The 56,838-nt window shown below is 70.2% G+C and carries 51 protein-coding genes and 1 pseudogene (2 of these 52 cut by a window edge); 22 read left to right on the forward strand and 30 right to left on the reverse strand.

Translation table 11 applies throughout. From position 1 onward, the window contains the following. The 6 genes from ABGA98_RS03090 to ABGA98_RS03115 all read right to left on the reverse strand — a co-directional run. Positions 1–220, reverse strand: partial view of a thymidine phosphorylase gene (locus ABGA98_RS03090; protein WP_347616625.1) — the 5' end (the start) only. Its footprint begins 1,058 nt before the window's first position; the window shows 220 of its 1,278 coding nt (coding positions 1–220); the start codon lies at positions 218–220; its stop codon lies off the left edge, out of view. After that, the gene (locus ABGA98_RS03095; RefSeq protein ID WP_347616626.1) at positions 220–615 is read right to left on the reverse strand and encodes a cytidine deaminase; all 396 of its coding nucleotides are present in this window, start codon (positions 613–615) and stop codon (positions 220–222) included. Before ABGA98_RS03095 ends, ABGA98_RS03090 begins: the two co-directional genes overlap by 1 nt. Next, positions 612–1,892, reverse strand: a complete 1,281-nt coding sequence (locus ABGA98_RS03100) for an ABC transporter permease (protein ID WP_347616627.1) — start codon at positions 1,890–1,892, stop codon at positions 612–614. Before ABGA98_RS03100 ends, ABGA98_RS03095 begins: the two co-directional genes overlap by 4 nt. Beyond that, positions 1,889–3,031: an ABC transporter permease gene (locus tag ABGA98_RS03105; protein WP_347616628.1), complete on the reverse strand. Its 1,143-nt coding sequence runs from the start codon at positions 3,029–3,031 to the stop codon at positions 1,889–1,891. Before ABGA98_RS03105 ends, ABGA98_RS03100 begins: the two co-directional genes overlap by 4 nt. After that, positions 3,031–4,638 carry an ABC transporter ATP-binding protein gene (locus ABGA98_RS03110; protein WP_347616629.1) on the reverse strand — a complete coding sequence of 536 codons (1,608 nt, stop codon included), beginning with the start codon at positions 4,636–4,638 and terminating at the stop codon, positions 3,031–3,033. The genes ABGA98_RS03105 and ABGA98_RS03110 overlap by 1 nt, the downstream gene beginning before the upstream one ends. A 121-nt stretch (positions 4,639–4,759) precedes the next feature. Next, complete coding sequence (locus ABGA98_RS03115; RefSeq protein ID WP_347616630.1) at positions 4,760–5,815, reverse strand: BMP family ABC transporter substrate-binding protein; 1,056 nt, start codon at positions 5,813–5,815, stop codon at positions 4,760–4,762. Positions 5,816–6,102: 287 nt separating this feature from the next. On the opposite strand from ABGA98_RS03115, the gene ABGA98_RS03120 reads away from it, so the two are divergent. After that, positions 6,103–7,983 (forward strand): Xaa-Pro dipeptidyl-peptidase, encoded by a 1,881-nt coding sequence (locus tag ABGA98_RS03120; RefSeq protein WP_347616631.1) that lies wholly within the window; start codon positions 6,103–6,105, stop codon positions 7,981–7,983. A 31-nt stretch (positions 7,984–8,014) separates the two neighbouring features. On the opposite strand, the gene ABGA98_RS03125 is transcribed toward ABGA98_RS03120, so the two are convergent. Beyond that, positions 8,015–9,238, reverse strand: coding sequence for a M20 family metallopeptidase (locus ABGA98_RS03125; protein WP_347616632.1), 1,224 nt, complete (start codon positions 9,236–9,238; stop codon positions 8,015–8,017). 537 nt (positions 9,239–9,775) lie between these two features. On the opposite strand from ABGA98_RS03125, the gene ABGA98_RS03130 reads away from it, so the two are divergent. Next, complete coding sequence (locus ABGA98_RS03130; protein WP_347616633.1) at positions 9,776–11,128, forward strand: peptide ligase PGM1-related protein; 1,353 nt, start codon at positions 9,776–9,778, stop codon at positions 11,126–11,128. Here the strand turns inward: ABGA98_RS03130 and ABGA98_RS03135 are convergent. Further along, positions 11,100–11,354, reverse strand: a complete 255-nt coding sequence (locus tag ABGA98_RS03135; RefSeq protein ID WP_347616634.1) for a hypothetical protein — start codon at positions 11,352–11,354, stop codon at positions 11,100–11,102. The two genes, ABGA98_RS03130 and ABGA98_RS03135, sit on opposite strands and share 29 nt — an antisense overlap. A 98-nt stretch (positions 11,355–11,452) precedes the next feature. Here ABGA98_RS03135 and ABGA98_RS03140 point away from each other — a divergent pair, with 98 nt between their 5' ends. Next, on the forward strand, positions 11,453–12,550 hold the full coding sequence (locus ABGA98_RS03140; RefSeq protein WP_347616635.1) for a D-alanyl-D-alanine carboxypeptidase: 1,098 nt from the start codon (positions 11,453–11,455) through the stop codon (positions 12,548–12,550). Here the strand turns inward: ABGA98_RS03140 and ABGA98_RS03145 are convergent. Beyond that, on the reverse strand, positions 12,539–13,477 hold the full coding sequence (locus ABGA98_RS03145; RefSeq protein WP_347616636.1) for a YihY/virulence factor BrkB family protein: 939 nt from the start codon (positions 13,475–13,477) through the stop codon (positions 12,539–12,541). The two genes, ABGA98_RS03140 and ABGA98_RS03145, sit on opposite strands and share 12 nt — an antisense overlap. A 139-nt stretch (positions 13,478–13,616) precedes the next feature. Here ABGA98_RS03145 and ABGA98_RS03150 point away from each other — a divergent pair, with 139 nt between their 5' ends. Further along, positions 13,617–14,807, forward strand: a complete 1,191-nt coding sequence (locus ABGA98_RS03150; protein WP_347616637.1) for a helix-turn-helix transcriptional regulator — start codon at positions 13,617–13,619, stop codon at positions 14,805–14,807. Positions 14,808–14,926: 119 nt separating this feature from the next. Further along, positions 14,927–15,091 carry a hypothetical protein gene (locus ABGA98_RS03155; protein ID WP_347616638.1) on the forward strand — a complete coding sequence of 55 codons (165 nt, stop codon included), beginning with the start codon at positions 14,927–14,929 and terminating at the stop codon, positions 15,089–15,091. 77 nt (positions 15,092–15,168) lie between these two features. Here the strand turns inward: ABGA98_RS03155 and trpS are convergent, their stop codons facing one another. Further along, positions 15,169–16,173: a tryptophan--tRNA ligase gene (trpS, locus tag ABGA98_RS03160; protein ID WP_347616639.1), complete on the reverse strand. Its 1,005-nt coding sequence runs from the start codon at positions 16,171–16,173 to the stop codon at positions 15,169–15,171. Positions 16,174–16,187: 14 nt separating this feature from the next. After that, positions 16,188–17,501: a hemolysin family protein gene (locus ABGA98_RS03165; protein ID WP_347616640.1), complete on the reverse strand. Its 1,314-nt coding sequence runs from the start codon at positions 17,499–17,501 to the stop codon at positions 16,188–16,190. An 86-nt stretch (positions 17,502–17,587) separates the two neighbouring features. Between ABGA98_RS03165 and galE the strand changes: the two genes are divergently transcribed. Continuing rightward, positions 17,588–18,538, forward strand: a complete 951-nt coding sequence (galE, locus tag ABGA98_RS03170) for a UDP-glucose 4-epimerase GalE (RefSeq protein WP_347616641.1) — start codon at positions 17,588–17,590, stop codon at positions 18,536–18,538. 34 nt (positions 18,539–18,572) lie between these two features. After that, positions 18,573–18,773 (forward strand): hypothetical protein, encoded by a 201-nt coding sequence (locus ABGA98_RS03175; RefSeq protein ID WP_347616642.1) that lies wholly within the window; start codon positions 18,573–18,575, stop codon positions 18,771–18,773. 79 nt (positions 18,774–18,852) lie between these two features. Here the strand turns inward: ABGA98_RS03175 and ABGA98_RS03180 are convergent, their stop codons facing one another. Both ABGA98_RS03180 and ABGA98_RS03185 read right to left on the reverse strand, forming a co-directional pair. Continuing rightward, positions 18,853–19,839, reverse strand: a complete 987-nt coding sequence (locus ABGA98_RS03180) for a malate dehydrogenase (protein ID WP_347616643.1) — start codon at positions 19,837–19,839, stop codon at positions 18,853–18,855. 58 nt (positions 19,840–19,897) lie between these two features. Then, a complete protein-coding gene (locus ABGA98_RS03185) occupies positions 19,898–21,991 on the reverse strand; it encodes a serine/threonine-protein kinase (protein ID WP_347616644.1) in 2,094 nt (697 codons plus the stop codon). Positions 21,992–22,149: 158 nt separating this feature from the next. On the opposite strand from ABGA98_RS03185, the gene ABGA98_RS03190 reads away from it, so the two are divergent. After that, a complete protein-coding gene (locus tag ABGA98_RS03190) occupies positions 22,150–23,280 on the forward strand; it encodes a saccharopine dehydrogenase NADP-binding domain-containing protein (protein WP_347616645.1) in 1,131 nt (376 codons plus the stop codon). A 24-nt stretch (positions 23,281–23,304) separates the two neighbouring features. Here ABGA98_RS03190 and ABGA98_RS03195 read toward each other — a convergent pair whose 3' ends face one another. From ABGA98_RS03195 to ABGA98_RS03225, 7 genes are all read right to left on the reverse strand, one after another. Then, complete coding sequence (locus tag ABGA98_RS03195; RefSeq protein ID WP_347616646.1) at positions 23,305–24,333, reverse strand: polysaccharide deacetylase family protein; 1,029 nt, start codon at positions 24,331–24,333, stop codon at positions 23,305–23,307. 200 nt (positions 24,334–24,533) lie between these two features. Beyond that, positions 24,534–25,760, reverse strand: coding sequence for an SGNH/GDSL hydrolase family protein (locus ABGA98_RS03200; RefSeq protein WP_347616647.1), 1,227 nt, complete (start codon positions 25,758–25,760; stop codon positions 24,534–24,536). Next, positions 25,757–26,767 carry an aldo/keto reductase gene (locus ABGA98_RS03205; RefSeq protein ID WP_347616648.1) on the reverse strand — a complete coding sequence of 337 codons (1,011 nt, stop codon included), beginning with the start codon at positions 26,765–26,767 and terminating at the stop codon, positions 25,757–25,759. The genes ABGA98_RS03200 and ABGA98_RS03205 overlap by 4 nt, the downstream gene beginning before the upstream one ends. A 238-nt stretch (positions 26,768–27,005) precedes the next feature. Beyond that, positions 27,006–27,614, reverse strand: coding sequence for a TetR/AcrR family transcriptional regulator (locus tag ABGA98_RS03210; RefSeq protein WP_347616649.1), 609 nt, complete (start codon positions 27,612–27,614; stop codon positions 27,006–27,008). Positions 27,615–27,727: 113 nt separating this feature from the next. Beyond that, entirely contained in the window at positions 27,728–28,945 is a 1,218-nt protein-coding gene (locus tag ABGA98_RS03215) for an NADP-dependent isocitrate dehydrogenase (protein ID WP_347616650.1), read from the reverse strand. A gap of 53 nt (positions 28,946–28,998) precedes the next feature. After that, the gene (locus ABGA98_RS03220; protein WP_347616651.1) at positions 28,999–29,298 is read right to left on the reverse strand and encodes a DUF3017 domain-containing protein; all 300 of its coding nucleotides are present in this window, start codon (positions 29,296–29,298) and stop codon (positions 28,999–29,001) included. 67 nt (positions 29,299–29,365) lie between these two features. Then, a complete protein-coding gene (locus ABGA98_RS03225; protein ID WP_347616652.1) occupies positions 29,366–30,487 on the reverse strand; it encodes a citrate/2-methylcitrate synthase in 1,122 nt (373 codons plus the stop codon). 239 nt (positions 30,488–30,726) lie between these two features. Here ABGA98_RS03225 and ABGA98_RS03230 point away from each other — a divergent pair, with 239 nt between their 5' ends. Further along, entirely contained in the window at positions 30,727–31,371 is a 645-nt protein-coding gene (locus tag ABGA98_RS03230; RefSeq protein WP_132504575.1) for an FHA domain-containing protein, read from the forward strand. A 181-nt stretch (positions 31,372–31,552) separates the two neighbouring features. On the opposite strand, the gene ABGA98_RS03235 is transcribed toward ABGA98_RS03230, so the two are convergent. Beyond that, positions 31,553–33,082, reverse strand: a complete 1,530-nt coding sequence (locus ABGA98_RS03235; RefSeq protein WP_347616653.1) for a family 10 glycosylhydrolase — start codon at positions 33,080–33,082, stop codon at positions 31,553–31,555. An 88-nt stretch (positions 33,083–33,170) separates the two neighbouring features. On the opposite strand from ABGA98_RS03235, the gene ABGA98_RS03240 reads away from it, so the two are divergent. Both ABGA98_RS03240 and ABGA98_RS03245 read left to right on the forward strand, forming a co-directional pair. Next, the gene (locus tag ABGA98_RS03240; RefSeq protein ID WP_347616654.1) at positions 33,171–34,613 is read left to right on the forward strand and encodes a glycoside hydrolase family 3 N-terminal domain-containing protein; all 1,443 of its coding nucleotides are present in this window, start codon (positions 33,171–33,173) and stop codon (positions 34,611–34,613) included. Beyond that, on the forward strand, positions 34,598–35,470 hold the full coding sequence (locus ABGA98_RS03245; RefSeq protein WP_347616655.1) for a MurR/RpiR family transcriptional regulator: 873 nt from the start codon (positions 34,598–34,600) through the stop codon (positions 35,468–35,470). Before ABGA98_RS03240 ends, ABGA98_RS03245 begins: the two co-directional genes overlap by 16 nt. On the opposite strand, the gene ABGA98_RS03250 is transcribed toward ABGA98_RS03245, so the two are convergent. Then, complete coding sequence (locus ABGA98_RS03250) at positions 35,352–35,618, reverse strand: hypothetical protein (protein WP_347616656.1); 267 nt, start codon at positions 35,616–35,618, stop codon at positions 35,352–35,354. The genes ABGA98_RS03245 and ABGA98_RS03250 overlap by 119 nt on opposite strands. A gap of 122 nt (positions 35,619–35,740) precedes the next feature. Here ABGA98_RS03250 and ABGA98_RS03255 point away from each other — a divergent pair. Further along, a pseudogene (locus ABGA98_RS03255) lies at positions 35,741–35,920 on the forward strand (aldehyde dehydrogenase family protein); the annotation flags it as partial. A gap of 13 nt (positions 35,921–35,933) precedes the next feature. Here the strand turns inward: ABGA98_RS03255 and ABGA98_RS03260 are convergent. Beyond that, on the reverse strand, positions 35,934–36,800 hold the full coding sequence (locus tag ABGA98_RS03260) for a bifunctional methylenetetrahydrofolate dehydrogenase/methenyltetrahydrofolate cyclohydrolase (protein ID WP_347616657.1): 867 nt from the start codon (positions 36,798–36,800) through the stop codon (positions 35,934–35,936). Positions 36,801–37,031: 231 nt separating this feature from the next. Here ABGA98_RS03260 and ABGA98_RS03265 point away from each other — a divergent pair, with 231 nt between their 5' ends. The 3 genes from ABGA98_RS03265 to ABGA98_RS03275 all read left to right on the forward strand — a co-directional run bounded on the left by ABGA98_RS03265 (position 37,032) and on the right by ABGA98_RS03275 (position 43,293). Further along, positions 37,032–41,261 carry an NEW3 domain-containing protein gene (locus ABGA98_RS03265; RefSeq protein WP_347616658.1) on the forward strand — a complete coding sequence of 1,410 codons (4,230 nt, stop codon included), beginning with the start codon at positions 37,032–37,034 and terminating at the stop codon, positions 41,259–41,261. Positions 41,262–41,326: 65 nt separating this feature from the next. Continuing rightward, on the forward strand, positions 41,327–42,391 hold the full coding sequence (locus tag ABGA98_RS03270) for a hypothetical protein (RefSeq protein ID WP_347616659.1): 1,065 nt from the start codon (positions 41,327–41,329) through the stop codon (positions 42,389–42,391). Continuing rightward, positions 42,391–43,293: an ROK family protein gene (locus ABGA98_RS03275; protein ID WP_347616660.1), complete on the forward strand. Its 903-nt coding sequence runs from the start codon at positions 42,391–42,393 to the stop codon at positions 43,291–43,293. Before ABGA98_RS03270 ends, ABGA98_RS03275 begins: the two co-directional genes overlap by 1 nt. Before the next feature lie 87 nt (positions 43,294–43,380). Here the strand turns inward: ABGA98_RS03275 and ABGA98_RS03280 are convergent, their stop codons facing one another. From ABGA98_RS03280 to purN, 3 genes are all read right to left on the reverse strand, one after another. Then, positions 43,381–43,545 carry a hypothetical protein gene (locus ABGA98_RS03280; RefSeq protein WP_347616661.1) on the reverse strand — a complete coding sequence of 55 codons (165 nt, stop codon included), beginning with the start codon at positions 43,543–43,545 and terminating at the stop codon, positions 43,381–43,383. 150 nt (positions 43,546–43,695) lie between these two features. Beyond that, positions 43,696–45,237 carry a bifunctional phosphoribosylaminoimidazolecarboxamide formyltransferase/IMP cyclohydrolase gene (gene purH, locus ABGA98_RS03285; RefSeq protein ID WP_347616662.1) on the reverse strand — a complete coding sequence of 514 codons (1,542 nt, stop codon included), beginning with the start codon at positions 45,235–45,237 and terminating at the stop codon, positions 43,696–43,698. Beyond that, positions 45,234–45,863: a phosphoribosylglycinamide formyltransferase gene (gene purN / locus ABGA98_RS03290; protein WP_347616663.1), complete on the reverse strand. Its 630-nt coding sequence runs from the start codon at positions 45,861–45,863 to the stop codon at positions 45,234–45,236. Before purN ends, purH begins: the two co-directional genes overlap by 4 nt. Before the next feature lie 76 nt (positions 45,864–45,939). Here purN and ABGA98_RS03295 point away from each other — a divergent pair, with 76 nt between their 5' ends. Further along, positions 45,940–46,359 (forward strand): hypothetical protein, encoded by a 420-nt coding sequence (locus ABGA98_RS03295; RefSeq protein ID WP_347616664.1) that lies wholly within the window; start codon positions 45,940–45,942, stop codon positions 46,357–46,359. 198 nt (positions 46,360–46,557) lie between these two features. On the opposite strand, the gene ABGA98_RS03300 is transcribed toward ABGA98_RS03295, so the two are convergent. From ABGA98_RS03300 to sucC, 3 genes are all read right to left on the reverse strand, one after another. Then, on the reverse strand, positions 46,558–48,198 hold the full coding sequence (locus ABGA98_RS03300; RefSeq protein WP_347616665.1) for a DUF6350 family protein: 1,641 nt from the start codon (positions 48,196–48,198) through the stop codon (positions 46,558–46,560). 286 nt (positions 48,199–48,484) lie between these two features. After that, a complete protein-coding gene (gene sucD / locus ABGA98_RS03305; RefSeq protein WP_347616666.1) occupies positions 48,485–49,360 on the reverse strand; it encodes a succinate--CoA ligase subunit alpha in 876 nt (291 codons plus the stop codon). A gap of 3 nt (positions 49,361–49,363) precedes the next feature. Beyond that, positions 49,364–50,545, reverse strand: coding sequence for an ADP-forming succinate--CoA ligase subunit beta (gene sucC / locus ABGA98_RS03310; RefSeq protein WP_347617695.1), 1,182 nt, complete (start codon positions 50,543–50,545; stop codon positions 49,364–49,366). Positions 50,546–51,208: 663 nt separating this feature from the next. On the opposite strand from sucC, the gene ABGA98_RS03315 reads away from it, so the two are divergent. Further along, on the forward strand, positions 51,209–52,081 hold the full coding sequence (locus ABGA98_RS03315; RefSeq protein WP_347616667.1) for a hypothetical protein: 873 nt from the start codon (positions 51,209–51,211) through the stop codon (positions 52,079–52,081). 189 nt (positions 52,082–52,270) lie between these two features. Here ABGA98_RS03315 and ABGA98_RS03320 read toward each other — a convergent pair whose 3' ends face one another. After that, a complete protein-coding gene (locus ABGA98_RS03320; RefSeq protein ID WP_347616668.1) occupies positions 52,271–52,399 on the reverse strand; it encodes a hypothetical protein in 129 nt (42 codons plus the stop codon). A gap of 140 nt (positions 52,400–52,539) precedes the next feature. Between ABGA98_RS03320 and ABGA98_RS03325 the strand changes: the two genes are divergently transcribed. The 5 genes from ABGA98_RS03325 to ABGA98_RS03345 all read left to right on the forward strand — a co-directional run. Further along, positions 52,540–53,184 (forward strand): suppressor of fused domain protein, encoded by a 645-nt coding sequence (locus tag ABGA98_RS03325; RefSeq protein WP_132631686.1) that lies wholly within the window; start codon positions 52,540–52,542, stop codon positions 53,182–53,184. A gap of 648 nt (positions 53,185–53,832) precedes the next feature. After that, positions 53,833–55,284, forward strand: a complete 1,452-nt coding sequence (locus ABGA98_RS03330) for a glutamate--cysteine ligase (RefSeq protein ID WP_347616669.1) — start codon at positions 53,833–53,835, stop codon at positions 55,282–55,284. Continuing rightward, positions 55,281–55,925 (forward strand): neutral zinc metallopeptidase, encoded by a 645-nt coding sequence (locus ABGA98_RS03335; RefSeq protein WP_347616670.1) that lies wholly within the window; start codon positions 55,281–55,283, stop codon positions 55,923–55,925. Before ABGA98_RS03330 ends, ABGA98_RS03335 begins: the two co-directional genes overlap by 4 nt. Positions 55,926–56,086: 161 nt before the next feature. Continuing rightward, positions 56,087–56,344, forward strand: a complete 258-nt coding sequence (locus ABGA98_RS03340) for a WhiB family transcriptional regulator (RefSeq protein ID WP_347616671.1) — start codon at positions 56,087–56,089, stop codon at positions 56,342–56,344. A gap of 55 nt (positions 56,345–56,399) precedes the next feature. Then, positions 56,400–56,838 carry the 5' portion of a CPBP family intramembrane glutamic endopeptidase gene (locus ABGA98_RS03345; protein ID WP_347616672.1) on the forward strand. It continues 266 nt past the right edge of the window, so 439 of the gene's 705 nt are visible here — the first part of the coding sequence; the start codon lies at positions 56,400–56,402; its stop codon lies beyond the right edge, outside the window.

Raw genomic sequence — 56,838 nt, forward strand, 5'->3', positions numbered from 1 at the left:
GCGCCGACCAGTCCATACGCTCGCCCGAACGGATCATCGCCTGGGTCCAGGCGGCGATCTCGCGCCGGTCCATGCCGTTCAGCAGGATCGCCATGGCCAGCGCGGACATCTGCTCGTCGGCCACGCCACCGCCGGTGTAGGCGTCGATCACCCAGTCGATCTGGGCGGTGGTCAGCTCGCCGCCGTCGCGCTTGGCGCGGATGACCTCGATCGCGTCCATCACGAGCTCCGGCTGAGGTCCTGCGGGCCGAACGCGTACGGCAGGATCTCACGCATCGGCTTCGGCCCGTCGACGGTCTCGACCAGCAGGTCGTCGCCGCCGAACTCGTAGAGCAGCTGGCGGCAGCGCCCGCACGGCATCAGCAGCTCGCCGTGGCCGTCGACGCAGGTGAAGGCCACCAGCCGGCCGCCGCCCGACTGGTGCAGCGCCGACACCAGGCCGCACTCGGCGCACAGGCCGACGCCGTAGGAGGCGTTCTCGACGTTGCAGCCGGTGACCACCCGGCCGTCGTCGACCAGCGCCGCCGCCCCCACGGGGAACTTGGAGTAGGGCGCGTACGCGTTGCGCATGGCCTCGGCGGCCCTGGCGCGCAGGCTCTCCCAGTCGATGCTCAATGTTGTTCCCCCCTGCGGTATCTCACGCCGTCGGCCTTGGGCATGCGCAGCCGCTGCGAGGCGACCAGCAGCACGATGAGCGTGAGCACGTGCGGCGTGATGAAGACGAACTCGTTCGGCAGCTGGTCGACGGTCAGCCAGAGCCAGAACAGCACGACCATACCCGCGACGGCGGCGGCCATCATCGTGTACTGCCTGGCGCCCCTGGTCACCATCTCGGCCGGCTCGCCCGACGTGAGCAGGCGGCGGACCTGCTGCCCGAGGTAGATGAGCAGCAGCACGGCGCCGAACAGGAAGAACGAGGTGACCGCCCCCGAGCTGCGCAGCTGCAGGCCGTCGGCGTAGCCGAACAGCGCGGCGCCGCCCGCGAGCCCGCCGGGACGCCAGTTGCCGAAGATCATGGCGGCCAGGCCGATGAAGCCGCGGCCCGCCGTCTGCCCCTCCACGTATTTGGTGGAGACGAAGACGAGGAACACGCCGCCGAGGCCGGCGAACGCGCCGGAGATGACGACGGCGACGTACTTGATCAGGTAGACGTTCACGCCGAGCGACTCGGCCGCCCACGGGTTCTCGCCCGCCGAGCGCAGCCGCAGGCCGAAGGCCGTGTGCCAGAGCACGAAGTACGTCAGCGGCAGCAGGAGGACGGCCAGGACGACCAGCACGTTGACGTTGTGGGTGAGCCCGCGCAGGATGCCGGCGAGGTCGGACAGCAGGAACCAGTGGGTGCTCTCCAGCCGGCCGAGCAGGTCGGGCCCGTCCGACAGCAGCGGCAGGCTGGGCCTGGGCGGCGGGGAGGTGATCGCGGGCGAGGTGGTGATGCCCGCGCCCGCGTCGGCCGCCTGGGTGCCCTCCTTGTAGAGCACCTCCGACAGGAAGCGGGTGACGCCGGGGCCGAGCAGGTTGATCGCGACGCCGCTGATGATGTGGTCGACGCCGAACGACACGGTGGCGATCGCGTGCAGCAGGCCGCCGAGCGCGCCGCCGAGCAGGCCCGCGACCAGCGCGGCCACGGCGCCCCACTGGTAGCCGGCCCAGCCGGCGAACCAGGTGCCGAGCACCATCATGCCCTCGAGGCCGATGTTGACCACGCCGGCCCGCTCGGCCCACAACCCGCCCAGCCCGGCCAGGCCGATCGGCACGGCGAACAGCAGCGCGGCGGCGAACGTGCCGGAGGAGGTGATGTCGTTGTAGCCGGACACGACCCGCACCAGCGACAGCAGCAGGAGGAGCACGGCGACGCCGATGAGCGCCACGTGGTATTTCCCGACCCTGGTCATGCTCCCACCTCAACCGGAGAGTTCCCGCCGAGTTGCCGGGCGGCCCTGCGTTCTTCGAGTCTGAGCGCGAGGCGGTTGGTCACCTCGTTGGCGACGACGACGAGCAGCACGATCACGCCCTGGATGATCGTGATGACGGACGGCGGCACCTCCGCGATCTGCAGCGCCCCCTGCGCCCGGTCGAGGAACGCGAACAGCAGCGCGGCGATCGCGATGCCCACGGGCTTGTTCCTGCCGAGCAGCGCCACCGCGATGCCGAGGAAGCCGAGCCCGGCGGTGAAGTTGGAGTTGAAGGCGCCCCGGTCGCCGAGGATCTCGGGCAGCCCGATGAGCCCGGCGATCGCGCCGGACATCACCATCGCCGCGATCACCATCGTCTTGGGGTTGACGCCGGAGGCGAGCGCCGCCGGGCCGTTGAGCCCGCTGGCCTTGACGTCGAACCCGAACCGGGTGCGCTCCAGCACCACCCAGACCACCAGGCCGAGCACGACCGCCACGAGCAGGAAGCCCCACACCCCGCCGCCCCGGGTGGGCGGGAGCAGGCCGAACCAGTCGAAGAAGAAGTTGAGGTTGGGGAACATGGCCGACTCGGGGAGATCCGGCGTCGTCGTGGTGAGCTCGCCCTCGGCCCGCTGCCCCGCGAACGGGCCGCGTACGAGGTAGGAGGTCAGGTTGATCGCGATGTAGTTCAGCATGATCGTGGCGATGACCTCGTTCACGCCCCTGGTCACCTTCATGACCGCGGGGATGAGCGCGTAGAGGCCGCCGACGACCGCGGCGACCAGGATGATCACCGCGATCTGGATCGGCTTGGGCGCCGTGAACGTCGAGCCCACGTAGGCCGCGCAGATGGCCGCCAGGCGATACTGGCCTTCCACGCCGATGTTGAAGAGGTTCATGCGGAAGCCCACGGCCACCGCCAGACCGGCGATGAACAGCGGCACCGCGCGGTTGAGGAAGGCCGCGATGCCGTTCGACTGCGACCGGGCGCTCGCGCCGAAGTCGAAGAAGGCGGCGAACGCGGTGAGCGGGTCGGCTCCTGCGGCGACGATGGCGACACTGCAGATCGCGATCGCCAGGACGATGGCGACGGCGGCGCCGGCGACGGTGAACAGCGCCCGGTTGAGCCCCGCGGGCATCACGACTCCTCAGTGCCGGCGATGGCGCCGGTCATGTAGCCGCCCAGCCGCTCGGGCGTGATGTCGGACGGGTCGAGCGCGGCCACGAGGCGGCCACGGTAGATCACCTGGATGCAGTCGGACAGGCCGATCAGCTCGTCGAGGTCGGCGGAGATGAGCAGCACGGCCAGCCCGGCCGCCCTGGCCTCGCGCAGGTGGTCCCAGATCGCGGCCTGGGCGCCGACGTCCACGCCCCGCGTGGGGTGGGCGGCGATGAGGAACAGGGGCTCGCCGCTCATCTCGCGGCCCACGATCAGCTTCTGCTGGTTGCCGCCGGACAGCGCCAGGGCCAGCGTGTCGACGCCGGGCGTGCGTACGTCGTAGTCCTCGACGATGCGCCAGGTGTCGGCCTTGGAGGCCCTCCGGTTGATCCAGATGCCGCTGCGGGCGGGTTTCCTGGTCTGGTGGCCGAGCACGCGGTTCTCCCACAGCGACGCCTCCAGCAGCAGGCCCTGGCGGTGGCGGTCTTCCGGGATGTAGCCGATGCCGGCCTCCCGGCGTCTCAGCGTGGACCAGCCGCTGAGGTCATGCTCGCCCAGCGCGATGCCGCCGTGCGCCGGGCGGATGCCCATGATCGCCTCGATCAGCTCGCTCTGGCCGTTGCCTTCGACGCCGGCCAGGCCGAGGATCTCGCCCTTGTGGATCTCGAACGACACGTCGTCGAGGAGCAGCCGCCTGCCCTCCTCGCGCAGCAGGTCGACGTAGCGCTCGACCGGCATGCCCTTGGGCACGGCGCGGTGGCCGCCGGCCTCCATGGTGAGGTGCGACACCTTCAGCATCACCGTGTCGGTCACCGTGGACTCGCGCGTCTCGGGCGTGGGCAGCTCGCTGCCCACCATCAGCTCGGCGAGTTGCCGGGCGGTCACCTCGTGGGGATCGACGCTCGCGACGGTGGTGCCCCGCCGGATCACGGTGATCTCGTCGGCGATGTCGAGCACCTCGTCGAGCTTGTGGGAGATGAAGATGACCGTCAGGCCCTCGGCCGTGAGCTCGCGCAGGTTCTGGAAGAGCTCGGCGACCTCCTGCGGGACGAGCACGGCGGTCGGCTCGTCGAGGATGAGGATGCGGGCGCCGCGGTAGAGGACCTTGAGGATCTCCACGCGCTGGCGGTCGCCGACGCCGAGGTCCTCCACCAGCCTGCCGGGATCGACGCGCAGGCCGTGGGCGGTGGCCAGCTCGGTGATGCGCTTCGTGGCCGCGCCGACGTCGAGCATGCCGACTGTCGTCGGCTCGGCGCCGAGGATGATGTTCTCCAGCACGGTGAAGTTGTCGGCCAGCATGAAGTGCTGGTGGACCATGCCGATGCCGGCGTCGATGGCGTCGCTCGGCGAGCGGAAGCTGACGTCCTCGCCGTCGACCTTGATCGTGCCCTCGTCCGGCTTCTGCATGCCGTAGAGGATCTTCATCAGTGTCGACTTGCCGGCGCCGTTCTCCCCGACGATGGCGTGAACCGTGCCCTGCCGGACGGAGATGCGGATGTCATGGTTGGCGACGACGCCGGGGAAGCGCTTGGTGATGCCCTCGAGCTCGACGGCGGGTCTCGCCGTGTCGAGGGTGTCCGAGCTCATGTGCTCACCGCTCCCAGGTCGTCGGTCGGTGCTGGCTCACTTCGCCTCTCCTAGCAGCAGGGCGGCATGGGCGAAGGCCCGAAGTTGCGGACTCCGGGCCCTCGCGTGGTCATGTCCCTGATTACGGCTTGGACGGGACCGTGATCTTGCCCTCGACGATGTCCTTCTTGGCCGCGTCGAGCTTGTCCTTGATGTCGTCGATCTCGCCGCCCGTGGTGGCCAGACCGACGCCGTCGACCTTGAGGTCGTAGGTGATGTTGGTGCCGCCCTTGGCCCCACCCTGGAAGGCCTTGACGAACTCGAACACGCCGACGTCGACGCGCTTGAGCATCGAGGTCATGATGACCGACTGCAGGTCGCTCTCCTTGACCGTCTGGCGCTGGTCGGAGTCGACGCCGATGGCCTTCTTCTTGGCCGCGGCGGCCGCCTGGAACACGCCGAGGCCGGAGTCGCCGGCGGCGTGGTAGACGATGTCGGCGCCGTCCTGGAACATCTTCTCGGCCGCGACCTTGCCCTTGTCGGGGGCCTTGAACCCGGTGAAGTCGCCGTCAGGGGTCAGGTACTTCACGTCGATCGTGGCGTCCGACTTGACCGACTTCACGCCGGCCTCGAAGCCCGCCTCGAACTTCTTGATCAGGTCGTTCTCGACGCCGCCGACGAAGCCGACGTGGCCGCTCTCCGCCTTGGTCGCGGCGGCGACACCCGCCAGGTAGGAGCCCTGCTCCTCGGCGAACAGCAGGCCGGTCACGTTGGGCGCGTTGGACGCGGAGTCGACGACCGCGAACTGGATGTCGGGGTATTCCTCCGCGGTCTTCTTGATGTCCTCGCCGTAGGCGAAGCCGACGCCGATGATGGGGTTGTAGCCGGCGTCGGCCAGCTGGCGCAGCAGGTCGCCGCGGTTGGAGCCGTCGGAGGCCGGGCTCAGCTCCTTGATCTCGGCGTTGAGCTCCGTCTTGGCCTTCTCCAGGCCCGCGTACGCCGCGTCGTTGAACGACTTGTCGCCGCGCCCGCCGATGTCGAAGGCGAGCCCCACCTTGAGCGCGCCCTCGGACTCGCCGGCCGGCGCCTCGCTCGCGGTGGTGCCCCCACCAGTGTCGCCGCCGCAGGCGGCCGCTGCCATGAGCATGACGCCGGCCACCGTGCCGACCGCCATCCTGCTGAATCGCTTGCCGAGCAAGGCGACTCCTTCCATTTCCCCGCCGTCTTCCTCCGCTGCGAGTTCGTCGCGCGCGCCAAGGAGCGTACGGCACCTGCACGGAAGATAGTTGCTTGACCAGGGCAGACCAAACCAGCACACAGTGTCGCAACCGCTCCGTTATCGACATCAAGCGCGTCCGTGACCTGAAGCGGGCGTCAGGCTCGGGAAAACTTTTGCTCAAAGTTTGGGTCTCGATCGCCCTTGCCCCCGAGCAGATCATGGCGGACATTCCCAGCGACGGCGGAAATTTCCTATCGGAGCACCGTATGCATCCTTGCAAGGTCCTGTCCGTGCCCCTGGTCGCGTTACTCGTCGCGACCTTGACCGGCAGCCCGCCCGCCACAGCCGACACCCCCGCCATCAAGATCGAGGGCAACGCCACGCAGCCGATCTTCTCCAGGGCGGACGCCATCGCGCAGACCGTGTACGTCGAGGTCGAGGGGACCGACAGCGACAACGACGGCAAGCCGGACCGCGTCGCCGTGGACATCCTGCGGCCCAAGGAGACCGACGCGGGCCTCAAAGTCCCCGTGATCATGGAGGCCAGCCCCTACTACGCCGGCGGCAACGACGTCTCCAACCACCCCGTGGACGTCGACGAGAACGGCAACCCGCTGCCTGGCCTGCGCGCCGACGCGGCCAAGACGGTGCCCCAGCCCTTCGACGGCTACTACGACAACTACTTCGTCCCCCGCGGCTACGCCATCGCGCTGGTGGAGAACCTCGGCAGCGGACGCGCCACCGGCTGCCCGACCTCCGGAGACCGCAACGAGACGGCCGGGCCCAAGGCCGCGATCGACTGGCTGAACGGCCGCGCCAAGGGTTTCGACGCCGACGGCGAGCCCGTCGAGGCCACCTGGTCCACGGGCAAGGTCGGCATGATCGGCGTCTCGTACAACGGCACACTGCCGAACGCGGTCGCCGCGACCGGGGTCAAAGGGCTGGAGACGATCGTCCCGATCGCCGCGATCTCCAGCTGGTACGACTACTACCGTGCCAACGGCGGCGTCCTGGCGCCGGGCGGATTCCAGGGCGAGGACCTGGACGTGCTCGCGAAATACGTACTGACCAGGGAGAACGGCCAGGAGGTCTGCGGCGCGCTGATGGACCGGCTCACCGCCGAGCAGGACCGGGTCACCGGCGACTACAGCCCGCTCTGGGACGCCCGCAACTACATGAACGACGTCGGCAAGGTCAGGGCGAGCGTCTTCCTGGTGCACGGGCTCAACGACTGGAACGTCAAGACCAAGCAGTTCGCGCAGTGGTGGTACGCCCTGGCCAGGCGGGACGTGCCGCGCAAGATCTGGCTGCACCAGGGCACCCACATGAGCCCCTTCAACCTGCGTACCGCCGAGTGGCTGCGGCAGCTGCACGGCTGGTTCGACCACTGGCTGCACGGCGTCGACTCCGGCATCATGCGCGAGCCGCAGGCGGACGTGGAGAGCGCGGCCGGCCAGTGGGCCCAGCACGCCTCGTGGCCGCTGCCGGGGACGGCCACGGTGCCGCTCTGGCTGGGCTCGGGCGCGAAGCTGAGCCTGCTGCCGCGCCCGCTGTCACACCAGGAGTCGTTCACCGACCAGAAGTCCAGGACGGCCGAGCAGCTCGTGGAGGCCACGGGGTCCGATCCGAACCGGCTGGCGTACACGACCGGCACGCTCCCCACCGACGTGCGCATCTCAGGCACGCCCACGGTCTCGGTGCGGGCCTCGCTGAAGGACGGCGCGTCGCCGTACCTGACGGCGTTGCTGGTGGACTACGGCACGGACGAGCGCCCGAACGGCACCCTCGTCTCGACCGGCCAGAGCTACTGCTACGGCGAGAGCGTCCCCGACGACTCGGGCTGCACGACGCTGAGGAGGCTCGGCACGGCCGTGACCCCCTACAAGATCGTCACCCGGGGCTGGCTGGACGTGCGCAACCGGCACCGCCCGGACCGGACCGAGCCGCTGCGGCCCGGCAAGGAATATGGCTTCACCTGGGACTTCCAGCCGACCGACTACGTGTTCAAGAAGGGGCACCGGCTGGGCCTGGTGATCATCTCGACCGACGTCGACTACACCCTGCGCTATCCGCCGGGCACCAGGATCACGGTCGCGCCGGGGCGCTCGTCCCTGCGGCTGCCCGTGGTGTGGGGCCGGCTGATGTGATGGGGAGGCCCGCCGCGCGCGCGGCGGGCCGTCACGCCAGGGCGGAGGTGATCGAGTCGAGCGGGCCGACCTCCCACAGCGCGGTCAGCGCGGTGGTGGCCATCACCCGCACGCCCGTCGAGATCGCCTTCTCGTCGACGTCAAAGGTGCCCTGGTGGATGTCGTAGGTGTAGCCGTCGGGCGAGCGCGTGCCGAGGCGGGCGAACGCGCCGGGGATCGACTCGAGATACCAGGCGAAGTCCTCGCCGCCGAGCGACTGCTGCGTCGGGACGACCGCGCCCGCGCCGAGCGCGCGCTCGGCGGCCTCGCCCAGCATCTCGACGCTGACCTCGTCGTTGACCACCGGCGGCACGCCGCGCGTGTAGTCCATCGTGGCCTCGACGCCGTAGGCGCCGGCCACCGACTCCAGCAACGACTTGATCAGGTCGGGGGCGGCGTGCCAGGCGTTCTCGTCGAGGCAGCGGACCGTGCCCTCGGCGACGCCGTCGTCGGGGATCGCGTTGGCGGCCGAGCCGGCCTCGACCTTGCCCCAGACCAGGCTGAGGGACGAGCGCGGGTCGACGCGGCGCGACAGCGCGGCGGGCAGTTCGGTGAGGATCTTGGCCAGCGCGAAGACGAGGTCGGCGGTCAGGTGGGGGCGGGCGGTGTGGCCGCCGGGGCCCGAGACCCTGATGGCCAGCTTGTCGCAGGCGGAGGTGATCGGGCCGTTCCTGAGCCCGAGCTGGCCGACGTCGACGCGCGGGTCGCAGTGGAGGCCGAAGATGCGGTCGACGCCGCTGATGCCGCCGTGGGCCATGACCTCGAGCGCGCCGCCCGGCAGTTCCTCGGCGGGCTGGAAGATCAGGCGTACGCGGCCGGGCAGCAGGCCGGCGGCGGCCTGCTGGGCGAGGAAGAGCGAGGTGCCGAGCAGGATCGTCGTGTGCACGTCGTGGCCGCAGGCGTGGCAGACCCCGGCCACGGTCGAGTGGTAGGAGACGTCCTTCTCGTCCTGCAGCGGCAGCGCGTCGATGTCGGCGCGCAGCGCGATGGTCGGGCCGTCACCGCTGCCCACGTCGCAGATCAGGCCGGTGCCGCGGGGCAGCACCGAAGGGGCCAGGCCGACGGCCGTGAGCCGTTCGGCGATGCGCTGCGTCGTGCGGTATTCGGCGAAGGCCAGCTCAGGGTGCATGTGGAGGTCGCGGCGGAACGCCACGAGATCCTGCTCGCTCTCCGCCAGGAACGCGTCGAGTTCCCCCCGAAGCTCACGTCCCCGCATATGTCACCGTCCCGTCCCAGTGCCGCACTGCCCCGAACGTCTCGGGCAACGCGGCTGATGCGCTGTGAAAACTCGTCCATCCCCGCGGGGCGCCCGGATCGGGCGGCCGCTCGGCGAAGCAAAAACACACCCACGGGTGTCAGGTGCGCGAGATCGTCAGCACGGGCTTGCGTTCGTCAGTCGCGAGTGCCGCCGCGGCCCGGGAGCACAGCGGTCGGCCGTGAGCCCGATGGCGATGCTTCGACTTTATCGTCCCCGCGCGGCTTCCCGGCGACAGATACACCAAAAGTTAGCCGATGGCATGCCCGTAACCTGGGGTGGGTCACGGTGCGTCAGGGGTTGCGTGATCCCGAAATAGTCACAAGGGATCAGTAGATGGTGACCCGTTGTCGCCAGTTCCAAACGTGGTCAGCGATTCCGAATCGTGTCACCTTCCGTCATGGTCATCACACTTCGACGATGGCTGTCTCTGAGAAGAATGCGTGCTTCACTCGCTATATGATCACTAATATCCCGTTCGGGGAGAAGTATGCTGGGTTGAGCATCTTCGAGCCGGTTGAGGGGACCCTGGTGGTCGTGCCCTCGCTCTCGCTTCCGCAGGACGAGCTCCGCCGCATCACGGGAGTCAGGTCGTACGAGGAGCGCCTGCTCTTCCTGCTGCTCACGCTGCGGGAGCCCGGGGTGAGGGTGATCTATCTCTCCTCCGCCCCCATCGATCCCGACATCATCGACTATTACTTCGGTTTCCTCCCCGACCCTGACGACGCCGCCAAGCGCCTCACGCTGATCACCCTCGACGACCCCTGGTCTCAGCCGTTGACCAGGAGCCTGCTCTCCCGCCCCGACGTGATGGAGCAACTGCGATCGGCGATCGACGGTGACGCCTGGCTGGTGCCGTTCGTCCTGAGCGAGCTGGAGGAGGAGCTCGCCTCGTCACTCAACGTGCCCCTCTACGGTCCGGCCACGTCCCTTTCCTATTACGGCTCCAAGAGCGGCGCCCGCGAGGTGGGACATGAGGCGGGCGTGCCGATGCCGCGTGGCTTCGGCGATCTGCGCACCGAGGCCGAGATCGAGGAGGCGATGGAGGGGGTGCCGGGCGAGCGGGTGATCGTCAAGCTGAACGACGGTTACTCCGGGCTCGGCAACGTGATCGTCGACAAGTCCGACAGGTCGCTGACCCGCTTCTCCGCGGCGGGAGAGACCTGGGCCAGCTACACCGCCAAGGTCCATGAACGCGGCGCGGTGGTCGAGGAGTACATCGAGCACCGGCCGCTCTACTACCCGAGCGCGCTGGCCTGCATCACGCCGGGCGGGGACGCGCGCGTGCTGGCCACGCACGACCAGATCCTCGGCGGCGACAGCGGCCAGGTCTACCAGGGCTGCACGTTCCCGGCGGCGGAGGAGTACCGCTCCGAGGTGGGCGCGTCGGCCGGCGGGATCGCCCGCGCCCTGGCCGAGCGGGGCGTGGTGGGCGTGTTCGGGATGGACTTCTTCGCGCTCAAGGCCGACGCCGGGTACGCGGCGCTGCTGTGCGAGATCAACCTGCGGATCGGCGGCACCACGCATCCGTTCGGCGCCGCCATGCTGACGACCGGGGCCACGTACGATCCGGCCACCGGTCTCCTCATGTCCGGAAATCAGCCGAAGTTCTACACCGCGACCGACAATTGCGCTTCGGAATGCCTGCGCGGGCGCACCCCCGGCGAGATCGTCAGGACCGCCGAGCGGCTCGGGGTCGGATTCGACCCCGAGCGGCGTACCGGCAACGTCTTCCACCTGCTCGGCGCCGTGCCCGAGCACGGCAAGCTGGGCTTCACCTCGATCGGGAACTCACGGGAGGAGGCCGACGAGCTGCACGCACTCACCCGGCGTCTCTACTGCGGCCCGTGACCGAGGGGGCACCGGAGCCCGTGCCGGCACCCGAGCCGGCGCGCAGGCCGCGCCAGCCGATGACCGCCAGGATGACGGCGAGCACGACGTTCACCACGACGAGGATGCCGTGCACCACGTAGAAGCTGGTGGGATGGCCGTCGGCCAAGTTAAACCCCAGGTTCACCCACTCGAAGATCATGAATACGCCGAGGATGATGAGGAATCCGGCGAGCTTTCGTGACATGCCCATCTCTCTAGTATCGAAGGTGGATCTCCAGGGGATGTGTCGCCACATGGGCATTCACACGGAGCTACGCTGAGACGGCCATGTGGACGAAAATCGTGCCAATTGCGGCATTCATCGCCTCAGTCTCGCTCACCGGCGGGACCGCCTACGCCGCCCCGACCACGCCGGTCGGCGGCGAGGCGCTGGGCCGCCGTGGCCTGGTGTCGCCCGACGGCGTCAAGAAACCCCCCAAGAGCAAGGCTACGTCGTACGTCATCGCGGACGTCACCACGGGGAACGTGCTCGCGGCGAAGGACGCCCACGGGCGGTACCTGCCGGCCAGCACGCTCAAGGCGCTGACCGCGCTCACGCTCATCCCCAAACTCGACAAGAACCGCGAGATCCGGCCGAGCCGCAACGCCTGCAACCAGGAGGGCAGCGCGGTCGGCCTGTCCGTCAAGGCGAAGTACAAGGTCGAGGACCTGTTCAAGGGTCTCATGATGTCGTCGGGCAACGACGCCGCCATGGCCCTGGCCGAGACGAACGGCGGCCTGGACAAGACCATGCGTGACATGAACGCCGAGGCCAAGCGGCTGCAGGCGAACGACACGGTGGCCAAGACGCCCAGCGGCCTGGACAAGCCGGGGCAGAGCAGCTCGGCCTACGACCTGGCGCTGATCGCCCGCGCGGGACTGGCCAACCCCGACTTCAAGCGCTACATCAGCACGAAGACCGCGAACTTCCCCGCACCCAAGGGCAAGCACTACCAGATCAGCAACCACAACAAGCTGCTCTGGCGTTACAAGGGCATGATCGGCGTCAAGAACGGCTGGACCTCGAAGGCCAGGGCCAGCTTCGTCGGCGCGGCCACCCGTGGCGGCCACACGATCGTGGTGAGCATCATGCGGCACGAGGGCTTCTTCTGGGACGAGGTGGCCAAGCTGCTCGACTGGGGTTTCTCGGTACGCGGCAAGGCGACACCGGTCGGGAAGCTCGTCGACCCGCTGCCCGACCCGCGGGCCGCCGCGCCCACGCCGCAGGCCTCCACGTCCGTCACGCCCGCCGCCCAGCCGGCGCTGCTGGACAGGGCCGCCTCCGAGCAGACCGGCTCCACCAGGACCGTGGGGGCGCTCGTGATCGGCGGCGGGCTGCTGTTCGGCCTGGTCTGGCTCGCGTACGGGATCCGCCGCAAGCGCGGTAGGTCACGGCTCTGAAGACGTCCCCGACGCGGGCACCGGCGACGGGGCCGGCGGCGGGCTGAACCCCGCCGTCGACGTCCACGCGGCGACGAACAGCACGAGCCTGGCCGAGATGTTGATCCAGATCAGCAGGCCGACGATGACCGCGAACGCGCCGTAGACGGGGTTGCTCAGCGTGTGCCCGAGCAGCAGGGTCGCCGCCTGCTTGAGCACCCCGAACCCGAGAGCGCCGAGCAGCGCGCCCTGGGCGATCGCCCGGAACGGCAGCCCGGCCTTGGCCACCCACCCGAGCAGGATCAGGAACAGCAGCCAGTCGGCGCCCACGCTCGCCACCACTCCGGCGATCCTGAGCCCGAGCGTCACCAGCATGGACGAGTCGCCGAAGAGCGCGTGCAGCACCTTGTCCGTGGCCGTGGTGGCGAACCCGGCCACCAGCACGGACAGGATCATCGTCGCCCCGACGATGACGAGCGAGGCGAGGTCGCGCAGCTTGCCGGCGACGAAGCCCAGCGGCGGCGCGGTCGTCATCGACATCTCGCGCAACGCCTCGCGCAGCGCGTCGAGCGCGCCGAACCCGGCGTAGAGGAGACCGAGCAGGCCGATGATCCCGGCGGTCTCCCTGGCCTGGGCGATGCCCTCGAGGTTCAGCTGGGAGGCGAGACCGGGCAGCCGCTCGGTGATCGCCCGCTGCAGCGCGTCGCGGGTGGCGTCGCTGGTCGCCACCGCGAACCCGAGCACCGCGTACGCCAGCGAGAGGAGCGGGAAGAAGGACAGGAACGCGAAGTAGGTGACCGCGCCGGCCAGCCGGTCACCCGACTGGAGCCGGTAACGCTGCACCGTCCTGATGAGGTGGTCGATCGACGGCCGGCGGACCCGCCAGTCGTCCACCGCGCGCCGGCCCCAGGCCTTCACCGGCTCGATCCGCTCCGCCAGGCTCACCATCCCCCTCTCATTCCCCGGCCGATCAGCCTTGCACGACCGTGCCACCATCACCTCCCCTGAGCAGGGCGGAATCCAGTACAGGCGATCTTCGTGGGCCCTAGCCTGTGCAGTTAGGACCGACCCAGGAGGCGCCACACCCATGGCCGAAATCAGCACCGGGCAGATGGTCAGGCTCCAGCGCGAACGAAGAGGCATGAGCACCACCGCGCTGGCGACCCAGTCCGGCTGCACCGCCAGGCACATCGAGCTGATCGAACACGGCAAACGCACCCCGTCACTCCCCCTCCTGCGGGAGATCGCCAAGGTGCTCGGCGTACGCACCACGGTCCTTTTAGGAGAGACGCCGCGCGACTCCCACGAGCCCAGCCGCCCGCAGGTCCGCGACATCGAACGTGCCCTGTTCACCTGCCGCACGCTGACCCCCGACCTCGAGCCGCCCGACGCCGAGCAGCTCGCCGAACGCGTGGCGGCGGCCCGCAACGCCTGGTTCACCTCGGCCCGCCGCTACTCGATCCTGATGGCGGCTCTGCCCTCGCTCATCTCCGACGCCGAGAACCTCGCGCTCGAACGCACCCCGGCCTCCCACAGCGTCGCGACCGACGCGTACCTGCTGGCCAGAGGCGTGCTCAAACATCTGGGCCGGGTGGACCTCGCCCACCTCGCCGCCGACCGGGCCATGCGCTTCGCCGAGGAGTCGGCCGATCCGCTGATGAGAGCGTGGGCGTACTGGAGCCTGGGACAGTCGATGTTGTCCGACGACATGCACCAGATCGCGTACGACGTCGCCCGGCGGGGCCTCGAAGTGCTCGAACCCCACGTCGCCGACGGAGACGAGCGCCACAGGAAGGCGCTCGGCGCGTTGCACCTGCTCGCCGCCGTCGGCGCCGCCCGCTCGGGCGACGACGACGAGGCCAGGGAACGGCTGCGCGGTCCCGCCACACAGCTCGCGGAGCGGGTGCACGAGCACTCGGACGGCTACGACCTGGCCTTCTTCGGGCCCACCAACGTCGCCATCCACATGGCCAGCATCGAGAACGACGCCGGCCGCCCCGACGCCGTGCTGCGCATCGCCGACGACATCGACCTGCGCCGCACGCCGTCCATCGAGCGGCGCACCACCCACCTCGGCCACGTGGCCCGCGCCTGCGAGGACCTCGGCGACGACGCCGCCAGCCTGCTCCACCTGCTGCGCCTGGAACGGGAGAGCCCCGAGGAGCTCGACCACAAGCCGCTGCTGAGAGAGATGGTCCGGGCCCTGGCACGGCGGGCGCGGCCCTCGTGGGCGCCGGAGGTCCGCTTCCTGGCCGAGCGGCACGGAATCCTGATCTGAGGAACGAACTCTGAGTTCGGTCCATGCGAACTGGGAGATCCTTCGCCTCAGTTCGTCACCGTGCGGCGTCCTGATGCCACTCTGCGTTCATGACCACAGCGCCGAGTGCCGATATCGTTATGGAAAGACTGCTTCAGGAGGCGACGCGCGAGTTTCCCGGCTGGGATTTCGACCGCGGCCCCTCCGGCTGGACGGCCGTCCGCGGCGAGACCCGCTTCACCCGGCCGAGCCTGGCCGCCCTGCGGGCGCTGCTGCGGGTGCACCGGGTCGTGCGGCGCGGCTGACCTCGCGCGGCCTCCCCTGGGGGAGGCAGGCATCCTGCGCGACGACGTCTGAGCGCCCGTCGCACCCGCGGCGGCCGCTACGTCGTGGGCAGGAAGCCGACCCGGTCGCGGACCTGGGCCATCGTCTCCCTGGCCACCGCCGACGCGCGCTCGGCGCCGATGGCGAGCATCCGGTCGAGCTCCTTCTCGTCGGACAGCAGCTTCTCCGTGCGCTCCCTGATCGGCGCGAACGCCTCCACGACCGCCTCGGCCACGTCCTTCTTGAACGTGCCGTAGCCCTGCCCCTCGTAGCGGGCCACCAGGTCGGGGATGGACGTTCCGGTCAGCGCCGACTGGATGCGCAGCAGGTTGCTGATGCCCGGTTTGCTCTCCTCGTCGAACAGCACCTCGGAGCCGGTGTCGGTCACCGCGCGCATGACCTTCTTGCGCAGCGGGCCCGGCTGCTCCAGGACGTCGAGGATGCCGGCCGGGCTGGAGGACGACTTGGACATCTTCGCCGTCGGGTCCTGCAGGTCGGTGATCTTCTCGACCTCCTTCAGGATGTACGGCTCCGGCAGCCTGAACGTCACGCCGTACCGGTGGTTGAAGCGCCCGCCGAGGTCGCGGGTGAGCTCGAGATGTTGCTTCTGGTCGGCGCCCACCGGCACGCGGTCGGCCTGGTAGAGCAGGATGTCGGCCGCCTGCAGGATCGGGTAGGTGAACAGGCCGACGCTCGCGGCGCTCTCCCCGAACTTGGCGGACTTGTCCTTGAACTGGGTCATCCTGGCCGCCTCGCCCATCCCGGTGAGGCAGTTGAGGATCCAGGCGAGCTCGCTGTGCTCGCGCACGTGCGACTGCACGAAGACGGTCGACCGCTCGGGATCGAGGCCGGCGGCGAAGAGCTGCGCGGCGGCCACGCGGCTGCGGCGGCGCAGCGCGTCGGGCTCGGTCGGCACAGTGATCGCGTGGAGATCGACCACGCAGTAGAACGCGTCGTGGGTCTCCTGCAAGGTGACCCACTGGCGGACCGCACCCAGGTAGTTGCCCAGGTGGAAGGAGTCCGCTGTGGGCTGGATGCCGGAGAGTACACGAGGTCTGGCCATAGCAGGCAATTGTGTCAGGAATCCTGGTCGGGCGGCGACTCGACGACCGGACGGCGTTTCACGCGTACCCTGGCGATACGGCGGCCGTCGAGCTCGGTGACGCTCATCTCGAAGCCCAGCACCTCCACCTTCTCCCCGACGACGGGCACGTGCCCCAGCATGGCCATGACAAACCCGGCCAGCGTCTCGTAGGGGCCGTCCGGCAGCCGGATGCCGGTCTCGGTGGCGAAGTCGTTGAGGTTCGTCAGGCCGTCGATCTCGATCTCGCCCGCGGGCAGGACCACGACGTCCTCCTCCACGTCGTACTCGTCCCTGATGTCGCCGATCAGCTCCTCGACCAGGTCCTCCAGGGTGACGATGCCCGCCGTGCCGCCGTACTCGTCCACCACGATGGCCAGGTGCTGGCCCTCCGCGCGCATCTCGTTGAGCGTGGTGAGCAGCCGCTTGGACGCGGGCACGAACTTGGCCGCCCTGATCGGCACGACCGCGCTGATCGGCTCGCTCCGCCCGGCCAGCTCGGGGTCGAGCAGGTCACGCACGTGCACGAACCCGACCACCTCGTCGTACGACTCGCGGTAGACGGGGAAGCGCGAGTGCGGGAGCGTGGCGGCCAGGCGGGCGGCGTCGTCCAGCGGCGTGTCCGCCTCCATGAACTCCACCTCCGTACGCGGCAGCATCACCTCCCTGAGCTGCCGCTTGCCCGCGGCGAACACCTCCGCGATCAGCTTGCGCTCGTCGGCGGTCAGGTCGGTGTGGCCGACCACCATCTCGCGCAGCTCCTCGGTGGTGACCTCCTCCCTGTCGGCCTTGGGATTGCCTCCGAGCAGCCGGACCACGACGTCGGTGGACTTGGACAGCGCCCAGATGATCGGGCGCGACAGGGCGGCGAGCCGGTCGAGGAACGGCGCCACGTACAACGACAGGCCCTCGGCCCGCTGCAGCGCCAGCCGCTTGGGGGCCAGCTCCCCCAGCACGAGCGACACGTACGAGATGGCCAGCGTCACCAGCACGAGCGACATGACGGGGGCGACGGCCTCGGGCACCCGCCACCCTTCGAGCACGGGCACGAGCTGGGCGGCCAGCCGGTCGGCGCCGAACGCGGCCGACAACATGGTGGCCACCGTGACGCCGATCTGCACGGCGGACAGGAAACGGTTGGGATCGCGGGCGAGCTTGGCCACACGCTCGCCCCTACGACCCCGCTGTGAGATCTGGCGTACCTGACTGTCCCTCAGGGACACCATCGCTATCTCGGCGGCGGCGAAGAAGCCGCCGATCAGAATGAACAGCAGAACCAGGGCGATGTTGGCCGCGACGGTGTCAAACATGGTGGTTGGCAGCGTACTCGGCCGCTTTCCCGCGTATGCTGAACGGCAAGCCGTACAAAATCAAACATATTTGAACAGGAGTGAACATGAGGCTGCTGGTCACGGGTGGTGCCGGATACGTCGGCAGCGTCGTCGCGGCGCAACTCGTCGAGGCGGGCCACGAGGTGACCGTACTCGACGACCTGTCGACCGGGCACGAGGACGCGGTGCCGGAGGGCGCCCGATTCGTCCGGGCGGACATCGCCCGCGCGCACGACGCGCTCGACGGCGCCGACGCGGTGCTGCACTTCGCGGCCAAGTCGCTGGTCGGCGAGTCGGTGGCCAAGCCCGGACTCTACTGGGGCAACAACCTCGGCGGCACGCTGGCCCTGCTCGACGCCATGCGGGACAAGGGCGTGGACAGGATCGTGTTCTCCTCGACCGCGGCCACGTACGGCGAGCCCGAGCGCTCCCCGATCCAGGAGAGCGACCCGACCCGCCCGACCAACCCCTACGGCGCCTCCAAGCTGGCCGTCGACACCGCGCTGACCGCGTTCGCGCAGGTGCGCGGCCTGGGCGCGGTGAGCCTGCGCTACTTCAACGTGGCCGGCGCCCACGGCCGCTACCGCGAGCGGCACACGGTCGAGACCCACCTCATCCCCAACGTCCTGAAGGTCGCGACCGGCGAGCGCGACTCCGTGAGCGTGTTCGGCTCCGACTACCCGACGCCCGACGGCACCTGCGTGCGCGACTACATCCACGTGTCCGACCTGGCCAGGGCGCACCTGCTGGCGCTCGGCGCGATCACGCCGGGCGAGCACAAGATCTACAACCTGGGCAGCGGCACCGGCTTCAGCGTCCAGGAGGTGATCTCGGTCTGCCGCGAGGTCACCGGCCACGAGATCCCCGTCGTCGTCGGCGACCGCCGGCCCGGCGACCCGGCCGTGCTGGTCGCCTCGTCCGCGAAGGTCCAGCGCGAGTTGGGCTGGAAGGCCGAGCGGGCGGCGTTGGGCGACATCGTCTCCGATGCCTGGAGAGCGCTTTCGCCAAACACCTGATATGGAGGCGCGATATGTGCTGAGATACCGAAACGTGAGGAGCTTTTCACCAAGGGTCACGAAGCTGCTCTACGGTGCCCTCGTCGTGGCGGGCAGCCTGATGGCCGCCGCCGGCGTGTTGTTCGCGACGTCGCAGCCGGCGCCCGCCCTGCAGCCCACGCCGGCGATCCTGCCCGTGCCGTCGATCCAGTCCGTGCCCGCCGCACCCGCCGTACCCACCGCGGCCTGCCCGTAGCCGGGCGGGCCCCCATGAACGCGAACGCGCCCCCGTGACGACGAGGGCGCGCGTTTCGCGTTCGGGCGGTGCCTACCGCTCAGATGAGGCCCAGCGACGTCACCGCGTCGCGCTCCTCCTCCAGCTCGCGCACGCTGGCGTCGATGCGCTCGCGGGAGAACGCGTCGATCTCGAGACCCTGGATGATCTCGAACGCGCCGCCGGCCGCGCGCACGGGGAACGACGAGATGAGCCCCTCGGGCACGCCGTAGGAGCCGTCGGAGACCACGGCCGCCGACGTCCATTCGCTGCCGTTGACCCAGTCGTAGACGTGGTCGATCGCGGCGTTGGCCGCCGAGGCGGCCGAGGAGGCGCCGCGCGCCTCGATGATCGCGGCGCCGCGCTTGGCCACCGTCGGGATGAACGTGTCACGCAGCCAGTCGCCGTCGACCTGCTCGGCCGCGACCTTGCCGCCCACCTCGGCGTGGAACAGGTCAGGGTATTGGGTGGCGGAGTGGTTGCCCCAGATCGTCATCTTCTTGATCTCGGTGACCGGCACCTGGAGCTTGGCGGCCAGCTGCGACAGCGCGCGGTTGTGGTCGAGCCTGGTCATCGCCGTGAAGCGGTCGGCGGGCACGTCGGGCGCGTTGCGCTGGGCGATGAGCGCGTTGGTGTTGGCCGGGTTGCCCACGACCAGGACCCTGACGTCGTCGGCGGCGTGGTCGTTGATCGCCTTGCCCTGAGGGCCGAAGATGCCGCCGTTGGCGCCGAGCAGGTCACCGCGCTCCATGCCGGCCTTCCGCGGCATGGCGCCGACCAGCAGGGCGACGTTGGCGCCCGCGAACGCGACGTTGGGATCGTCGGTGATCTCGATGCCGGACAGCAGCGGGAACGCGCAGTCGTCGAGCTCCATCGCGGTGCCCTCGGCCGCCTTCACCGCCGCCGGGATCTCCAGCAGGCTCAGCCTGACCGGGACGTCGGCGCCGAGCAGCTGCCCCGACGCGATGCGGAACAGCAGCGCGTAGCCGATCTGGCCGGCTGCTCCGGTGACGGTCACCTTGACGGGCGCAGTGGCTGACGACGCCATGGCCTTCCCCTAACTCGCAGGACGATTCGTTGACCTTCGGGATGTTACCCGCACGTCATCAACAGGTTTCCATCGCGGGTACCTTCAGCTCCATTTCGAAATCGACCCTACCGAACCTGCTGGTCAGGAGCCGCTTGACGACACCCCTGGCGTAGAGGTCGGCGATGACGGCCTTGACCGCCTTACAGGTCTTCACGTCGCCGTTCCTGATGCCGACCGCGTAACGCTCGTTGTTGAGCTTGGCGCCGAGGATCTTGTAGCGCATGCTCTCGCGCTGCGCGAATCCGGCCAGGATCACGTCCTCCCCCGGCACCGCGGCGACCTTGCCGCTTCTGAGCAGGTCCATGCAGGCGGCGTAGTCGCTGGCCGGCACCGGCTCGACCGCCACCTTGTCCTGCACTTCACCGAGGGACGAGCTGCTCGGGGCGCAGACCTTCTCGCCCTTGAGGTCGGCGATCGTGTCGTGGTCGCTGTCCGCGCGCACCAGCAGGTCGCGGTGCGCCAGGTAATAGGGGCCGGCGAACTGTGTCCTGCCCTTGTCGATGGAGTACGCGGCCACGACGAGGTCGACCTGGCCCTTCTCCAGCGCGTCGGCCCTGTCACCCCTGCTGACCTGGACGAACTTCGTCTCCTTCGCGCCGAGCTCCGCGGCGAGCTCTCTGGCGATGTCGACGTCGAAGCCGTCGAAACCGTCGCCGTTGCGCAGGCCGACGCCGGGCAGGTCGCCCCGCACGCCGATCACGATCCGCCCGGTGCCGGCCACCTTGTCCACCACGCTCGGGCCGGAGGGGTCGACCGTCTGCTCCACCGTGCCGCCGAAGGGCAATGACAGCCAGCCGTTCATCGTCACCGCCACCGCGGCGGCCGCGACGAGGACGAGCGCGGCGGCAGCCGCGACCCCTGCCTTCACCCACCGGCGCCGGCCGTGAGAGGCGAGCTTCTCCGCAGGGTACGGCGTCCCGCCGCCCTCAGACGGCTCCGTCTCGCCCGGGGGCGGCCCGGACTCGCCGGGAGGCGCCGTCTCCTGCCCAGCCCCGCTCTGAGGCCCCGTCGCGGCGTGCCCTGTCCCCGTGCCGGTCCCCGTGCCTGTGCCTGTGCCGGTCCCCGCGCCCGTTTCCGTCCCCGTCGCGGCGTGTTTCACCGCGGGCCAGGCCGTGCCGGCGTGCTGGCCGGAACCGGTCTGATGGCCCGTGCCGTGGGACGGCCCGTGGGTCGGTACGGCGGAGGCCCGCCGGCTGGGGTGGTCGGTGATCGACCCCGCCGACACCCGGATGAACGGCGTCGTGTCGTCGCCCGCCAGCTGCACGCCCTTGGTGAGCACGGCCGTGGACGCCCCAGCCGTGGACGACTGCCCGAGCAGCCGCAGCAGGATCTGGTCGGCCGAGGGCCGCTCGGCCGGCGACTTGGCCAGCGCCGAGCTCACCACGCTGCGCAGCGGCTCCGGCATCATGTCGACGTCGACCTCGTGGTTGAGGATCCGGTTGAGCACCACCGCGATCGACTTGCCCTCGAAGACGGTCTCTCCCGTCGCCGCGAAGGCGATGGTCGCCCCCCACGAGAACACGTCGGTGTAGGGGCCGATGTCATCGCCCGCGATCTGCTCGGGCGCCATGTAGGCGGGCGTGCCGATGGCCCGGCTGGTGATCGTGCCGGTGGAGTCGATGATGCGGGCGATGCCGAAGTCGACCACGCGCGGCCCGTCGGCGGCGATCAGCACGTTGTCGGGCTTGAAGTCGCGGTGGATGATCGAGGCGTGGTGGATGGCGGTGAGCGCGGTGGCGGTGCCGATGGCGAGGCGGTCGAGCGCCGTGCCGGTGAGCGGCCCGTCGGTCTCGACGAGGTCCCGCAGCGCCTTGCCCTCGATGTACTCGCTGGCGATGTACGGGGTGTCACCGTCGAGGTCGGCCTCGATCACCCTGGCGGTGCAGAACGACGCCACCCGCTGCGCGGCCTTCAGCTCCCTGGCGAACCGCGACCGGGCGATGGTGTCGCCGCTGAACTTCACGTGCAGCAGCTTGATGGCCGCACGCTCGCCCTCGTCGTTGACGCCGAGGTAGACGATGCCCTGACCGCCTTCTCCGACCCGTCCGGACAGCCGGAACGACCCCAGGTGGTCGGGATCGCCGGCCACCAACGGTGCGATTCGCGGCATTCGTCATCCCCACGTGTGCTTGACCCCAACGACGCAAACTTTACGACGCCCAGCCACTTCCCAGGGATTTGTTAAGCCTTCGAGACCTTGGGGGGTTCGCCGGCGTGGCCATGGGCACGGTCGAATGTGCAGCAGACGATCACCAGGAGCCGCTGATCATGGACCGTCCCTACGACATCGTACTTTTCGGTGCGAGCGGGTTCACCGGCGCCCTCACCGCCGCCTATCTCGCCCGCGCCGCCGGCCCCGGCACGCGGTGGGCGCTGGCCGGACGCGACCGGGCCAAGCTGGAGCGTCTCGGGCTCGACGTACCCATCCTGCTCGCCGACGCCACGGACGCCGGCTCGCTGGCCGAGCTGGCCCGCCAGACGCGCGTCCTGGCCACCACGGTAGGCCCCTACATCATGTACGGCGAGCCGCTCGTCGCCGCGTGCGCCGACGCCGGCACCCACTACCTCGACCTCACGGGCGAGCCGGAGTTCGTGGACCGGGTCTACGTCCGCCACCACGACCGGGCCGTCAGCAGCGGAGCCAAGATCGTGCACGCCTGCGGCTTCGACTCGATCGTTTTCGACCTCGGCACCCTCTACACCGTCTCCCAGCTGCCCAAGGACGTCCCGCTGACGGTCAGCGCCTTCCTGCGGGCCAACGCGCGCTTCTCCGGCGGCACGCTGACCAGCGCGATGTCCATCGTCGGGCGGGCCAGGCAGGCGGCCGAGGCCGGCGCCCGTCGCCGCTCCGCCGAGGACGGGCCCCTCGGCCGCAGGGTGAGCGGCAGGGCGGGCGGCCTGCGTTACGTGGGCGGCTGGGCGCTCCCGATGCCCACCGTCGACCCGCGCATCGTCGGCCGCTCGGCCCGCCTCCTCGACCGCTACGGCCCCGACTTCGCCTACCGCCAGCACCTCGCCGTCAAGACCCTCCCGGCCGCGCTGGCGGTCGTGGCGGGCGCGGGGGTGTTCGCGATGCTCTCCCAGGTCCCCGCCGTACGCGGCTGGCTCCAGAGCCGCGTGAAACCCGGCGAGGGCCCGTCGCCCGAGCAGCGCGCGAAGAGCTGGTTCAAGGTCACGTTCCTGGGCGAGGGCGGCGGCGAGCGGGTCGTCACGGAGGTCGCGGGCGGCGACCCCGGCTACGACGAGACCGCCAAGATGCTCGCCGAGTCGGCGCTCTGCCTGGCCTTCGACGACGTGCCCGACCTCGCGGGCCAGCTCACGACCGCCTCGGCCATGGGCCGGCCGCTCATCGACCGGCTGCGGGCGGCCGGCATCGCCTTCACCACGCGATCGGGGTGACGCCGCGCCGGCCGGCCCCGGCCCTCAGTACGGCAGGCTCGACGTGAGGAACGACTTCCGCAGGTACGGCGCCTTGTACTTCGGGTACGCGACCGTCCGCGGGTCCCCGTCCGAGGTGTAGCGCATGTCCGGGTTGTTCTTGAGCCAGTCGAGCCACGCGTGCGAGCAGAACTGCTTGCAGTCGCCCTTCTTCTCCATGACCTTGATCCGCGGGATGCCGGTGGGGTCGAACGACTTGCTGAACGGGGCCTGGGCGGGCGTGTAGCCGGCCAGGAACGCCCCCTGGTGCTTGAAGTGCTTGCCCCGCATGGCCCATTGCTTCTTGCGCGGCTGGTTGCCGTACGGCAGGGAGATCGTGGCCGGCTTGACCGAGGACAACGTGCCGACCTGCTTGGCGATCGAGCCGATCTGCTCCTCGACCTTCTCGTGCGTGAGCCCGCGCAGGTTGAGGTGGTCGCGGGTGTGGTTGCCGATCTCGAAATTGTGGTTCTTCAGCCAGAGCAGCATCTGCGCCTGCTCCTCGGGGGTGCTCTTGCCGAACATGTCGCGGGTCACGTAGAAGGTGGCGACCGGGCGGAAGCCCGGGTTCTTGGCGGCCACGTCGAGCAGGATCTCGACGGCGGTGTCCTTCTGCGGCACGCCCATCTGGTTCAGGGTGAGCTGCGAGGGTGAGGAGTCGTCGAAGGTCAGGACCACGGGATGTTTGCCGGCCGGAATGTCGATCTTGCCGGACACCATCTCGGCGGCCGTGATCGGCACGTACCCCTCCTTGACCAGCCGCTCCAGGTCCGCGCGGAACTGCTGCGGCGTCCGGTCGTCCGTCGAGGTCGGCTTGGGGATGACCCGGTGGAACATCAGCACCGGGATCTGCCCCAGCTCGTTCGCCTTCACGGCGGCCGCGGCCTTGGCCTTGGCCGCCTTGCCGACCTTGACCTTGGTGGCGGCGTCGGCCTTGTTGTCCGCCAGCTTGGCGGTGTCGGGCGGCGAGTCACAACCGGACACCATCGCGACCGCGGCGATCAGTCCCAGCCCGCCCAGAATTCCCAGTCGCATCCGAACCCCCCAAGACACGTACGACCGTTACGGTAGGTAGCGGAATGTGTACCTACAGGGAGGTCCATACCCAGGTGATCAATTACGCCACGCGCCCGCCACCGTCAAGAAATGGTCTGGAACTCCCGGGGAGACGTGGAACAGCCCCTGCCTGCGGCGTGGCTGCGGGCAGGGGTCGTCGTGCGCGCCACGGGCGGGCTTCAGCCCAGGATGCGCGGGTCGACGGCCTCGGCCATGACCCGATATCCGGCATCCCCGGGGTGCAGTTTGTCGCCGCTGTCGTAGACCGGGTTGATCTGGTCCGGGTCCGCCGGATCGGCCATGATCTTGTCGAAGTCGACGACCGCGTCGTAGGCGCCGGAGGTGCGGATCCAGGTGTTGAGAGCGTCGCGGACACGTTCGCCGCGGGCCGTGAAATACTGCGAGCCCTTGTACGGCAGGAGCGTCGCCCCGACCACCTTGATGCCCTTGGCGTGGGCACGTTTGATCAGCGCCCGGTGCCCCTCGATGAGCTGGGCGGCGCTCACCCGCGTCCGCGGAACGGCTGTCGCCTCGCCGGCCCAGTCGCTGAAGCCGATGTCGTTGATGCCTTCGAGCACGAAGAGCGTGCCCACGTCCGGCTTGGACAGCACGTCCCGCCGGAGCCGGTCCAACGCCCGCTCGCCGTACCACGCCGAATCGGTGAGCACGCGGTTGCCTCCGATGCCCTGGTTCAGCACCGGCCGCTTCAGGTGCTCGGCCAGCTCGTCGGAGAAACGGTTGTTCGCATCGGTGGTGGAGCCGAAGCCATCCGTGATCGAGTCGCCCAGGGTCACGACCGCGTCCCTGGCCGGCGGGCCACCGTCGACCTCCACGTCGGTCAGGTAATACCAGGAGACGGTCGTGTCCATGAACGCCGCACCGTCACGGTCGGCCCGGTGGTCGCCGTCCGCCCGGTAGGTGGTGGCGTAGCCCTGCGCGTGGAAGGTCGCCGGGCCGGTCCGTCCGGACAGGTAGAGCGTGACGGCGACCGACTCGAAGGGCTTGACCCGCAGGCGGGCCGCGTCCGTGGCGACGCGCCGGCCAGCCGCGATCGTGGTCGACGGCTCGCCGCCGAACGTGAGCGGCCGGACGTCCTTCACGTCCGCGCCCTTCACCGTCCTGGCGATCGTGGCCCCGGCCACCTTCAGTGGCGCTTTGCCGTACTCGTTGGACAGCCGGACGCGTACCGCGGCGCCGCCCGCGCTCACCCGGACGACCTGGCGGATCGTCTCACCGTCGAACCCGTGCTCCGACCAGTTCGGCGCGAAGCCCGTGCTCGGCGCCTGGGGCGAGGCCGACCAGGCTCCCGACCATTCGGGCGCGCGGTCGGCGTGGGCGGTTCCGGTGGAGAGCACGACGGCCAGGGCGGCCGCGAACAGGCCGAGTCGCCTGGCTGGGACGTTCATTTCGCTTCCTTGAGCAGGGTTTCCATCGGAGGGTTGAGGCGGGCGAAGCCCTCCTGGCGGCGGTAGGGGAAGTAGGGGTAGGGCGCGGTCCTGGTGCTCGCCTGGTCGAGCCTGGCGACCTGGCCGGCGGAGAGATCCCAGCCGACCGCGCCGAGGTTCTGGCGGAGTTGTTCCTCGTTGCGGGCGCCGATGATGACCGAGGAGACGGTCGGGCGCTGCAGCAGCCAGTTGAGCGCGACCTGCGGCACGGACTTACCGGTCTCCTCGGCGATCTCCTCCAGCGCGTCCACCACAGTGTAGAGGTGCTCGTCGTCGACCGGCGGGCCGAAGGAGGCGGTCTGGTGCAGCCGGCTGTGCTCGGGCAGCGGCTGTCCGCGCCGGATCCTGCCGGTGAGGCGGCCCCAGCCGAGCGGGCTCCACACCAGGGCGCCGACACCCTGGTCGTGGCCGAGGGGCATCAGTTCCCACTCGTAGTCGCGGCCGATGAGCGAGTAGTAGACCTGGTTGGCCACGTAGCGCGGGTAACCGTACTCGTCCGCCACCGCCAGCGACTTCATCAGCTGCCAGCCGGAGAAGTTGGACACGCCCACATAGCGCAGCTTCCCGGCCCTGACCAGGTCGTCCAGGGTGGACAGCACCTCCTCGACGGGGGTGTACGCATCGAAGGCGTGCAACTGGAACAGGTCGATGTGGCCGGCGCCCAGGCGGCGCAGCGCGTCGTCGACCACCTTGATGAGGCGCGGCCGTGAGGTGCCCGCGTCGCCGGGGCCGTCCCCCATCGGCAGGCCCGCCTTCGTCGAGATGAGCACGCGCTCGCGGCGGCCCTTGATCGCCTGCCCCAGCACCTCTTCGGACGCGCCGTCGGAGTAGACGTCGGCGGTGTCGAACATGGTGACGCCGGCGTCGAGGCAGATGTCCACCAGCCGCCTGGCCTCGGTCACATCGGTGGTGCCCCACGCGCCGAACAGCGGGCCCTTGCCCGCGAAGGTGCCTGTTCCGAAACTCAACGCCGGAACCTTCAGTCCGGACGCTCCCAGCTGTCGATACTCCATGCGCACCCCATCCTTAACGGGTCTCCAGTTCTGTTAGCACCGTAGCACACTAACGGGACCCGAGTTCCATTAGATCGAGGCATGGACCAAGGAAAGGGCGGCCACACGCATATGCCGTGGAGCGCGGCGGCCAAGGGAGCGAGCTCAGGGAGCCGCCCGGGCGGGCCCGTCGAGGTGAGCGAACCTGCCGTGGTCAGCCTGTTGCGACCCCGGCGCGCGCGATGGCCAGGGCCGCGGCTGCCGCGCGGTCGGCCGCGGCGTCGTCCAGCGGCTCCCCGGTGTTGAGGAGGGCGTAGTAGAGCGGGGCGGAGACGTCGGCGATCACTCGGCGGGGGTCCGTCCCCGCGGGCAGTTCGCCTCGTTCGATGCCGTCCATGACGCAGCCGGCCCACTCGTCGATGCGGACGGCGTAGAAGCGGCGCAGGGCCCGGGCGGCGTGCTCGTCGCACAGGGAGGCGGCGATCAGCGCTTTGAAGAGCCGTCCTTGGCGGGGATCGGTGAGGGTCTTGACGACCAGGCGGGCGTTCGCGCGCAGGTCGTCGTCGACGCTGCCGGTGCGGGCGCGGGGCAGGGACTGTTCGGCCATGTCGTCGAGAAGGTCGGCCACGAGCGCGCCGGGCGTGCGCCAACGCCGGTAGACGGTGGTCTTGCCGACCCCCGCGCCGCGTGCGATCTCCGCCAGGTCGAGGGCGTCGAAGCCCTTCTCGGCCAGCACGTCACCCGCCGCCCGAAGGGCGGCTTCGCGGACGCGCGCAGTGCGCCCACCAGGGCGGACGGTGCCGGGCTGCGGCGCGGTGGCCATGACTGACTCCTATCGGGACCGGAGTTCCATCGTAACGGGACTATGGGCCCGTTTAGGCGCCACACAAAACGGCCCCCGCCACGCGGCGAAGCCGCGGCAGGGGCCGTGTCCGGCTAGGCGGACATCTTCTTCTTGAGGTTCTCGTCCAGCGCCGCCAGGAAGTCCTGGGTGGTCAGCCACTGGGCGTCGCCGCCGACCAGGAGCGCGAGGTCCTTGGTCATCTGGCCGCCCTCGACGGTCTCGACGCAGACCTGCTCCAGCTTGTCGGCGAAGTCGATCACGGCGGGGGTGCCGTCGAGCTTGCCCCGGTGGGCCAGGCCGCGCGTCCACGCGAAGATCGAGGCGATCGGGTTGGTGGAGGTCGGCTTGCCCTGCTGGTGCTGGCGGTAGTGGCGGGTCACGGTGCCGTGCGCGGCCTCCGCCTCTACGGTGCGGCCGTCGGGGGTCATCAGCACCGAGGTCATCAGGCCGAGCGAGCCGAAGCCCTGCGCCACCGTGTCGGACTGCACGTCGCCGTCGTAGTTCTTCGCCGCCCAGACGTAGCCGCCCTCCCACTTCAGCGCCGCCGCGACCATGTCGTCGATGAGGCGGTGCTCGTAGGTGAGGCCGGCCTTCTCGAAGTCGGCTTTGAACTCCGACTCGTAGATCTCGGCGAAGATGTCCTTGAAGCGGCCGTCGTACGCCTTGAGGATCGTGTTCTTCGTCGAGAGGTAGACCGGGTAGTTGCGGGCCAGGCCGTAGCGCATCGACGCGCGGGCGAAGTCGCGGATCGACTCGTCCAGGTTGTACATCGCCATCGCGATGCCGCTGCCGGGGAAGTCGTACACGTCGATCTCGATCGGCTCGGAGCCGTCCTTCGGCGTGAACGTCAGGGTGAGCGTGCCCTCGCCGGGGATCTTCAGATCGGTGGCGCGATACTGGTCGCCGAAGGCGTGACGGCCGACGACGATCGGCTTGGTCCAGCCGGGGACGAGCCGCGGCACGTTGGACATGATGATCGGCTCGCGGAAGATGACGCCGCCGAGGATGTTGCGGATGGTCCCGTTGGGGGACTTCCACATCTTCTTGAGGCCGAACTCCTCGACCCGCGCCTCGTCCGGGGTGATGGTGGCGCACTTCACGCCGACGCCGTGCTGCTTGATGGCGTTGGCGGCGTCGATGGTGACCTGGTCGTCCGTCGCGTCCCGATGCTCGATGCCGAGGTCGTAGTACTTCAGATCGACATCGAGGTAGGGAAGGATCAACTGGTCCTTGATGAACTGCCAGATGATCCGGGTCATCTCGTCGCCGTCAAGCTCGACGACGGGACCCTCCACCTTGATCTTGGGCATGCGAATGGTTCCCCTTCAATGATGTGATGCGTTGAGGCTATCGGACCGTCAAGTCACCGGGCTAAAAGGGACAGGATCAGCGCCTTCAGCTCGTTGTTGTACAGCAGCAGCGAGGTCAGCACCAGCACGAAGCCGAAGACCGACAGCGTGATGACGTCGGTCCGCCTGCTCCGCACGGACAGTTGCCCGCCGTACCCGGCGAAGCGGAGGGCGGCGGCGACCATGATGACGGCGCCCATGGTGAACCCGCCCCAGCGCAGGTCCACGAAGTAGGTCACGAGCACGCCTGTGACCGCACCCACCAGGATCAGCGGGTACGGTCCCCAGCTCTCGCGTTCAGTCCCCTGGCTCAACGCATCCGCTCACAGTCACATCAGCACCTGTTGATGGTCACATTCTCCCCGGCCCGGCTCACCCGGCTCACCGCTCGTCGACCGGCTTCCACTTCTGGTCCGTCTCCCCGATGTACTCGCTGTCCGGGCGGATGAGCCGGTTGTCGGCGTGCTGCTCGATGACATGGGCGGTCCAGCCGGACATGCGGCTGATGGAGAAGACCGGCGTGAACAGGTCGGTCGGGATGCCCAGGTAGTGGTAGACGGACGCGGCGTAGAAGTCGACGTTCGGATAGAGGCCCTTCGTCTCGAAGACGACCTCCTCCATCTCCTTGGACATCCGGTAGTAGGTGTCGTCCCCGGACGCCCCGGCCAGTTCGGCGGACATCCTGCGCAGGTGGGTGGCGCGCGGGTCCTCGGTCTTGTAGACGCGGTGGCCGAAGCCCATGATCTTCTCGCCGGCCGCGAGCTTGTCGCGTACGGCCTGGGCCACGCTGCCGGGCGTCAACGACTCCAGGGTCTTCATGACCTGCTCGTTCGCCCCGCCGTGCAGCGGCCCCTTGAGGGTGCCGATGGCGGCGACGATGGCGGAGTGCATGTCCGACAGGGTCGCGGCGCACACGCGGGCGGCGAACGTGGAGGCGTTCATGGTGTGGTCGGCGTGCAGCACCAGGCACTCGTCGAAGATCTCGACCTCACGGGGGTCGGGAGTGCGACCGGTCACCTGGAGCAGGAAGTTCGCGGCGATGCCCAGCGAGGAGTCGGGGTCGGGAACGCTCCCGCCGCTGCGGGCGGCGTGGAAGCGGGCGACCAGGAGGGGTTGCTGCGCGGTCAGCCGGGCGGCCTTGCGCAGGTTGGCGTCCGGGGTGATGGAGTCCTTGTCCGGGTCGTCGGCGCCCGACAGCGAGACCAGCGAGCGCAGCGCCTCCATGGGTTTCTGTTTCTCGGCGATTTCGGCGATGTTCGCCGAGACCAGGGCACCGAGCTCCCTGCCGCGCGCCAGCTCGGCGCCGTACGCGTCGAGCTCGGCCCGGTCGGGCAGCTTGCCGCGCTGCAGCAAGTGTGCGGTCTCCTCGAACGTCGCACGGCCGGCCAGGTCGTGGATGTCGTATCCACGGTAGAAGAGCCGGCCGGCCTTTCCGTCGATGTCGCTCAGCGCTGTGGACGCGGCGACGACATCGGCCAGACCTTTCGTGGGCTTGTCCGCCATGGGTGTTTCCTCCGCTTATCTTCCCTCGGAGTCTACCCGTGAGCAGGCAAAACCGACTTCAAAGGTCCAGACCAATTTCACGTCGGATTCTCCTTTCAGCAAAGGAGATTCCGCATCCCCTCGTTTGGGTAAGCCGGAGCTGTAGTAATAGTTACGGCGGGCTACCTGGGGAGGAACTGCCGTGCCCAGGAGTAGGCGTGCCGTTCATACGCTGCGTCAACCCAGGGGAGGAACCGCCAGTGGAGGGGCCGTTCATACGCATCGAGGACACCGGCGAGGTGGTCCCCTTGCGCCCCGAGATCACGACGGTGGGGAGGGGCCGGGGTGTGGACATCCGGCTCACCGACCCCAGCGTGTCTCGACTCCATGCCGAGTTCGTCAGACGAGGACCCTACCTGTATGTCGTCGACCTGGGGCTGTCCAGGAACGGCACACGGGTGAACGGCAGGCCGATCGCCCGGAGGGTCCTTGACGACGGCGACGTCGTCTCCTTCGGCGCGGCCCGGGGTCGCATCGGTGGAGTCCCCCGTGAGGACTTCACCCCTGAGGTCGAGCTGCGCAGGGCGGCAGCGCCCGAGCTGACCAGGCGCGAGGTCGATGTGCTGACCTCGCTCTGCAGGCCGGCGCTGTCGGACGAGGCGTTCGTCGCCCCGGCGACCGCACGCGAGATCGCCGACGACCTGGTCGTGACCGAGGCCGCGGTCAAGCAGCATCTGCTGCGGCTCTACCAGAAGTTCAGGATTCCCGAGGGCACCAACCGGCGCACGCGGCTGGCCAACGAGGTCGTCGCGCTCGGACTGGTGCGCCCGACCCCCGTGGTGCCGCCGCAGAGGTCGTCGGGAGCCGCCGAGCAGCCGTCGCCCGCTGGGCGGAGGGCTTCTTAGGTGCCTGAAAGGCCACCTGCGTAGACCGGATCGCGACCGGGGCCACGGCGAGGGGTTCCGGCGGCATCGGAACCTTCACGAGCGGTGGCGAGGGCATGCACTCGGGCGGGGCGTGCCGGGTGATCGCCGGCCGGATGACCGGCCGGCGACACGTACGGGCGCAGCACGTTCGCGAACCGGCTCAGATCACCCGGAAGCCGTTGCTGGGCTTGCTGGTCCTGTTGGCACGGTCGACCGCCACCACATAGTAGTGGTCGCCGCGTCCGCCGTCGGGGTCGGTCCAGCGCACCTCCCGGTCGCCGGGCACGACGGCCACCAGGTGGCGCGCGTCGGCGAAGTCGCTGGACCGCGCGTTCCCGTCGAAGCGGAAGACAGCGAACAGGAACGGCTCGTCCCGGCCGGTCGCCACCGCCCGCACCTCGACCCCGCCGTGGCGGCGCAGCGCGTACGCCAGCACCGGCCGGCGCGGCGGCTCCCCCTTGGCGAGCCTGGGCAGCACGGGCGCCAGCGCGGGCCGCCGGTAGTGCTCGTCGACCGCGGTCGAGATGGAGGCGATCCTGTCGACCTTGACGTCGTTGGCGTTGTACCAGATGTCGCCGCCGATCTCGGGGTGGTCCCTGTTGAGGGTCAGGTGCCTGGACAGTTCGTCCGGCGCCTGCCACTCCGCCGCCTGGGCGGGGTCGCCGGCCTTGTAGGCGGCCTGGCCGATCCACAGCTGCGTCTTCGTGCCCGCGGCGACGTCCGACCACCAGGGCACGAGCTTGGAGTAGTCGGCCGGCGGCTGCCCGATGTACCAGTAGAGCTGCGGGGCGATGTAGTCGAGCCAGCCCTTCTTGACCCAGCCGCGGGTGTCGGCGTGCAGGTTGTCGTACGACTGGCCGCCGTTGGTGTCGGAGCCGAGCGGGTCGCTGGCCTTGTTGCGCCAGATGCCGGACGGGCTGATGCCCCACGCGATCTCCGGCTTGGACTCCAGCACCCGCTGCTGCATCTCCTGGACCATGAGGTCGACGTTGTTGCGCCGCCAGGAGGCCAGGTCGGGGAAGCCGGCGCCGTGCTCGGCGAAGGCGGCGCTGTCGTCGAAGGCCGTGGTGTTGGTCGGGTAGAAGTAGTCGTCGAAGTGGAGGCCGTCGATGTCGTAGCGGGTGACCGCGTCCATCATGGCGTCCTGACAGAACTTCCGCACTTCCGGCATGCCGGGGTTGTAGTAGAGCTTCCCGCCGAACGGCAGGATCCAGTCGGGGTGCTTGCGCCCGGGGTGGTCGGGGTGCAGCTTGGCCGGGTCGTCCTGCATCGAGACGCGGTAGGGGTTGAACCACGCGTGGAAGGCCAGGCCGCGCTTGTGGGTCTCCTCCACGGCGAACCCGAGCGGGTCGTAGCCGGGATCCTGCCCTTGCGTCCCGGTCAGATACTGTGACCAGGGTTCGAACGGCGACGGCCAGAACGCGTCAGCGGTCGGCCTGATCTGCACGAACACCGAGTTGAGCTTGCGCTGCACGGCCACGTCCAGCCAGGCGAGATATTCGGCCTTCTGCTCGTCCGCGGTCAGCCCCGGCTTCGAGGGCCAGTTGATGTTGACCACGGAGGCGATCCACATGCCGCGCATCTGGCGCAGCGGCGGGATGTGGCCGTTCGTCGACGCGTAGGCGGGCAGCGGGACGGCGGAGGCGGCGGCGAGGGCTAAGCCCTTCAGGAGAGTCCTTCTGCTGGGCATCGGGGGGTGGCCTCTCGGAAGTGGTTGTGTCGAGGGCGACAATGACAGAAAATTACCTTCAGATCAACAATCGTGAAGGAAAATGCCGATGAGCGGTGACCTGTACAGACTGGCGATGACGGTGCTGCATCCGGGGTACGAGGGGACCTCCACCCCCGACTGGCTGCGCCGGGCGCTGGGCGAAGGTCTTGGCGGCGTGGTGCTGTTCGCCCGCAACGCCATCGACGCGCAGCTCGTACGGCACTTCCGCGCCGAAAACCCGGACACGGTCGTGGCGATCGACGAGGAGGGCGGCGCGGTCACCCGGCTCGAGGTCACGAACGGCAGCTCCTTCCCCGGCAACCGGGCGCTGGGCGTGGTCGACGACGTGACGCTCACCGAACGGGTGGGCCGGCAGATCGGCAGGATGCTCGCCGACCTCGACATCACCCTCGACTACGCGCCCTCCGCCGACGTGAACTCCGACCCGGCCAACCCGGTGATCGGCGTGCGCTCGTTCGGCGCGACGCCCGACCTGGTCACCCGCCACACCGTCGCCTACGTCAACGGCGTGCAGGGCGCCGGCGTGGCCGCCTGCGCCAAGCACTTCCCCGGGCACGGCGACACGGTCACCGACTCCCACCTGGCGCTGCCCACCGTGCACGCCTCGCGCGAGGTCTTCTACGAACGCGACCTCCCGCCCTTCCGCGCCGCGATCGACGCCGGGGTGCGCTCCGTCATGTCGGGCCACCTGCTCATCCCCGCCCTCGATCCGTCAATGCCGGCGACGCTCAGCCGTACCATCCTGACCGAGCTCCTGAGGGGCGAGCTCGGTTTCGACGGGATGCTCGTCACCGACGCGATCGAGATGCAGGCGGTGGCCGACATGTTCGGCCCCGGCGAGATCGCGGTGCGCGCGCTCGACGCGGGCGTGGACGCGATCTGCGTGGGGTTGTCCACCGAGGACAGCCTGCACGAGATCCGCGACGCGATCGTGGCCGCGGTGCGCGAGGGGAGGCTGCAGGAGGAGCGCCTGGCGGAGGCCGCCGCCCGGGTCCGCGCGCTCGCCGGCTGGTACGCCGCCCGCACGGAGCTGCGCGACAAGGCCCGCGGCGACGTCGACGAGGGCGTCGGCCTGGAGGCCGCCAGGGCGGCGCTCACCACCTCCGGCACCCCCGCGCTCGACCGCGGGCCGCTGGTCGTCGAGGTCAACACCCGCTTCAGCAAGGCGGTCGACCCGGCCACGCCGACCGGCGTCACGGCCGCACTGGCCTCCCTGCTGCCGAACACGGCCAGGGTGCAGATGGAGCCGCAGGGCGAGCTACCGCCCTTCGACGAACGGCCGGTCGTGCTGGTGGTGCACGACGCCGCCCGGCACGCCTGGGTGCGGGAGACCGTGGCCAGGGCCCTCGCGCTCAGGCCCGACGCGATCGTGGTCGACACCGGCATCCCCGCCCCGCCCGACGGCGCCACCCACGGGTTCACCCATGTGGCGACCCACGGCATCTCGCGCGTGTCCGCCCTCGCGGCGGCGGAATGGCTGCTTCGTTGAGCGCCGAGCCGGCGAACCCGGTCGCGGCCGTACGCGCCGTGCTGCCGTCGCTCACCCCCGCCGCACAGTCCATCGCCCGCATCATCCTCGACGATCCCGGGCTGGTCGTGCGGAGCACGATCACCGAGTTCAGCGCCGTCTCCGGCACCAGCGAGGCGACGATCGTCCGCACGGCGCGGGCGCTCGGGTTCGCCGGATACTCGCAGATGCGCTTCGCGCTGGCCGCGGCCGTCGCCAAGGAGCCCGAGCGGCTGGTGCCGGGCGATCTCGGGCCCGACGACCCGCTGACCGACGTGATCGCCAAGGTCGCGCGCGCCGAGTCGGAGGCGCTGGCCGACACGGCGGCGCAGCTCGACCCCGACCAGCTGGGTGAGATCGTGCAGGCCATCGCGACGGCCCGGCGCGTCGACGTGTACGGCGTGGCCGCCTCCGGCCTGGTAGCCGCCGACATGTCGCAGAAGCTGCTGCGGATCGGGCTGTCCAGCCATCCGTTCAGCGACGCGCACCTGGCCCTGACCAGCGCGGCGCTGCTCGGGAAAGGCGACGTGGCGGTGGCGATCAGCTGCAGCGGCGAGACGCCCGACGTGCTCGTCCCCGCCAGGACGGCCGCCGAGACGGGCGCGATGATCGTCGGGATCACCAACAACCCCCGCTCGTCGCTGGCCGGGATGGCGCACCACACGCTGGTGTCGGCGGGCCGCGAGACGGCCTTCCGGCCCGGCGCGCTGGCCAGCCGGATCAGCCAGCTGCTGATCGTCGACTGCATCTTCGTGGGGCTGGCGCAGCGCACCTACGACAGGGCCGACGCGGCCATCCGCGCCACCAGGGAGGCCACCGACCGCTACCGCGCCCGCTGATCGGTCCGGTCAGGCGCGGGCGGTCGGCAGGGAGGCCAGGTCCGCCTCGATTTTGGCGGCCCGTGGCCAGCAGTGGCGGCAGGAGGCCGCGCTGGGCCGCCTGCATGCTCGTACGGCTGGTGTGCGTCGAGACGTTCACCGCCGCCACCGTACTGCCGGAGCGGTCACGGATCGGCGCGGATCAGGCACCTGGTGTGGCCGACCGCGCTCCCGTTCGTCATGACCGGGCTCAGGCCGGCGGCGACGGTGGCGTTCATCCTCGCGGTGACGCTGGCCTCCCAGCCGCTCGGCGAGGCGCTGCCGACCGCGCGCAAACGCCTCAGCTTCGCGCGCCGGGTGCCCGCCGGGGTCGTGGGCGTGATCGCGCCGTCCAACTTCCCGCTGATCCTCGGCATCAGGTCCGTCGCCCCGGCACTCGCGCTGGGGAACGCCGTCGTACTGAAGCCGGACCAGCCGGCCCGCGTCAGCCGCCGGAGGCGCCGGGCTGGAGCCGCTCAGCCGCCTCCACCACGTTGGACAGCAGCAGGGCGCGGGTCATGGGGCCGACTCCGCCCGGGTTGGGGGTGAGGAAGCCCGCGACCTCCTCGACGTCGAGCGCCACGTCCCCGGCGATCTTCCCGTTGACCCGGGAGACGCCCACGTCGAGCACGGCCGCGCCGGGCTTGACCATGTCACGGGTGATGAGCTCGGGAACGCCGGCCGCCGCCACCACGATGTCGGCCCTGCGCACGTGGCCGGCCAGGTCTTGAGTGCCGGTGTGGCAGAGGGTGACGGTGGCGTTTTCGCTGCGGCGGGTCAGCAGCAGCCCCAGCGAGCGGCCCACCGTGATGCCGCGGCCGACCACGGCCACCTCGGCTCCCTTGATCGGCACGCCGTATTCCTGCAGGAGCAGCACGATGCCGTGCGGGGTGCACGGGAGGGGCGCGTCGACCATGTGGACGAGGCGGCCGAGGTTGATCGGGTGGAGGCCGTCGGCGTCCTTCGCCGGGTCCATCCGCTCCAGCAGGGCCATCGTGTCGAGATGCTTGGGCAGGGGCAGCTGGACGATGTAGCCGGTGCACTCGGGGGAGGCGTTGAGCTCGTCGATGGCCGCCTCGACCTCGGCCTGCGTGGCGGTCTCGGGCAGATCGACGCGGATGGAGGCGATGCCCACCTCGGCGCAGTCGCGGTGCTTGCCTGCGACGTAGATCTGGCTGCCGGGGTCGTCGCCCACGAGCACGGTGCCGAGGCCGGGCGTGATGCCGCGTTCTCTCAGCGCGGCCACCCTGGTCGCGAGGTCGGCCTTGATCTTGGCGGCGGTGGCCTTGCCATCGAGTTTCACTGCGCTCATGCGGCAATCCTTCCATGCCTCGTCGCGGCCCTCGTACGGGGTGCGCGGGGCGTTCGCGTCGAGGGAGACCAGTGATCACGTACGCGGCGGAGGTCGGCGTAGGGCCGCCGGTTATCCACAGATCCCAGGCAGCTGGATCCGGTTATCCACAGGCGCCTCTTGACATCGTTGTCATCGAACTTTCGAAGGCTTAGTGTTGCGGGCGCCAGCAACAAGCTCAGGAGGTCCCCCTTGCCCACCCGCCTGTTGTCCGCCGAGTCGACCGATCTGTTCGTGGGCTCGCGTGACGAGCCGCATCAAGTGCTGCGCGTCACCGTCGCCGCAGGAGACCAGGAGACGTCGCTCGACCTGCGCGGCGAGGGCGTCCGCCTGGCCGGGCCCGTGCGCGTTCCCGCCACGGCCGGCGTGCTGGAGCTCCCCATGGCCGTGTCCGCGCCTCCTGGCACCGCCGTGCCCTGCCTGCTCACCCTGGGCGAGGAGTCCCTCGAGGTCACCGTCACGGCCGAGGAGCCTGGCTGGACCGTGCACATGGTCTCCCACTTCCACTACGACCCGGTGTGGTGGAACACGCAGGCCGCCTACACCAGCCCGTGGGAGCTGCTCTCCGCCGACAACACGACCAGGCCGCTCTATGAGCGAAACGCGTTCGCGCTGGTCGAGGCGCACATCGAGCTGGCGCTGCGCGACCCCGACTACCGCTTCGTGCTGGCCGAGGTCGACTACCTCAAGCCGTTCTTCGACACCCACCCCGAGCGGCGGGCCGACCTGCGGGCCCTCATGGCCGAGGGCCGCGTCGAGCTGATCGGCGGCACCTACAACGAGCCCAACACCAACCTGACCGGCGCCGAGACCACCATCCGCAACCTCGTCTACGGCATCGGCTACCAGCGCGACATCCTCGGCGGCGACCCGCGCACCGCGTGGCAGCTCGACGTGTTCGGGCACGACCCCCAGTTCCCCGGCTACCTCGCGGCGGCCGGGCTGACCGGCAGCGCGTGGGCACGCGGGCCGTTCCACCAGTGGGGCCCGATCAGCAAAAACTTCAAGCAGGCCAAGAACGACGCGGCGCTGATGCAGTTTCCCAGCGAGTTCGAGTGGATCTCGCCGTCAGGGCAGGGTGTGCTGACCCACTACATGCCCGCCCACTATTCCGCCGGCTGGTCGATGGACTCCTCGCCCTCCCTCGACGAGGCATGTCAGGCGGTCTACGACCTCTACCGCTCGCTCAAGCCCGTCGCCGCGACGAAGAACATCCTGCTCCCGGTCGGCACCGACTACACCCCGCCCAACAAGTGGGTCACCGACCTCCACCGCACCTGGGCCTCCCGCTACGTGTGGCCCAGGTTCGTCTGCGCCACACCCCGCGACTTCCTCGACGCCGTCCGCGCCGGCAGGTCGTCGTTCAGCCCTCAGACGCGCGACATGAACCCCATCTACACCGGCAAAGACGTCTCCTACATCGACACCAAGCAGGCCCAGCGGGCCGCCGAGGTGGCGGCACTCGACGCCGAGCGCCTGTCGACGTTCGCCGCCCTGCTCGGGCTCGGCCGCTACCCGCACACCGCGCTCGACAAGGTGTGGCGGCAGCTGGCCTACGGCGCACACCACGACGCGATCACCGGCTCCGAGTCCGACCAGGTCTACATCGACCTGCTGACCGGCTGGCGCGAGGCCCACGACCTGGCCGCGACCGCCCGCGACCGCGCGCTCGACGCGCTGACCGGCCAGATCACGCTCGACTGCCACAGCGTGGTGGTGACCAACACCCTGCCCTTCGCCCGCGACGGCCTGGTCCGCGTGAGCGTCCCCGCCGGGCACACCGTGGCCGGCCCTTCGGGAGCCGAGGTCCCCGCCGTCGCGGAGGGTGACACGCTGACCTTCCTGGCCCGCGACGTGCCCTCGCTGGGCTGGCGCACCTACCGCGTGGTGCGGGGCGTCCCCGGCTCCTGGCAGGCTCAGGCCCCCGAGCCGGAGGTCCGGCCGACGCCGGTCGTCTCGGACACCTCGCGTCCCGGCCCCGTCCTCGCTGACGCGTCGACGCCCGTCACCATCGAAAACGACCGGTGGCGCGTCACGGCCGATCCGGCGCGCGGCGGGGCGCTGACCTCCATCCTCGATCTCGCCTCAGGCCGGGAGTTGCTCACCGGCCCCGGCAACGAGCTGCGCCTCTATCACGAATACCCGCAACATCCCGACATGGGCGAGGGCCCCTGGCATCTCATCCCCACCGGCCAGGCCGAAGGCTCGGCCGAGACGCGGGCGCTGTCGGCGTCCGCGCGGACGAGCCCGATCGGCCACCGCCTGACGGTCACGGGCCAGGTCGGCGAGATCTCCTACGAGCAGACCGTCACCCTGACGGACGGCTCCGACCGCATCGACTTCACCACCCGCGTCCTCGACCACACCGGCGCGGACCGCCTGCTCCGGGTGCGTTTCCCCGCCCGTGTCGACGGGGCGCTGCCGGTGTCCGACGTGGCCGGCGCCGTGGTGGGGCGCGGGTTCGCACTGCCCGACGTCGACACCGCCGAGCACCCGTGGACACTCGACAACCCGGCCAACACCTGGTTCGGCCTGTCCACCACGGCGAAGGTCGACCTCGGCGAAGCGGGTGCGCGGGCGTTGGGCGTGGCCGAGGTCGTGGTGCCCGCCCTCGACGACGCCCCCAAGGCCCGTGACCTGGTGGTCGCCCTGGCCCGCGTCGGTGTCACCGCCACCACGTCCTCCGCGCCCGGCACCCGTTACGGCTGGCTCGACGTCGACTCCAACCTGCCCGACGTTCGCATCGTCATCGGCGGCCCCGACGACAACCCGCTGGCCGCCGAGCTGCTCTCCCGCGCCGACCCGGCCTACCTCGACGCGCTCAAGTCGGGCGCGTCCCGGGTGTGGGTGCCCGCCGAGCGCCCGCTGACGGAGGTCTGGCAGCCCAGCGCCGACCTGCGCGACGTACGCGCCCTGCCCGCCCTGATCGTCACCGGCCCTGTCGCCGACCTGGTGGCCGACCTCGCCGACGCCACGATCGAGGCGGTCTGCCCGCTGGGCGTCGAGCACCTCGACGACCGTACGGTCGCCCTGCTGACCTATGGCCTGCCCGGCTTCGCTGTCGACCCCTCGGGTGCGCTGCACCTGTCCCTGATGCGCTCGTGCACGGGCTGGCCGTCGGGCATCTGGCTCGACCCGCCCCACCGCACCACGCCCGACGGCTCGGGTTTCCAGCTCCAGCACTGGACCCACGAGTTCTCCTACTCCCTGGTGGCCGGTGAGGGCGACTGGCGGGCCCTGCGGTTGCCGGCGGCGGCGCAGGAGCACATCACCCCGCTGCTCCCCCGCACCGTCGACGCCGCACAGCAGGGCGCCCTCCCCGAGGTCCACTCCCTGCTGACCCTCACGCCGGCTCGCGACGTGCTGCTGAGCACCCTCAAGGCCACCGGCAACCCGCACGCCCACGGCCGCGCCGACCGGCCCGACGACGGTGTCACCATCCGCCTGGTCGAGTCGACCGGGCTGGGCTCCCAGGCCGGGCTCGCCTCTCCTGTGCTCCCCCTCGACCGGCTCGCCCACGCCGATCTGCTCGAACGTCCAGGAGCGTCGGCCACCGACCTCACCCTGACCGGCGCCGAGATCGCCACCTACGTCGCCCCCACAGCCCCGCCCGCCACCGACGCCCCCGAGTTCGGCCCGGACACGGAGCCGGCGCAGCCCGTCTACAGCCGCTACTGGCTGCACAACAAGGGCCCCGCACCGCTGGGCTACCTGCCGATCTCCATCGCCATCGACCCCGGCCTCGTCACCTCACCGCAGGAGCCCTTCGAGGTGGAGGTCGTCGTCTCCTCCCACCTGACCGACGAGCCCCATGAGGGCGTGGCAGAGGTCCGCGTGCCCGAAGGGTGGACCGCCACCCCGGCCCAGCGCCCCTTCCGCCTCCCACCTGGCGGCCACCTGCGGTTCCCGGTGACCGTGACGCCCTCGCCCCTCCCAGGATCCGGCCTCTGCTTCGTCTCGGCCCGCACCGCCGCGGGCGGCCAGCTCATCGAAGACGTCACCACGGTCGCCTTCGGCGAGGCCCCCGAGCTGCCCGTAGCCGGCACCCCCACCGAACCTCGCCGAGCCAACCGGGGCACCAAGTCCGCCGATGCCCGCCCGACGGGCCTGTCGATCACCCCCGCCACCGGGTCGCTGACGCTCCGGCCCGGCGACCGCGCCTCGCTCACGCTCGGCCTCGCCAACACGACCTCGGACGAGATCCGCGGCGAGGCCCAGCTGGCGTCCCCTTGGGGCACGTGGGCCATGCTCCCGGAGGTCATCCAGGGCTTCACGGTGGCCGCGGGCGAGACGGCGGAGGTGTCGTTCCCGGTGGAGGTCCCGACGGACGCGACCGACGGCCACGCCTGGGCCCTGGCCAAGGTCATGTGGTTCGGCCGCTGCCAGTACGCCCCAGCCATCCGCCTGGAGGTGACCCGGTGACCCACCACCTCCAGAGTCCCACGGCAGCGGAGACACGACACGAGGCACACTCCGATCAGCGTGAGGTGATCGGCTGGGTGGACGGCCGCCCGATCTCCCGCAAGCTCCTCGACGAGCGCCTCACCGCCCTGCGAGAGGGCCCGCTCAGCGCGGCGCTTCCGGTGCCGGGCACCTCCGAGGACCGCCAGCTCGCCAGGTGGCTCACCCAGGTCATCCTCACCGAGGCACTGTGCGAGAGCACGGCCACCGGTCTCGGCCTGCGCCCGAAGGTGAGACCGCCACTGGATCGCTTGGCCGCCGTCGAACTGGGCTCGATCAACGCCGCCGCCTACAACGGCAGCCCGTGGGTGCGCACCATGTTCGACCACGTCACAGCCGATGTCATCACCCCGTCGCAATGGCGGCGCAGGCCGTCTCCCGCCTCCGCTTCCCCCTCACGGCACCTCGTACGACATCGTCTGTTCACCGATCGCGAGCGGGCGAGCGAAGCCTCCCCCGCTGATCTCGAACCTCTCGGGGCGATCGCGCTCGACTCGCTGCCGATCGCCATCGCCGAAGCCCTCCGGGCCCACCCGTACGCCACGCTCGTCGGCCCGGTCGAAGACGGCCTCGGCTGGCACGTCGCCATCGCGACCCCCGTCACGACCCCGAGCCCGCCCGACCACCCGGCCCCGCGTTCAGCCCCTGAACCCACCACGGTCCCAGCTACGGACGTGACCTTCGGCACGGCCCCAGGCCCGGCCTCACATACGAGCTCGCCATCGCCCCCCGGACCCTCCGCAACCGCGACCCCACGACCGACCGCAGGCATGCCCCGGACCGACCCGAGCGTGACTGACCCGATCCCCGACCCGGCCACCGCTGCGATCTCACCGTCGCCTCAGGAAACTGCCGCAACCATGACCCCGAGGACGGCTGTGGCGGGCTTTATGGGAGGATCCGCCCTGGAGGAGCAACAATCGCATCGGATGTCCCGTGCATCGCGCCAAGACCCATACCTCTTGGAGGCGGCGCAGCGGCAGGCGTTCGCGCGATGGCTCGACGACCTACGTGCCAAGAAAGTGAAGCTCGTTCCCGGCTTTGAGCATCCTGGCGATCCACGCCAGCCCGACAACCACCACAAACATTGATGACCTGCGTACTCGCCATCGACATCGGAGGGACCAAGCTCGCCGCCGCACTGGTGGACGAGTCGGGTTCGATCCTGCGTTCCGCGACCCGGCCCACACCGCGTGCGGACGTCATGAACGCGCTTGCTGCTCTCATCTCGGAGGTGAAGACGGGCGGTCCGCCGCCCGTGGCCGCCGGCATCGGTTGCGCGGGTCCCATCGACCTCGCCGCCGGAACCGTGAGCCCGGTCAACATGCCGAGTTGGCGGGGGTTCCCGCTGCGCGACGAAGTACGGAAGGTGACCGGCTTGCCCACCGTGCTGGCGGGCGACGCGCAGTGCTTCGCGCTCGGGGAGCACTGGCTGGGCGCGGGCCAGGGCAGCGACGCGCTGCTCGGCATCGTGGTCTCCACGGGCATCGGCGGCGGCCTGGTGATCAACGGCTCGCCGCTGCTCGGCCCGACAGGAAACTCCGGCCATGTGGGGCACATGTCCGTGGACCCGAACGGTGAGCGGTGCGAGTGCGGCGGCCGAGGGTGTGTGGAGCGCTACTCCAGTGGCCCCAACCTGGTTCGCTGGGCCGTCGGTCACGGTTGGAAAGGCGAGCCCGCCGACGCCCGGACTCTGGCCGAGGACGCGGCGGCGGGCGACTCGGTCGCGCTGGCCGCGTTCGAGCGGGGGGCCAGGGCGCTGGCGGGGATGATCGCCTCGGTGACGGCCGCAACCGAGACCACGAAGGTGGTGGTCGGTGGCGGCGTGTCGATGGCCGGCAAGGTGCTGTTCGAACCCTTGGCGCGGGCGCTCGACGACGTCGCGGGCCTCGCCTTCGTCCGGGCTGTCCGCGTCGTGCCTTCCGTTCTGGGCGTCCGGGCCTCTCTGGCCGGTGCGGCGAAGCTCGCGCTGGATCATTCTCCACCGGCATAGCCCTTACCGACCACGCGGCCGGCGTCCCGTGCGGCGCGCGGACAGTGGCCCGTGTGGCGCGGGGAGACCTGCCGCGGGTCGCCGGGGTTACTCGGGTTCGGTGAGCCGGGCCTCGCGGCGTTCGATGATGCGGCGGGTGAAGGGGATGATCTCCATGACGCGGCTGCCCAGATAGGCACCGATGAAGGCGAGCATCAGGAGGACGAAGGGGCTGGTAGCGAGGCCGTTGACAGTGACGAGGGCCTGCAGCATCGCGTCAAGCAAGGAAGACTCCGGGAAACGAGCAAACGGGGGAAGGCATCAGGTTAACCGGAGACGAGGGATGCTCGCCGCAAAACAGCCCAAAGGGCGACACGATCGGCCATGTCGCCCTTTTGCGGATAATCAGTGGACGTAAGGTGATCAGTGGAAGAAGTGGCGCGTGCCGGTGAAGTAGAGGGTGATGCCCGCCTTCTCGGCCGCGTCGATGACCTCCTGGTCACGGATGGAGCCGCCGGGTTCGACGATCGCCCGCACACCCGCCTCGATCAGCACCTGCGGACCGTCGGGGAACGGGAAGAACGCGTCGGAGGCCGCGACCGCGCCGGCGGCGCGCTCGCCCGCCCTGGTGGCCGCCAGGCGGCAGGAGTCGACCCGGTTGACCTGGCCCATGCCGACGCCCACGGTCGCGCCGTCGGCGGCGAGCAGGATGGCGTTCGACTTGACCGAGCGGCAGGCCCGCCAGGCGAACTCCAGGTCGGCCAGCTGCTCGGGCGTCGCGGGCGTGCCGGTCTTGAGCTCCCACTGGGCGGCGGAGTCGCCGGACGCGTCCACCTTGTCGACCGACTGCACCAGCAGGCCGCCGTCGATCTCGCGCAGCTCCGTCCTCCGTGACGGGCCCTGCGGGCACACCAGGAGGCGCAGGCTCTTCTTGGCACGCAACGTCTCCAGCGCCTCGGCGGCGTAGGAGGGGGCGATGACGACCTCGGTGAAGACGTCGGCGATCTGCCTGGCCAGCTCGGCCGTGACCTCGCGGTTGACGGCGATCACGCCGCCGTAGGCGGACACGGGGTCGCACGCGTGGGCCTTGCGGTGCGCCTCGGCCACGTCGGAGCCGACCGCGATGCCGCAGGGGTTCTGGTGCTTGATGATGGCGACGCAGGGCTCGGAGAAGTCCCACGCCGCGCGCCAGGCGGCGTCGGAGTCGAGGTAGTTGTTGTAGGACATCTCCTTGCCGTGCAACTGCTCGGCGTTGGCGAGACCGCCCGTGCCGCCCGTGTAGAGGGCGGCGCCCTGGTGCGGGTTCTCGCCGTAGCGCAGGGTGGCCTTGCGCTGGTAGGCGCCGCCGGTGAACGACGGGAAGTCGCCCTCCTCGCCGTACGTGCCGGCGAACCAGTTGGCCACGGCCACGTCGTACGAGGCCGTGTGGGCGTAGGCGATGCCGGCCAGGCGCCGGCGCTCGGCCAGCGTGAACCCGCCCTCGGCCACGGCGGCGAGCACGTCGCCGTAGAAGCCGGGGTCGACCACGACCGCGCAGGTGTTGTGGTTCTTCGCGGCGCCACGGATCATGGCGGGCCCGCCGATGTCGATCTGCTCGACGCACTCCTCATCGGACGCCCCCGAGGCCACCGTCTCCTGGAACGGATAGAGGTTGACGACCACGAGCTGGAACGGGTCGATCTCCAGCTCCGCCAGCTGGGTCACGTGGTGGGGCTTGGTGATGTCGGCCAGCAGCCCGGCGTGCACGCGCGGGTGCAGGGTCTTGACCCGTCCGTCGAGGCACTCGGGGAACCCGGTCAGCTGCTCCACCTTCGTCACCGGGATCCCGAAGGACGAGATCGCGGCCGCCGTGCCGCCGGTCGAGACGATCTCCACGCCTGCGCCGTCGAGGGCTCTGGCCAGCTCTTCGAGACCGGACTTGTCGTATACAGCGATCAACGCGCGCCGGATGGCGATGCGAGTCACGTGGATTCCCCTCCTGTGTGGTTGCCGATGCGGACGCTGCGTCCGCTGACCGTCCAGCCCTCGCGAGCCATCCGGCCGACGATCTCGACGAGCAGACGGCGCTCGACGGTCTTGATGCGCTCGTGCAGGACGGCTTCGTCGTCGTCCGGGAGCACGGGCACCGCTTCCTGGGCGACGATCGGCCCGGTGTCGACACCCTCGTCGGCCAGCATCACCGTGCAGCCGGTCACTTTGACGCCGTGGGCCAGCGCGTCGCGCACGCCGTGGGCGCCGGGGAACGACGGCAGGAGCGCGGGGTGGGTGTTGAGCAGGGGGAAGGCCTGGAGTGTGGGCTTGCCGAGAATTCTCATGAAACCCGCCGACACGACCAGGTCAGGCTCGTACGCGGAGATTCTGGCCGCGATGGCCACATCCCATTCCGCCCGCGTCGCGTAATCGCCCACTTTTTCCACGAAAGTCGGGACGCCTGCCTTCGAGGCCCTGACCAGCCCCTCTATCCCCTCCCTGTCGGCGCCGACCGCGACCACGCGAGCACCGTAAGACGGGTCGGCAGAAGCGTCCAGCAAGGCCTGTAGGTTGGTTCCAGAGCCGGAGACGAGGACGACGAGCCGCCCGACCTTAGACACGCACACTCTCCCAAGAGGTAACAGGGTGGGGCTGTCAGCGTATCCGTTCCTCGCCCGGCGACGCAGAGGAGGTCAGGTGTCGACACCGGTGAAGGCACCGGCAGGCCAGCAGCCCGCTGAATCGGCGGGCCGCCGAGCGATCTGGTTGTCCATCGCAGCGCTGGCCATGACGTTCATGTTGCCGCTCGCGGGCCTGGTCATGGCGTTGTTCGCGCTCATGGCCGGCATCAAGGCGCTACCGCTGCTCAAAGGCGAAGGCAAGCCCACGGGCGTCGCCATGGGCGGCATCACCGTCTCTGCGATCGCCCTGGCGCTGTCCACGATGGCCACGGGGATGCAGCTCTACCTGATGGACGAATACTCCGCCTACCAGGAGTGCATGAAGGGGGCGGGGACGGTGTCGTCCCAGGGCGAGTGTTTCACGCAGTTCAGGGACGCGGCCGAGCGCAAGCTCCCGGCCGACGTGCTCGAACTGCTCGGCGCCATGCAGCCATAACCCGCCACAACGTGCCGTACCCCGCGTGACCAGCCGGGACCGCGAGACCCCCTGCACGCGCCGGGACACAGCCCCTCGCACTCGCGGGGCAGGCCCAGCACCGAGCCGGACAACGCGTACCGTGCCGTGCGATCCCGCGGCGGAGTCGTGCGGGGCCCGTCGGTCCTGGAGCACCTGGTTGGCGCGGAGGTCCGGCGATCAGTCGCGGTCCCAGGCGTAGGGGTCGACGTAGATGACGTGGCCGCCGCGGTCGTCCGACTCGTCGACGATGTCCTTACGCGGCGGGCGGGTGTCCGGCCCCGGACCCGGCTCCGGCACGCGCGAGCGGGACTGGGCCAGCGTCTCGGCCGCCGCCGACGCGTGCTCGTCCTGCCAGTCGTCCCTGATGACGGGGATCTCCTGGGTGTCGGCTTCCGTCGCGTCCATCCAGTGGCCGGGCAGCGGCCGCGGGTCGGACTCGGCCAGCCCCACCTTGCTCGCCGCCTTGGCCAGCGCGGCCCCGGCCTTGCGTACGGGGGCGGCCGCCTTGTCGAGCGGCGTACGGGCGCGTTTGTTGAGCAGCAGCAGGTTGGTCACGCCGGCGGAGATGCCCGCGGCCACGCCGACCTCAAGCGCCACCGACAGCGCCACCTCCCAGGGGGACGGCCCGACCGTGGCGAGCCTGCCACCGCCGATGGGCCCGCCGGACAATGCCGCGAGCACCCCCGCCACGGCGCCTGTCGAGACCCCGCTGAGGAACCCCCACAGCGGCGCCGCCTCGTAGGACGGCGACGGCGAGATCCTGGCCACCATCACGCCCGCCACCGCTCCGGCCGCGAACGGCAGCGCGATCACCGCCATCATCCACGCCGACAAGGTGCCGCTCTCCGGCAGCGCCCCCAGCAGCGGCAGGCTCGGAACCGTGCCGAGCTGCACCCCGGTGGGCGCGACCAGGGTGTCGGCACCGATCGCGAACCCCGGCCCAGCGATGTAGGACAAGGCCCAGATGACGGCGTTGAGCGCGTAGAGGAGTTGCAGCAGCAACAACAGCACCCCGCCCACGAACCCGGGCGAGAGCACGCTGGACAGCTCCTGGATCTGCCCGAAGTTGAGCACGATGGCGACCAGCACGAGCGCGAGCCCGGCCACGAGCAGCACCGCCGTGGCGACGGCCGTGCCTACGGTGAGCGCGCGCACCCGCTCGGGGAGCAGCCGCAACATGACCCGCCAGGGCCCGATCATCCGCGCCGTGGCCAGCGAGCCCGCGAGGAACGCCAGCACGAAGTGGCTGAACAGCGTCTCGCCGAGGAACGGCTGGGTGATCTCGTTGCGCGCGACGACCGCGATCAGTCCGGCGAGCAGCGCGTACGGGGCCGCCAGCGACACCCCCGCCTGCACCACGAGCCCCAGCTGGGCCCGCCGCCTGGCGCTCGCCTGCGCCCTGGGGCTGTTCTTAGGCAGCCGGGCGGGCAGGCGCAGCCGCAGGTCGGCGTCGCGGGCCATCCATCGCGCCGCGCGGTAGAGCAGCACGGCGGGCAGCAGCATCAGCCCCAGCGGCAGCAGGCCGACCCGCCCACCGGGGATCGCGAACCCGGCGTGGTGGGCGGCCAGCCAGAGCTGCGCCGCCGTACGGAACACGCCCGGCAGCCCGGCTTCGAGCGTGCCGCGCGGCGCCGCGATCCAGCCGACCAGCGTGAGCGTGGTGAGCGCCGCCAGCCCGACGCCGAGCGTGGCGGCGGCCGCCAGCATCCCCGACACGGGCAGCGGCCGCCTGGTCTCGTCGTCGTCGCTCGAGACCCCGGGCAGTCGGCCGAGCACCGACCGGGGGGCGGCACGTAGCTGGTCGAGAATCGCCGTCACAGTAGGCGATTTTCTCAAGCTTTCCCGACCAGCGCTTGGTTGACGCGCCGCCCGCCCTTACTTTGTGGCCGCCGATCCCGTCCCGGTCGCGCGCGGCTCTTCCCTTTCCATCCTTTACGGCGCTGCCGTGGTCGCCCCAACCGCCGACCGGGGCCGGCGTCGGTCCAGGGAGACGCTTCTGAGCCGGTCAGTGGCGCGCCGCCGCTACGACGCCTGGTCGGCCGTGTTCCGTGGCAAACGAGAAGCCCCGCACGGGAGGCCGTGCGGGGCTGTCAGGAGGCGACGCTCAGCGAGCCTGCATGATCTCGCGCATAAGGCGGGCCGTCTCGGAGGGAGTCTTGCCGACGCGGACGCCGACCTTCTCCAGGGCCTCCTTCTTCGCCTGGGCGGTGCCGGCGGAGCCGGACACGATGGCGCCCGCGTGGCCCATCGTCTTGCCCTCTGGAGCGGTGAAGCCCGCGACGTAGGCCACGACCGGCTTGGTGACGTGCTGCTCGATGTAGGCGGCGGCCCGCTCCTCGGCGTCGCCGCCGATCTCGCCGATCATCACGATCGCGTCGGTGGCGGGGTCTTCCTGGAACGCCTGGAGCGCGTCGATGTGCGTGGTGCCGATGACCGGGTCGCCGCCGATGCCCACGGCGGTGGAGAAGCCGAAGTCACGAAGCTCGTACATCAGCTGGTAGGTGAGCGTGCCGGACTTCGAGACCAGGCCGATGCGGCCGGCGGTGGTGATGTCGGCGGGGATGATGCCGGCGTTGGAGGCGCCGGGAGAGGCGATGCCCGGGCAGTTGGGGCCGATGATGCGGGTCTTGTTGCCCTTGGCCACCGCGTAGGCCCAGAACTCGGTCGAGTCGTGCACCGGCACGCCCTCGGTGATCACCACGCAGAGCGGCATCTCGGCGTCGATGGCCTCCTTGACCGCGTCCTTGGTGAACGCCGGGGGCACGAACACGACCGACACGTCGGCGCCGGTCTGCTCCATCGCCTCCTTGACCGTCCCGAACACGGGCAGGCCCTCGTGCGTGGTGCCGGCCTTGCGGGCGTTGACGCCGCCGACCACGCGGGCGCCGGAGGCGAGCATGCGGCGGGTGTGCTTGGTGCCCTCGCCGCCCGTCATGCCCTGAACGATGATCTTGCTGTTCTCAGTCAACCAGATGGCCATGGGTCACACACCTGCCGCAGCGAGCTCGGCGGCCCGCTTGGCCGCGTCGTCCATCGTGTCCACCAGCTCGACCCGCGGGAGTGCGGCGTCGGCCAGGATCTGCCGCCCGAGCTGGGCGTTGTTGCCGTCGAGACGGACCACCAGGGGGTGGGTCACGGCCTCGCCACGGCTCTCCAGCAGCTTGAACGCCGAAACGATGCCGTTGGCGACGGCGTCGCAGGCGGTGATGCCGCCGAAGACGTTCACGAAGATCGACTTGACGCTCGGGTCGGAGAGGATGATCTCCAGGCCCGCGGCCATGACCTCGGCCGAGGCGCCGCCGCCGATGTCGAGGAAGTTCGCGGGGGACGGCTTGCCGGGGAACTGCTCACCCGCGTAGGCCACCACGTCGAGCGTGGACATGACCAGGCCCGCGCCGTTGCCGATGATGCCGACGTCGCCGTCGAGCTTGACGTAGTTGAGGTCCTTCTCCTTGGCCCTGGCCTCGAGCGGGTCCTCGGCCGCCTTGTCGGCGAGCGCCTCGTGGTCGGGCTGGCGGAACGTGGCGTTGTCGTCGAGGGTGACCTTGCCGTCGAGGGCCTTCACCTGGCCGTCGGCCGACAGGATCATGGGGTTGACCTCGACGAGCGTGGCGTCCTCGTCGACGAAGCAGCACCACAGCTTCTCGATGAGCTCGGCGGCGCCGTCGAGCGCCTTGTCCGGCAGGCCGCCGGCCACCGCGATCTCGCGGGCCTTGGCGCGGTCGATGCCGGTCAGCGCCGAGACCGGCACCTTGGCGACCTTCTCCGGCGCGGTGTGGGCGACCTCTTCGATGTCCATGCCGCCGGCGGCGGAGCAGATCGCGAGGAATGTACGGTTGGCGCGGTCGAGCAGGAAGGAGAAGTAATACTCCTCCAGAATTGCGCTGGCCTCCTCCACGAGCACTTTGTGGACCGTGTGGCCTTTGATGTCCATGCCGAGGATGGCGGTGGCCTTCTCGACGGCGTCGGCGGCGTCGGCCGCCACCTTCACACCGCCGGCCTTGCCACGGCCACCGGTCTTGACCTGTGCCTTGACAACAACGCGGCCTGTCAGCTCCTCGGCCGCCGACCGCACCTCCTCCACGGTGTGGGCGACGATGCCGCGTGGCACCGGGATGCCGTAGTCAGCGAAGAGTTCCTTCGCCTGATGTTCGAACAGGTCCACGAGGGGTCCGTCCTCTTCCCATTTGTCGCTCACCCTCCTCACTCGCTCCGTGGAGCGCCTTCTGCGCCGGCCCTCCACTCCGCTCGCTGCGTCGGGTTCGCTCCTTGCTTATCCGACTGAATGTTCGACGCTTGTCCGCCTGATGTTCGGCGGCCCGGGCACCTGCACTTACGGTCGCGTCCGCTTCGCCGTTCGGTGGCATCGTGCCTCGCTCTCTCACGGCGAGCTCCTACGCTCAGGGTGCGTGCCGGGCGTTTCCGCCAGTGAAGCCTAGCCCGAAGCTTGACCTGACCAGGTCATCGGGTGGGGGTTCTCGCGCTATGTGACGGTGATCTCACTTCCCCACGACGGCATCTGCACGAGTTTTGCACCGATTCGACGGCATACGCCCCGGTTCTCGATATACGGTCGTGATCTTCGATTGGCAGAATCGGCTCCTCTTCCTTTTGGAACCAGAGGAAACTCGTATGAACCGATTTGTCGCGGCCTGGCGGTGACCACGTCCGCACGCACGGGGGCACACGGCGTTCCTTGAGGAAGACCCGATCCACTCGCTGAACTCGCTCGGCGGCATTCCGTAAATGGCCGACTACGCCGAGCCGCTCCACAAGGCCGCACTTCTGCCTTGACCTCAACAACAGAACTTCGACGAAGGAAATCCGCATGAAGCGAATCCTGACCGGCGTGGCGTTAGCCACGACCGCCGCGCTGGTGACCGCCACCCCGGCGATGGCCGCTCCCAAGGACCCCGTGGTGGCCGTCAAGAAGCGGATGACCACCGGCAAGGGGGTGAGCTTCACCGAGCGCACGACCGTGTCCCAGGGCGACGAGCGCGAGGTGTTCCTCCGGCGCAGCGGCACCCTGCAGTTCAGCAGGTCGGGCATCGCCGCCTCCGACATCACCGGCAAGCTCAACATCACCTCCAAGGACCTGGGCGACGTGCCGGACAGCGAGTTCGGCGAGATCCTCAAGGCGGTGGCCAAGCCCGAGCGCACGATCAGGGTCGGCACCACGGCCTACCTCTCCGGCAACATGTGGACGACCCTGCTGCCCGAGGGCAAGACCTGGTTCAAGGCGCCCAAGGGCCCGCCCGGCGGCATCACCGGCACGTACGGCCAGCCCGTCAACGTCGCCGAATACTCCACGCTCAAGACCCTGCTCAAGGGCGCCAAGGCCACCAGCCACGGCTACAAGGGCACCATCAAGCTGGGCGCCCTGTGGAAGGCCTCGCCCTGGCTGCGCGCCGGCTCGCCGAGCAAGCCGTCCGCCAATGCGCTGAAGAGCCCGATCACGTGGCGGCTCACCGTCAACGCGGCCGGCCTGCCGACGCGCCTCGTCACGACGTTCTCGTCGACGGTGAACGGCACCGGCGACAAGGGCACCGTGAGCGTGGACACGCGATACACCGGCTGGGGCAAGGCCGTGTCGATCAAGGCGCCGGCGGCCAAGGACGTCGCGACCTCGTTCGAGGACGGCGAGGACGACATCTCCAGCCTGACCGAGATCCCCCTCGGCGCGTACGCCGTCACCGGCTGACCTGGCGGCCGTCCGCGCCTCTCCCGCCGCCCCAGGACGGGAGAGGCGCGTACCGGGCGCGACAGGCGCCACCGGACGTGACCATCACCACCGGGCAGTACAGGCACCACCGGACAGGACAGGCACCACCCACGGGACGGGACGACCGGGCGGGACGGGCGCGGCCGCGCGGGAGAGGGGCGGCCGGACTCAGCCCAGTCTGGACTCCCGGAGTGCCGCCCATTCGAGCAAGTGCCTGATGCCCTCGTCGATGGAGTGGCGGGCCTGCCAGTCCAGCAGGCGGCGAGCCCGGTCGCTGCGCGTGTAGGCGCCGGGCACGTCGCCGGGGCGAACTGGAGCCTCGACGACCTCGATGGGACGGTCCCACCCGCCCCTGCGCGAACTCCCCGCGCCTCGTCACCAGGCGGTCCAGAATCACGGGCGTGATGCCGGCGTCCAGGCACGCTAATGTGCGGTCGATGATCGAAACCGCGCAACCGACGAACGGCTGGGACGCCATCAACGCCGCGCTCCGTGAGCACTACGGCCGCGACAGCCGCTGGCCTGACTGGGCGACACAGCGCCCGTACAACCTGGGCGGGCCTGACCCGCTGGACGCCATCCGCAACTACGACCACGACGAGCCGCGCCCTCACTGGCACATGGTCGGCTGCGGCCTGTCGGAGTTGTACGACAAGACCAGCGACATTCCGGATTTGTCGGGGTGGGGCATCGAGTTCAGCCTGCGCGTGGCCAGGGACACCGAAGACGCCGGCCCCCCGATATGGGCGGCGGTCCTGCTCCAGCAACTGGCCCGCTACGTGATCGCCGAGCGCCCGTTCGCCCCCGGACACACCATCCACGTCGCCTCCGGCATCTTCAACGACCGTCCGGGCCAGGCCGAGAACACCCCCACCGAACTCGCGGCCCTCGCCTTCGCCGTCGACCCCGACCTGGGCACCATCGAAACCCCGAACGGCAGCGTGACGTTCCTGCAGATCGCCGCGCTGACGGAGGCGGAGTACGCCGCCGCCCGGGGCGGCAACGCCCTGACGGTCCTCAGCCGGATCGAGCAGGACGTACCCCTCCACATCGTCGACCGCACCCGTCGGAGCACGCTGTAACATCTCCGGGACGGCACCCATACGGCGACCGGTCCCCGGACGCCCCGCACCCGGCTCGACACTCCCACTGGGCACCCGGGCACTTCCAACTCGGGTGCTCGGGCGCTCGGGTCTCGGGTGCTCGGGCATGGCGGCACGCCCCGCTCCGGCGCTCGGGCACAGTGGCACTTCCTGATCGGGCGCCCGGGCACGGCGACACTCCCCACTCAGGCACTCAGAGACGCAGGCACTCTCCGCTCGGGCGCTCAGGCCCGGCGACAATCCCTGATCGGCGCTCAAGCACTCCCCGCTCAAGCGCTCGGAGACGGGTGGCACTTCCGCTGGGGCGCTCGGGCGCTGGACACTCCGCCCTCGCACTTCCCGCTCGGCACCACTTCGCGCTCGGGCACGGCGGTACTCGGGTCCACCAGGTGCCGGCGCGCTTTGGCGGTCGGGCAGCTTCCCGCTGGACGCCCCGGACGCCCTCCGTCGGACGTCCCCGCCGGACGCCTCCATCGGACGTTTCCGGTGGACGTTTCCGGTGGTGAGTGGTGGTTGTGTGGGTGGGTTTTGGTGGGGTTCATTCCGGGCTCTGTGCGGGGTAAAGACTGGGCTGGGCACTGGTTTTGGCGGCGTTGGCGTGCGACATTTCCTGATATGGGCAGGGACGTGCCAGTCGTCGTCTTCAGCCGGGACGACCGCCGGAAATATCGGGAAAAGGTGCGTCGGTGCCTCGACGTCTTCGCCCAGATGTTGCGCGAATCCCGCTTCGACTTCGAACGCCCGCTCGCCGGGCTGGAGATCGAGCTCAACATCGTGGACGCGCGCGGCGAGGCCGTCATGCGCAACGCCCAGGTTCTCGCCGCCATCGAGCGGCCGGACTGGGCGACGGAGCTGGGCCAGTTCAACATCGAGATCAACATCGAGCCCCGGGAGCTCGGCGGCGACGGCGCGCTCCTCCTGGAAGACGACATCAGGGCGCGGCTCAACCACGCCGAGGATCGCGCCCGCTCCCAGGACGCCCACCTGGTCCTGATCGGCATCCTGCCCACGCTGCGCGAGCAGGACATCGGCGAGGGCACGCTCTCCGCGAACCCCCGCTACCGCCTGCTCAACGAGCAGATCTTCGCGGCCCGCGGCGAGGACCTGCACCTGTCCATCGACGGCGTCGAACGCCTCGACACACACGCGGACAGCATCACGCCCGAGGCCGCCTGCACCAGCGTGCAGCTCCACCTGCAGGTCAGCCCCGAGGCGTTCGCCGCCCACTGGAACGCGGCCCAGATCATCGCCGCCCCCCAGGTCGCGGTCGCGGCCAACTCGCCCTACCTGTTCGGCAGGGAACTGCACCGCGAGACCAGGATGGCGCTGTTCGAGCAGGCCACGGACACGCGGCCGGCGGAGCTGAAGACGCAGGGCGTACGGCCGAGAGTCTGGTTCGGCGAGCGGTGGATCACGAGCGTCTTCGACCTGTTCGAGGAGAACGTCAGCTACTTCCCCGCGCTGCTCCCCCTCTGCGAGACCGAGGACCCGCGCGTGAAGCTCGAACAGGGCCGCGTGCCGGAACTCCACGAGCTCACCCTGCACAACGGCACGATCTACCGCTGGAACCGGCCGGTGTACGCGGTGGTGAACGGGGTGCCGCACCTGCGCGTCGAGAACCGGGTGCTGCCCGCCGGCCCCTCCGTGGCCGACATCACCGCCAACGCGGCCTTCTACTACGGGTTGATGCGCGTCATGCCGTACGCCGAGCGGCCGCTGTGGAGCCGGATGTCGTTCCAGGCGGCGGCCGACAACCTCGCCACCGCGGCCCGGCACGGGCTGGACGCGCGGCTGTACTGGCCTGGAGTGGGCGAGGTGCCCGCGGCCGAGCTGATCCTGCGCCGTCTGCTGCCCATGGCGCAGGAGGGGCTGGCCGCGTGGGGCGTGGACGGGCCCGTCGCCGACCGGCTGCTCGGCATCATCGAAGGACGCTGCATCGCCGGCCGTACGGGCGCGAACTGGCAGGTGGAGCGCGTGCACGCGTATGGAGGCGACCGGCACGAGGCGCTGCGGACCATGACGCTGGAGTACATCGAGCGCATGCACAGCAACGAACCCGTGCACACTTGGGACGTGTGAAGCCCGTGATCCGAGTCCTGGTTCTCGTCCTGGTCCTGCTGGCCGGCGCGTGCGGCATCACCCGGCCGACGTCCATGGACACGGAGGGCGCCGACTCCTTCGAGGAGGACGTCCGCACGGCACGTACGTTGTCGGAGGCGTTCTGGAAGCAGCAGTTCGAGCAGTTAGGCCGGATATATCGGCCGCTGACCGCCTTCGTCCCCTACTCGGGCCGCTCCGGCCCCGCCTGCGGCAACGAGCCCGCCGCCCCGAACAACGCCTTCTACTGTCCGCTCGGCCACTTCGTCGCCTTTGACCGGGACTGGATGGAGGCGCTGTGGACGGAGATGGGCGACGGATCCGTCTATGTGATCATCCCGCATGAGATCGGGCACGCCGTACAGGCGCAGCTCCAGACGGGCTTCCAGCTGAACGTGCAGGCGGAGCTCCAGGCCGACTGCTACGCGGGCGGCACCCTGTCCGCCCTGGTGAACTCGGGCGCGCTGCGAGCGGAGGAGGGTGACGAGGAAGAGCTGCTCTACAGCCTGGAGGCGGCGGGCGACCCTACGGACGACTGGCTCGACCCCTCGGCGCACGGCACGGCGGCGCAGCGTCAGGCCTCGTTCGCGAGGGGATACCAGGACGGGGTGAGCGCCTGCTGACGCCGTGTGGACCGGGCGGGTCCCGAGTCGTACGGACCGGGCGGGTCCCGAAGCGCCTGCCGACGTCGTACGGACCGGGCGGGCCCCCACCCCAGGGATGTACGCGCGCGTCAACCGAGAGGATGATGTGTCCGATCATGACCACGCTCTACCTTTGACCCATGTCACTGGAGGAGATCGGCTGGCTGCGCAGGGGCGCGTGCAGGTCCAGCGACCCTGACCTCTTCTTCCCTCTCGCCCCCACACCGCTGCAGGAGGCGCGGGCCAAAGCGGTCTGCGCCGGCTGCCAGGTCATCGAGGAGTGCCGCTCCTACGCGTTAAGGGCGGGAGAGGCGGAGGGCATCTGGGGCGGCCTCACCCCGCAGGAGCGCCGCCGCACCCGCTTCCCCGAGGGCTGGCGCCGTCCCGCCGCCTCCTGACGACGCGGGCTACGTCGCCCGCCTCCTGACGACCCGGGCGACGTAGCCTGCAGGGGTGCTGCTTCGCTCGATCGCGATCCTCGCCGCCGCCAACATCATGAACAACAAGATCGCCCCCCGGCTCGGCCCGGTGACGTCCGCCGCCGCGACGGCCGCCCTGGTGGCGATGGCTCGCAGGTCCGGCCTCTCCTGGCAGGAGCTCGGCTTCGAGCACGGCCGCCGGGGCGCGATCGCGGGCGGTGCCCTGGCCGCCGGGGTGGCCGCCGTCTACACGGTCGGCATCTCGATGCCGCGCACCAGACCCCTCTTCCACGACGACCGCGCCCTGTCGCTGTCGCGCGCCCGCGTCTGGGAGGAGGCCCTGATCCAGGTTCCCTTCGGCACGGTCCTGCTGGAAGAGGTGGGCTTCAGGGGCGCCCTCCACGCGTTGCTCCGCCAGAGGCACGGCGCGGTCGCCGCCACCGGGGTCTCCTCTGCCCTGTTCGGCCTCTGGC

Origin of the sequence: Nonomuraea sp. B1E8 (assembly GCF_039871515.1) — a bacterium.
In the GTDB taxonomy this organism is placed as follows: domain Bacteria; phylum Actinomycetota; class Actinomycetes; order Streptosporangiales; family Streptosporangiaceae; genus Nonomuraea.

Bases quoted from the DNA above. Each gene is read 5' to 3' on its own strand.
- ABGA98_RS03100 (WP_347616627.1), bottom strand. From the start codon at position 1,892: ATGACCAGGGTCGGGAAATACCACGTGGCGCTCATCGGCGTCGCCGTG.
- ABGA98_RS03105 (WP_347616628.1), bottom strand. From the start codon at position 3,031: ATGCCCGCGGGGCTCAACCGGGCGCTGTTCACCGTCGCCGGCGCCGCC.
- ABGA98_RS03110 (WP_347616629.1), bottom strand. From the start codon at position 4,638: ATGAGCTCGGACACCCTCGACACGGCGAGACCCGCCGTCGAGCTCGAG.
- ABGA98_RS03120 (WP_347616631.1), top strand. From the start codon at position 6,103: ATGCATCCTTGCAAGGTCCTGTCCGTGCCCCTGGTCGCGTTACTCGTC.
- ABGA98_RS03125 (WP_347616632.1), bottom strand. From the start codon at position 9,238: ATGCGGGGACGTGAGCTTCGGGGGGAACTCGACGCGTTCCTGGCGGAG.
- ABGA98_RS03135 (WP_347616634.1), bottom strand. From the start codon at position 11,354: ATGTCACGAAAGCTCGCCGGATTCCTCATCATCCTCGGCGTATTCATG.
- ABGA98_RS03145 (WP_347616636.1), bottom strand. From the start codon at position 13,477: ATGGTGAGCCTGGCGGAGCGGATCGAGCCGGTGAAGGCCTGGGGCCGG.
- ABGA98_RS03150 (WP_347616637.1), top strand. From the start codon at position 13,617: ATGGCCGAAATCAGCACCGGGCAGATGGTCAGGCTCCAGCGCGAACGA.
- ABGA98_RS03155 (WP_347616638.1), top strand. From the start codon at position 14,927: ATGGAAAGACTGCTTCAGGAGGCGACGCGCGAGTTTCCCGGCTGGGAT.
- trpS (WP_347616639.1), bottom strand. From the start codon at position 16,173: ATGGCCAGACCTCGTGTACTCTCCGGCATCCAGCCCACAGCGGACTCC.
- ABGA98_RS03165 (WP_347616640.1), bottom strand. From the start codon at position 17,501: ATGTTTGACACCGTCGCGGCCAACATCGCCCTGGTTCTGCTGTTCATT.
- galE (WP_347616641.1), top strand. From the start codon at position 17,588: ATGAGGCTGCTGGTCACGGGTGGTGCCGGATACGTCGGCAGCGTCGTC.
- ABGA98_RS03180 (WP_347616643.1), bottom strand. From the start codon at position 19,839: ATGGCGTCGTCAGCCACTGCGCCCGTCAAGGTGACCGTCACCGGAGCA.
- ABGA98_RS03185 (WP_347616644.1), bottom strand. From the start codon at position 21,991: ATGCCGCGAATCGCACCGTTGGTGGCCGGCGATCCCGACCACCTGGGG.
- ABGA98_RS03190 (WP_347616645.1), top strand. From the start codon at position 22,150: ATGGACCGTCCCTACGACATCGTACTTTTCGGTGCGAGCGGGTTCACC.
- ABGA98_RS03195 (WP_347616646.1), bottom strand. From the start codon at position 24,333: ATGCGACTGGGAATTCTGGGCGGGCTGGGACTGATCGCCGCGGTCGCG.
- ABGA98_RS03200 (WP_347616647.1), bottom strand. From the start codon at position 25,760: ATGAACGTCCCAGCCAGGCGACTCGGCCTGTTCGCGGCCGCCCTGGCC.
- ABGA98_RS03210 (WP_347616649.1), bottom strand. From the start codon at position 27,614: ATGGCCACCGCGCCGCAGCCCGGCACCGTCCGCCCTGGTGGGCGCACT.
- ABGA98_RS03215 (WP_347616650.1), bottom strand. From the start codon at position 28,945: ATGCCCAAGATCAAGGTGGAGGGTCCCGTCGTCGAGCTTGACGGCGAC.
- ABGA98_RS03225 (WP_347616652.1), bottom strand. From the start codon at position 30,487: ATGGCGGACAAGCCCACGAAAGGTCTGGCCGATGTCGTCGCCGCGTCC.
- ABGA98_RS03235 (WP_347616653.1), bottom strand. From the start codon at position 33,082: ATGCCCAGCAGAAGGACTCTCCTGAAGGGCTTAGCCCTCGCCGCCGCC.
- ABGA98_RS03240 (WP_347616654.1), top strand. From the start codon at position 33,171: ATGAGCGGTGACCTGTACAGACTGGCGATGACGGTGCTGCATCCGGGG.
- ABGA98_RS03245 (WP_347616655.1), top strand. From the start codon at position 34,598: ATGGCTGCTTCGTTGAGCGCCGAGCCGGCGAACCCGGTCGCGGCCGTA.
- ABGA98_RS03260 (WP_347616657.1), bottom strand. From the start codon at position 36,800: ATGAGCGCAGTGAAACTCGATGGCAAGGCCACCGCCGCCAAGATCAAG.
- ABGA98_RS03275 (WP_347616660.1), top strand. From the start codon at position 42,391: ATGACCTGCGTACTCGCCATCGACATCGGAGGGACCAAGCTCGCCGCC.
- ABGA98_RS03280 (WP_347616661.1), bottom strand. From the start codon at position 43,545: ATGCTGCAGGCCCTCGTCACTGTCAACGGCCTCGCTACCAGCCCCTTC.
- sucD (WP_347616666.1), bottom strand. From the start codon at position 49,360: ATGGCCATCTGGTTGACTGAGAACAGCAAGATCATCGTTCAGGGCATG.
- ABGA98_RS03315 (WP_347616667.1), top strand. From the start codon at position 51,209: ATGAAGCGAATCCTGACCGGCGTGGCGTTAGCCACGACCGCCGCGCTG.
- ABGA98_RS03325 (WP_132631686.1), top strand. From the start codon at position 52,540: ATGATCGAAACCGCGCAACCGACGAACGGCTGGGACGCCATCAACGCC.
- ABGA98_RS03340 (WP_347616671.1), top strand. From the start codon at position 56,087: ATGTCACTGGAGGAGATCGGCTGGCTGCGCAGGGGCGCGTGCAGGTCC.